We start from the raw sequence: 57,671 nt of genomic DNA on the forward strand, positions 1-57,671 counted from the left end.
GCATTTTTTACGTATATTAGATTATACATTCGGCGACAGGATTTCCAAAAGAAGAGATGTCATGGGCAAAAATCTCTCTCCTATCCTACAAAAAAAATTTTTAGCGCCGGCAGTAATTTTTAACAGTATGAAACAAAAAAAAGAAAATCCTTACAAGGAAGTATTAACCCAATTGATTGTCGATATATTTGAAAAATCCAAAAACACACCATTAAACTATAAGCAGATCGCTGCCAAATTAAATTTGGGTGATCCGGATTCAAAAATCACTATTGCTGACATTTTATCTGACGAATCAAAATCTGGCAAATTCCGGCAAATTGAAAGAGGAAAATTCAAACTCCGACAATTGAACATGTATGTAAGAGGAAAAGTGGATATGACTGCTGATGGCTCGGCATATATTGTTCCAGAGGACGAATTTGAAAACGACATCTATATTGCTCCCCGTAAACTTCGACAAGCGCTACATAATGACATTGTCAAAGTTCACGTTTACGAACGAGGAAAAGGGCGTAAAAAAGAAGGCGAAGTTGTAGAAATTATACAAAGGGCAAAAACCGATTTTACAGGAACAATCGATATTACGAACGGTTACGCTTTTTTTCTTCCTGATGACAGAAAAATGCTTCACGACATTTTCATTCCACTGGACAATCTCAATGGCGCGAAGAAGGGTGAAAAAGTCTTGGTCAGTATTATTGAATGGCCCACAAATGCAAAGAACCCAATCGGTAAAGTAAAAAATATTTTGGGCAAGAAAGGAGAAAACAATACGGAAATGAACGCTATCCTCGCGGATTTCGGATTTCCACTGTCCTTTCCAAAAGAAGTCGAACATGAAGCTGAATCAATATCGGATAAAATTTCTTCAGACGAGATAAGCAAAAGAAGAGACTTCAGGGAGATTCTGACATTTACTATAGACCCTTTCGATGCTAAAGATTTTGATGATGCGATTTCGTTTCAAAAATTGGAGAATGGCAATTTTGAAATTGGCGTACATATAGCAGACGTATCGCACTATGTTATTCCAGAAACAGCATTAGATAAGGAGGCATACGAAAGAGCGACATCCGTTTATCTTGTAGATAGGGTTATACCTATGCTTCCAGAAAGACTATCCAATGGATTGTGCTCACTGCGACCCAATGAAGATAAACTTTGCTTTTCTGCCGTTTTTGAAATGGATGAAAATGCAACAGTACTGGATCAATGGTTTGGCAGAACGATCATAAATTCTAATCGTCGCTTTACGTATGAAGAAGCGCAAGAAATAATCGAAAACAAAGAGGGCGAGTTTGCTGAAGAAATCTTAAAGTTGAATGAACTTGCTTATGTGTTACGGGAACGTAAGTTTAAAAATGGAGCCATAAGTTTTGAAAGTGAAGAAGTAAAATTCAACCTAGACGACAAGGGAAAACCTATTGGCGTTTATACAAAGGTACGAAAGGATGCCCATAAGTTGATCGAGGACTTTATGCTGTTAGCAAACAGAAAAGTTGCTGAATTTATCGGAAAGCAGGGACGTGGAAAAAACAAGCTCACTTTCGTATATCGATTTCACGACACACCGAATCCAGAAACATTGACGACATTTTCACAATTCGCCTCTAGATTTGGTCACAAACTATCCATAAAGAGTGACAAAGAAACCGCTAAATCACTAAATGCCCTGATGAGTAAGATAGAAGGAAGCAAAGAACAGAATTTGTTGACTTCTCTCGCGGTGCGATCTATGGCAAAGGCAATATACACAACAAAGAGCAGCAGTCATTATGGATTAGCTTTCGACTATTATACCCACTTCACCTCGCCTATCCGACGCTACCCTGATGTGATGGTACACCGGCTATTGCAATTCTATTTGGACGGGGGGCAAAAAGTGAACGCTGAACATTATGAGAAAATGTCGGAACATTCTTCACAAATGGAAAAAAAGGCTGCAGAAGCTGAACGCGCATCAATTAAATACAAACAGGCGGAATTTCTTCAAGAACAGATTGGCGCAGAATATACAGGTATTGTATCTGGTGTGACAGAATGGGGAATGTATGTAGAAATTGAAGAAAACAAATGTGAGGGTATGGTTCGCCTTCGCGATATCACCGACGACTTTTACACATTGGACGAAAAGAATTACGCGATCATCGGACAACGAAAAAAAAAGAAATACCAATTAGGGGATGAAGTACAAATTAAAGTAAAAAAAGTAGACCTGGAAAAAAGACAGATCGACTTTACACTGCTTTCCTAGTTATAGCTATAGAATCGCGGCGATAAGACTATCAATGCGATTCTATATATTTAGCGGCTATTGCCCTCTTGTTAACCTCTCGAAAAATCAAGCATTTTACCCGCTGAAAAAGAGAGCCTGCCTCCCTCCGCAAACCTCCTTTATATTACCTTATTTTACAAAAATTCAGAACCCTTAACTATTAAAATAAGAGAAAGAGAGAATTCTTCAAAAAAAATTAATACACACCCCTTTACAGTCTGATTTATTCTACTTATCTTTGCGGACTTAAAAATTAATTTTAAACAAATTAAAAAAACAAAAACAGGTAAATGCCTACTATTCAACAATTAGTTAGAAAAGGTAGAGTAGCTCTGGAAGATAAGAGTAAATCTCCAGCGTTGGACTCATGTCCACAGCGAAGAGGCGTGTGTACTCGTGTATACACTACTACCCCTAAAAAACCAAACTCAGCAATGCGTAAAGTAGCTCGTGTACGTTTAACAAACGGTAAAGAGGTGAATGCTTACATCCCAGGTGAAGGCCACAACTTACAAGAGCACTCGATCGTATTAATCCGTGGTGGTCGTGTGAAAGACTTACCAGGTGTGCGTTACCACATCATCCGTGGTGCACTAGATACATCAGGAGTTGCAGGACGTAACCAACGTCGTTCTAAATACGGAACAAAACGCCCTAAACCAGGACAACCGGCAGCGGCTCCTGCAAAAGGTAAAAAGAAATAATTAAACGGAGGAAAAGAAAATGAGAAAGTCAAAACCAAAAAAGAGAATCATTTTACCTGATCCAAAGTTTAACGACACTCAGGTAACACGTTTCGTAAATAACATGATGGTTGATGGTAAGAAATCAACAGCATATGCAATTTTTTATGATGCGGTAGAATTAGTAGAACAAAAGACACAAGAGAGTGGTCTTGAGGCTTGGAAAAAAGCGTTAAACAACGTTATGCCAGCTGTAGAGGTTAAATCTCGTCGTGTTGGTGGTGCCAACTTCCAAGTTCCTATGGAAGTTCGTCCTGAGCGTAAAATTGCTTTAGGGATGAAATGGTTAATTTCTTATGCACGTAAACGTGGTGAGAAAAACATGTTCGAAAAATTAGCAGGAGAAATCATTTCAGCTTCTAAAGGTGAAGGTGCTGCTGTGAAGAAGAAAGAAGATACGCATAAAATGGCGGAAGCTAATAAAGCGTTCTCACACTTCAGATTCTAATTTTGAATACAACGAATTAAATATGATGACACCGACTGTCAATAAGCGATACAAGCCTTATTACAGTCGGTGTATTTATTTTTTTCAAATAATATTGCACAAAAACAAGCTTTCAAAGCAAACTGCATAAATATATTATGGCAAGAGATTTAAAATTCACTAGAAATATCGGTATCGCTGCGCACATTGATGCTGGTAAAACTACAACAACTGAGCGTATTCTTTACTACTCAGGTGTTAACCATAAAATTGGTGAAGTACACGAAGGTGCTTCTACAATGGACTGGATGGAGCAAGAAGCTGAGCGTGGTATCACGATCACTTCTGCTGCAACAACTGTATTCTGGAACTACCGTGGAAACAAATACCAAGTCAACGTAATCGATACTCCAGGACACGTTGACTTTACCGTAGAGGTAAACCGTTCTTTACGTGTACTTGATGGACTAGTATTCTTGTTCTCCGCTGTTGATGGTGTTGAGCCTCAATCAGAGACTAACTGGCGTTTGGCTGACAACTACAAAGTGCCTCGCATCGGTTTCGTTAATAAAATGGACCGCTCAGGTGCTGACTTCTTAAAAGTTGTTAAGCAAGTGAAAGATATGTTGGGTTCTGAAGCTGTAGCATTACAATTACCTATCGGAGCTGAAGATACCTTTACAGGTGTAGTTGACTTAATTAACAACCGTGGTATCGTTTGGAATGAGCATGACAAAGGAATGACTTTTACTGAAGTTCCAATTCCTGAAGATATGCTTGATGAAGTTGCGGAATACCGTGAGAAATTATTGGAAGCTGTTGCAGGGTACGATGAGTCATTGATGGAGAAATTCTTTGAAGATCCAAACTCATTGACAGAACGTGAGATATTAAACGCTTTACGTGCTGCTGTATTGGATAACTCTATCGTTCCTATGGTTTGTGGTTCGTCTTTCAAAAACAAAGGTGTACAAACTATGTTGGATCTTGTGATGGAATTATTGCCTTCACCATTGGATTCAGAAGGTGTTAAAGGTACACACCCTGATTCAGGAGAAGAGTTACTTCGTAAACCAAGTGTAAACGAGCCTTTCGCAGCATTAGGTTTCAAAATTGCGACGGATCCATTTGTTGGCCGTTTGTGTTTCATTCGCGCATATTCAGGTAAGCTTGAGGCAGGTTCTTATGTATTGAACACTCGTTCAGGAAATAAAGAACGTATCTCTCGTATCTTCCAGATGCACGCAAATAAGCAAAACCCTATTCCTTTTATCGAGGCTGGTGATATCGGTGCGGTAGTAGGTTTCAAGGATATCAAAACTGGTGATACATTATGTGATGAAAAATCACCTATCGTTTTAGAATCAATGGTATTCCCTGAGCCAGTTATTGGTTTGGCTATCGAACCTAAAACACAGGCAGATGTTGATAAATTGGGTATTGGTCTTGGAAAATTAGCTGAAGAGGACCCTACTTTCGTAGTAAAATCTGATGAGGAAACTGGTCAAACAGTTATCTCTGGAATGGGTGAGCTCCACTTAGAGATCTTGATCGATCGTTTAAAACGTGAATTTAAGGTTGAAGTAAATCAAGGAGCCCCTCAAGTAGCCTACAAAGAATCTATCAAAGGTACTTCTGAGCACCGTGAAGTTTATAAAAAACAATCAGGTGGTCGTGGTAAATTTGCGGATATCAAAGTTGTTGTATCTCCAATTGATGAGGATTACGACACTTCAAAATCAGCTCTTCAATTCGTAAACGAAATCGTGGGTGGTGCTATTCCTAAAGAATATATTCCATCTGTTCAAAAAGGTTTCGAAAGCTCATTGAAAAATGGTGTATTGGCAGGATATCCACTATCAGGAATGAAAGTTCGTTTGATTGATGGTTCATTCCACGCAGTCGATTCAGATTCATTATCTTTCGAATTGGCAGCGAAAATGGCATACCGTGAAGCATTACCAAAATGTTCTCCTGTATTGATGGAGCCTATCATGAAAGTAGAAGTATTGACTCCTGAAGAGAACATGGGTGATGTAATGGGTGACTTAAACCGTCGTCGTGGTCAAATGCAAGGATTAGACTCTCGTAATGGTGCTCAGGTAATCAAAGCATTAGTACCTCTTTCTGAGATGTTTGGTTATGTAACACAATTACGTACTATCACTTCAGGCCGTGCAACTTCAACTATGGAATTTGATCACTATGAAGAAGCTCCTCGTAACGTTGCTGAAGAAGTAATTGCAAAATCTAAAGGTAAAGTTAAAGGATCAGTAGAATAGTCCTTATTTAAAATAAACCGACCTCCTATTGTGAATAGCTCTAATGGGAGGTCATCTTAAAAACAAATAAAATGAGCCAAAGAATCAGAATTAAATTGAAATCTTACGATTACAATTTGGTTGACAAATCAGCTGAAAAAATCGTAAAAACTGTAAAACCTACAGGTGCAGTTGTTAGTGGTCCTATTCCATTGCCTACTGAGAAAAAAATCTATACTGTTTTACGTTCACCACACGTTAACAAAAAAGCACGTGAGCAATTTCAATTGTGTGCTTACAAGAGATTATTAGATATCTATTCTTCTAACTCTAAAACTGTTGACGCATTGATGAAACTTGAGCTACCTTCAGGTGTTGAAGTTGAAATCAAAGTGTGATAGATTTCAAGTACTGAAAAAAAATAAAAGAGGCCTCCTTGCGGGGCCTCTTTTACGTTATAACTATTTCGCTTAAAATTGGAAACCAACACCGAATGATAAAACGCGATTGGAAACTTTATCACCTCCGTTGTATATATTGGTCAAACCAAGACCATACCCCGCATTTATTAAGAATCCGTTAGATAATTTATAGCCAGCCATAAAGTTCGCCCCCGCATCAATAACCTTCATCTCACCGTCTCCACTACCGAAATTAATATCAGTTTCGATATCACCGCTTCCGTAATCTGTCGTTCCTTTATTTTTTTCTTTACCACTTACATTAAAACCAATATATGGACCTGCACCAAGGAAGACATTTCCGCTACCTGCAGGAATCCAAAATACAGCATTAACAGGAACTTCGATTGACATTGTATTTATCGTATTGGTACCGTCAAAACCTTCGATGTCATATTTCAACTTACTGCCCTTACCTTGCAAGGAAACTCCTGGCTGGATAGAGAATTGTGGTGCTACTGGTAGATCCGCAAACCCCGTTACATAAAAAGATGGATTCATCTTTTGAAAATCATTTATATCTGATCCTAAGCCACTATATTTTCCTAAATTGACTCCAGCTTTCAAACCCCAGCTCGTCTGGGCCTGAGCACCTGCAGCTAGTAACAAAGCCGCACCTAAAGAAAGTAAAATCTTTTTCATATTCTTATTTTTTTGTTTTTAACTATCTCTATCATGCAACATTCAGACCAAAACATTTTCGAAACAAAAACACGAAACACAACACATTTATTTACAATCATTTAATTTAAAAAAAAGACTAAAAAAAACAATGAGATCGAAACGAAATATTGATCTTTAGTTGTCTTCTAAAAAAAAGTAAAATCTTTTTCCCAGAAGCTTTGTAAATATCAAAAGTAAATTTTATTTTTGCATTCCCTTCGGGGATAAAGGGTCGGATGGCCGAGTGGCTAGGCTGAGGTCTGCAAAACCTCCTACAGCGGTTCGAATCCGCTTCCGACCTCGTTTTATTGACAATATAAAGATATCATAATGGGAGTTACACGTTTAAAAAGAAAAGATAGAAGAAACAAAACTGTTTCACGTGTTGAAGTACAGTTTTTGAAATTAGGCCGTAACATTGAGTTAGGTTCAAGAAGCCAAATGCCTAAAAAAAGTCAAATAACTAAAAACGATGAAATTTTGAACAACTTAGCTGCTTCAGCAGAGTAAAAGTTTTTCATTTCACAGATAAAATAAAAGGAGAACATATTGTTCTCCTTTTATTTTATCTTATTTCTTTCAATAACTGAACCAAATCTCCGACTTTTTCCAACGAAGTTTGCATTGTTGATTCATTCATTCCATCAAGCTGATCCGATTCAAATCCCATTTTAGAAGCTATAGCAATCTTTGCAGAACTATGTATAGCATGTGCTTTTGTATGTTCCAAAATTTGAATAATGTTAGTTTCATTGACTCCCGATCCAGGCATGACTTCAATTCTCCCAGCTGCTTTTTCAACAAGACTCTTTAGTAGCTCTATACCTTCTTCTGCTGTATTTCTCAGACCTGAAGTGAGTACACGATCGAAACCCAAGTTTATAATCTCCTCCAATGCTTCTTCGGCATTCCTGCATCTATCAAAGGCACGGTGAAAGACTACAGTCATGGGCTTAGCTAAGGCGATAAGCGCTGCGTTCCTCTCGCGATCAACAGTTCCATCTGGATTTAAGACACCAACTACAACGCCATCACATCCAGCTTCTTTACAAAAAGAAACATCCAATTTCATTTCTTCGAATTCGTCATTACTGTAGACGAAATCTCCACCTCTTGGCCTTATTAAAACGTGAATACCTATATCAAGCAAAGTACGGGTACGGACAATTTGTGCATGCGAAGGAGTCGTACCACCATTCTCTAAATTTTGGCATAACTCCACTCGACTTGCACCACCTAGTTGAGCTTGCAAAGCTGAATAGGACGAGTTTGCACAAATCTCCAGTTTAATGCCGTTTATAACTTTCTCTGTTCTTACCATATCCCAAAGTTGATAATTTTCCAAAAGATAAGTACCGAAATATTCATTTTTTTATCGTTTAAAGATAACTACCAACAAATCAAACTGTTATTTTATTTTTATTAAAACCTTTCGTAGAAATAGATGTTATATCCTTCGCGGCTAGTAGCGCAAAGTAGAACCTTAAAAAATTCGTTATGACAATAATATCCAAAGAACTTGAAATTCAGGATAGACTGTCCAGTATTTACGAAACGTTGATCAAGGAAAAAGAAGTTGTTCGGCAGGACTTGGCAAAAACAAGACACAATTACAAAAAAGTGTGTGACAAGCATATTCTGTCAGGGTTTCAATCCGAAATGGAGTGGATAGAAGCTTCACACCTTCATCAACAGAAATTTTTAGAATATGATACCCATTGCTACTTAATTGATATATTATCAGACTACCGAGATATAGAAGGCTATTTTCCAGAATACATACACATGCTAGCCAATATAGAGATGGTGATGTTCAAATTTGCAAAAGAGGAGCGCTATGAAGTTTCCGCTATTATCAAACTTTGGTTGAATAAGTTCATTTATGCGCTATAAACTAGGGAGAGATAGCCTTATGGTCGTTGTATAGACCGCAGACTACCTTCTCCCAAATATGTAATGTAATTTAAGTTAAAGACACAAAGAACAGCACTATAAAGTACTCAACGTTATCGGCAATGTGTATGCTACGCGAACTGGTCGCCCATTTTGTACACCAGGCCTCCATTTTTTTGCCTTTTTCAATACACGAAGCGCCTCCTCCCCTGTTCCAAACCCAAGATCCCGGACGATTTTTATATCGCTTAATGAACCATCTTTTTCCACTACGAACGATATCATCACACTACCTTTGATACCTTGTGTAAGGGCTGCCTCGGGGTAGATATAGTTTTTACCAACCCATTTTACAAATTCAGCCATTCCGCCTGGAGGATTTGGCATTACCTCCACTGCAATAAAGGGTTTATCTGAATCCTCCGCTCCCAAACCATTTTCATCGCCAGTAGCACTCCCTGTTATACTACCGAGCTGTTTGACAGGTCCAAATTCACCTTTAGCGATAAACGAGCCTCCATCAACCTTCTTCAATGAGATACGGGCACTCATTTTATCTTTTAACTCATCTTGGGACGCCACATCCTCCGTGACGCGAGATCGATCCGTAATCACAGGCTCTACAAAACGAATTAAGTCTTGTGCGGGTGGATCTAAAGCTATACGCTGAACAGGTTGTTCTTTCGGCAGTATAACTTCCTCCTCTTTTTTTTCCTCAGGAATCAAATCGATCAACTCAATAGGAACGTTTCGTTGATAAACTGTCTCTGACACTGCACTCTTAGGCATACGATCATAAGCAAACTTACTCCCCACAAAAATTGCCACGAGACCGATAACAATGAACAATGCTTTATTCGTCGCTTCCGATGAGTAGCGTCTTAAATCATATGCACCATACATACGATTCCTAGAAGAGAACACGACTTCCAACCATTCCCCTTCATAGATATTAAATTTATCATTCCACATAGCTTAAAATTTTAGGGTTTACTCTTGTTTAAATGAAAGATGAGGGTTTACTCACCATTCCATAAAATTTTTTATATTTTCTTTAAAACAGCATTCGAAAAAGTCATATCGCTATCCAAACATATTCATCAGAAGATTAAATTTTTATATTTTTGAAAGATGAATTCGAACAGCTGCATATTACTTTCTCTACTTTTTCTTTTAACGATAAGCTGTCAGCAGCAATCGTTGACAAAAGAGAATCGAGACCGCCCTAAAATCGAATCAACACAACTGTCTGATACACTTTTCAAACAAGAAGCCTGTTTTTATTTTGCCTATTTCAACACACTAAAAGACAGAATTTTAATCCTCACAGATGAGGATACGGTAAACTCTCCTGCCGATTTTACATCTTGTCTTTCGGGAGGAAACAACTGGGCTCCAATACATTTTATCACCCATAAATTAGATAACGAGAAAGACAATGGAACGCAAACTGCAGAAAATTTTGTCGAGGCTCCTGGATATCTATACCAAGTGGAGAAAAAACCGCTAACAAATGAAGCGTATACATTGATAGCTAATGATAAATTTATACAAACAAGAACATTAAAAAGTTGGCAACATCCTTCAGACGAAACAACATTAATAGAAAATTATAGAAAGGGACTAGGACAAACTGAGGTAGCAGGGATACGATTGCTCGGTAAAGGAAATGATTTCCAATTGTTTCTTACGGAATTCAAACCGCAACAAGACAGCGCATCTGTACGTCTTGAATTTATATCTGGGGATAAACACATTGTTCTAAATCAAAAGGCAGCATTTGACTCAATCAGTACATGGCGTGTAGATGATGCTGGCGAATTTGGCTTAGACTATTATCAATTGATGTATGTTTTTAGCAACCACGGAAATATTGAGCTCGTAACTAGACACACGGGGGTAGAAGGAGATCATTTTGTACTATATAGAGAAGAAAATGGACGCTTCAAAATTACTCATGAAGCGTATGCATATTTTGGAAGCTTTTAGGCCTTACTAGACGTGCAGACGAGCCAAAGGGGTAATATCCTGTCCTACAAACTCGTTACGGCAATATTTATGATAGCCTGCAATGGCTATCATTGCAGCATTGTCTGTACAATATTCAAATTGGGGTATAAACACATTCCATTTATATCTCTCTCCCATTTGCAATAAACTGTCTCGCAAACCAGAGTTAGCTGATACACCTCCAGCAATAGCGAGGTCTTTCACACCAGTCTGCTTAGCTGCTTTTTTAAGTTTATTAAGTAAGATAGAAACAATTCGACTTTGTACAGAAGCGCAAACATCTGCCATATTTTCTTCCAGAAAACGAGCATTTTTCTTCTCCTCTGCCTGTACCATATAAAGAATTGCCGTTTTCAATCCTGAAAAACTAAAGTTTAACTCTGGAATTTGAGGTTCCGGCAGTTTAAAAGCGTCTGGGTTACCTTCCTTCGCATAACGATCTATAAGAGGACCTCCTGGATATGGTAGATTCAGGATCTTTGCTGTTTTATCAAAAGCCTCCCCTGCAGCATCGTCAAGAGTCTGTCCAAGTAATTCCATATTAAAATAATCGTGCACTAACACGATTTGCGTATGTCCACCAGAAACCGTAAGACACAAAAAGGGAAATTTAGGATAAGGAGCCTCTATAAAATGTGCTAGAATATGTGCCTGCATATGGTTTACTTCTATCAATGGAATCTGCCGAGCTAGCGCAAAAGACTTTGCAAATGACGTTCCCACTAATAATGAACCTAAAAGTCCAGGACCACGAGTAAAAGCTACTGCATCAATATCATTTTTATGTATTTTTGCATCTAGAATGGCTTGGTCTACGGTGGGAATGATATGCTGTTGATGCGCTCGAGAAGCTAACTCCGGCACAACTCCACCGTAATTTGCATGAATTGCTTGACTAGCAATAATATTTGACTTAATTTCACCGTCTATACATATAGATGCAGATGTTTCGTCACATGAAGACTCAATACCGAGGATAATAGCCATTTCGCAAAAAATTAAAAAGAGAGTACAAAAATATCAAAAAAATACTAAAAATAACGTTCATTACTTTGCTAAGCATCACTTTAGTTGGGCTGGCAGGTATTTTTGCTTTACAGTATTCGGGAGTACAAACATATGTCTCGAAACGCGTAGCAAGCTATCTCAGTGAACAACTACACGCAAAAATCTCTCTTACGCACATCTACTTTAAACCATTTAATGCCTTAGAATTGAAAGGCTTTTCTATTAATGATCGTCATGGAAAACCTATTCTAAATGCAAAACGTCTGACAGCGAACCTTTCCTTATATAAATTATGGAGTAACAAGCTAGAAATTAATCATATCACACTGGAGGAAACATTTTTCCATTATGAGCTATATGAAGATAGCACCAACATTACTTTTTTAATCGATTATTTCAATCCAAAGAAAAAAGAAAAAGATAAGGAAGAAAAGTCTCTTGCTCTAGATTTAAAAGAAATCACGCTAATTGACAATCACTTTAAATTAACAAATCATCGTGCTTTAAAACAGAAACAGGGTGTCGATTTTAACTACCTTGATTTAAAAGACCTCTCTGGCCAATTCAAAAATATTCGGCACACTGCAAACGAAGTTCGATCAGATATTCACGGTCTACGCTTTAAAGATCAAAGTGGATTCATCTTGAAGAAACTTTCAGCAGAATCATATGTTTCCACTTCTAAAATGGAATTTGCTCATTTAGATTTGCAAACCAATCAATCCAAACTCGGAGACTATCTTGCTTTTTACTACAACAACTTCTCTGATTTTAAAGATTTCATTCATAAAGTTAAAATAGAAGGCACTTTAAATAACGCTAAGATTGATTCCAAGGATATTGTGTTTTTTGCACCTGCTGTAACCAATGTTCGGTTCCAATCTTCGATACAGCAAGCATCTGTAAGCGGAACAGTTTCTGATATACAGGCGCGAGAAGTTCACTTAGAAACCGGAAGAAAAACAAGTTTAAAAGGCGACTTTCGAATTACCGGGCTCCCCTATATCGAGAAAACACTGTTTAACTTCGATGTAGATGAGCTACAAACTTCAGCAAAGGATGTTGAGCTATTAGTTCCTTTGTTATCCAATCGAACATCCCTTGTGTTACCTAAACAACTGCACCTTTTAGGACAGATCACTTACCGAGGTGCATTAAAAGGATATTACCACCAATTTAATATTCACGGGGTAGCGCAGACTGGCCTTGGTGGACTTCTTACGGACACAGAAATTCGTATTCGACCACATCTACAATATGCCGGATTAATTGAAACTTCGGCTTTTTCACTAGGAAGTTTTCTACAATCTAAAAACCTTGCGCGCACTGGTATAAAAGTAAAATTTGATGGAGAGGGTATCCAGAAAGAAGATTTAAAATTAAGGGCGAAGGGCTCATTTCGCAACTTTTCGTTCAAAAACTATGTGTATCAACAAATCAATTTCGAGACGGATCTTTTCAATCAAATTTTATCCGCTAAGGGAGATATAAATGACCCAAATGCTTCACTTTCGTTTAAAGGGGAAGTTGATTGGCAAGAAGGTCTTCCAGCCTATCAATTGTCTTCGGACATTGAAATTGCAAACCTGAAAAAGTTAAATATTTTTCAAAAAGACAGTATTGTAGTCTTTAAGTCTAACCTTGAGGCAAATTTAAATGGCAATTCGCTGAATACTTTAAATGGGCATATTAGCTCCGATCATATTCAGTTTTACTCTTCACGTGGGGAGTTTTCCATGGCTTACTTAACATTTGAATCCCAGGGAAATGAACAGTCGAAGCAACTAACAATCAAATCCGATGTAGTTGATGGAATTATGTTCGGACAAATTGACCTAAATACAATAGGCCCATATTTTAGTTCGTTAGCTATGCGCTATGCGCCAGCCATAAACATTGAACAAAAAGCTTACAATCCGCAAAATTTTGACCTGAGCATACATATAAAATCATTTAATCCAATTTCGGCTTTATTCGATCCCCACCTACAGCTTGAAGATGGAGCACATTTACAAGCAACATTTTCGTCTGACAATTATACGGCGAGATTTAAAGCATTTAGTCCCACTTTATCGTACAAGGGGATGAAAATAACGAATCTCATTTTGAATGAAAATGCGGACGATAAGGCTTTTTCTTTAGACGTAACAGCTGACAGGTTTAGTTTTTCGGACTCGGCCTACATCGACAAAATCAGGATTAACAACTTACTGGCAAATGATAGTTTAACTTTCAAAATAGGGCTGTCGGAGACGAATCGAGCAAACTATTTGAATCTTAACGGGAATATCCATTTTGCACACAATCAACCAGCATATATTAAGTTTGACAGATCTGATATCATGCTAAACGATGAGCAGTGGACTGTAAATCAAAATGCAGATATCCGTGTTTCAAAAGGCAAATTTTACCTAAACAATTTACTACTGACGAGGGACAAGCAACAAATTAATCTAAACGGTATACTATCGAATGCAGATGACAATTTGGACATTGGTTTTAAAGACTTCAGCCTAGCCTCCCTTTCGGGGATAACTAAACCTCTGGGCATACAATTACAAGGACATTTAAGTGGAGACGTCCGAATCAACTCGATATTTAGCCGTCCGAACCTATCTACACATATTTCTACAACTCCTATCATCTACAACAATCTACCTATAGGAAATCTAACCATCAATGCTGATTTTGATCCAGAAAATGCACTTCTACAATTACAATCAAAATTATTGGACGTGGATGGTAATGGGCTAGATTTAGTGGGAACATACGATCTCGCGGACAAAGAAAATGCACTTAAACTCCAAGGTAAAATCAAGGATATGGATCTTGGGATCGCCTACCCTTTTCTACGTGGGTTGATTTCGAATCTATACGGAAAGATCAGTGGAGACGTTATGATCGGAGGAACAATACAACGACCTATTATAAACGGTTCTACTTCTATAAAGGAAGCATCATTTATCGTAAATTATCTACAAACCCGATATAACCTAGCGAATCAGAAAGCGGTTATCCGAAACAACAGCATCTTCTTATCCAACTTCAAGTTTGCTGATGTAAATAATGCTACAGCTAATACAAACGGCAGCATTAACTTGAATACGATTACCGATCCGACATTAGATTTTCGAATAAATACGGATAACTTTCAAATATTAAATACGACCCGTAAGGACAATGACCTATTTTTTGGTACCGCATACGCTTCTGGAAATTTCAGATTTAATGGTCCTACAAGTGCTATAAATATAGATATAACCGCCCGTTCCAATCCCAATACGACAATAAATATCCCCTTTAACACCTCATTAAAGGTTAGCGAAAATGACTTTTTCTATTTCATACATCCAGATTCCGGCAAGCATGAACAATCAACACGGAGAAGTATGTTAAAGGGACTGAGTATGAATATGGACTTATCGCTGACATCAGACGCAGAGATTAATCTTGAAAACAATATCGGGTCGTTAAAAAGCCTAGGAAATGGTAATATCACATTAAAAATATCGAACCTTGGTGACTTTGAAATGTTCGGGGATTACCACGTAACTTCAGGAAAATTTCATTTCACAGCACAAGATTTTTTTAACAAGTTTTTCGATTTAAAAGAAGGTGGAACAATTCGTTGGGCGGGTAATCCTTCCGAGGCTGTAGTCAATTTAAGCGCTACGTATCAGCAACGTACGTCAATTGCACCTCTCTATAATGCTGCTGGACGAACGGAAAATAACGATCGTATATTAGCACAAGCCGATATGATTCTAAAAGGAACTTTATCACAACCAGAAGTTTCTTTTGATTTGAATTTCCCACAAGACCCCTACGTGAAAGACGAACTTCAAGGTTATCTAAGCGATGGAAATAATGTAAATCAACAAGCAATTAGTCTGATTGTACGTAGAAGTTTCACGCCGGCGTCTACGCAAGAATTCGGAAGAGAGGTGAATAACACACTCCTTTCTGCAGGTACAGAAATTGCTTTCAACCAATTGAATAGTATTATTTCCCAGTCGCTCAACATGAATTTTTTAGATTTGAATATTCGCTCTTTCAACGACGCTTCTGCCTCGTTGCGTTTCTTTGACGATCGACTCATTTTTACAGGAGGAGTTACCGACCGTAGTAAAAACCAGGTCAATGATCTCACTCTATTTTCCGATCAAATAGCAACTGATGCCGAAGTCACTTTCAGGTTACGTCAAGATGGAAACCTAGTACTAAGAGCCTACAATCGTCTTAACACAAGAAATTTCCTTTTCACCCCATACTCCGACTACATCAGTGCTGTAGGTCTTGTATATCGACAAGAATTTAATTCTTTATCCGAATTTTGGCGTAAACTCTGGATTTGGAATGAGCGAAAAAAGAAAGAAGAAGAAGACGCAAAAAAAGAAGCCTTTTAGAGTAACATTTTCACCAACGCTTCCCACTCGGTCTTTAAATCCCCTTTAAACTCCGTTTTCTTTGCCTTACTATACCAGTACCGTGCATTCCACAAATCACCTTCAACACGATGGAGATAGGCATGTACATGTGCAGAAGTACTATCTGTGAGATGATCGATCAAATCATGCCCCTTTTCCCATTCACCTTTGGCCTCATACCACAGTGCCTGCAGCTGAATACTTAATCCTGAGGGAATACTGTCACTCTCTATCGAGTGAATAAAATCTTCATATACCATGTTTCACTTAATTTATTTTATTTATCGGTCCAGAATAAATCTTTAAACGAAAAAAAACAATTTAATATACTTTTTTTATTGAAATAGCATACTATTCTTTGTAAAGATAACGTTAGATTCATAGTTTGTAACAAAAATATTATAATCAATTAGATGAACGACGGGCCAGATTTTTTTGTTAGAACTGCAGATAATGGTACTTAAAATTTAAAAACTCAACGTTACGGATGAAACATTCTATTTACGCTATTCCACTCTTATTATTCGGTCCTACTCCTACATTTTCCACACCAAACAATGCCGAATCGAACAAAGTTCCACAGCACAATGCTTTTTTTCTACCACTAGCAAGTTTAGACCAGAAAAAAAATTTGCATGATTATTGGTCCGGGAATATTTCTTTACAAGACTCACTGAATGTAATAAAAGGTTCAGTAAAAGATGAAAAAGGGATACCCATGCAAGGCGCTATTATCACTGTAAAAGGTGAATCAAGTAATGTCGTTAGCGATGACCAAGGCTCATATGAACTTAAAGCAAAGCCAGACGCTACGCTTATTTTCAACAAAACTGATTTTTCAAGACATGAAGAGCCTGTAAACAATCGCAGTGAAATTCACGTCGTATTAAAAGTTGCACCTCCTGACTCGATTCAAAAGGATTCAACATCTGTAGCTACTAACTCGGCAGATTCTGTAAAAACAGACTCTACATCAGCGAATTCGAACATACCAACAAAAACGGCAACGGACTCGACACAGGCAAATGTAACCGCAATAACTACAGGAAAGACCGACTCAACACAAGTCGCACAACCTAACCAAAATCTTATACAAGGAACCGTAAAAGATGCAAATGGTCCTGTCGCTGGTGCTACTGTATCTGTAAAAGGTCAAGCAATTACAGCAGCCACAAATGATCAAGGAAAATTCAGTATCGCCGCTGGAGATACGTCTACACTTATTTTTAGTGCTGTCGGCTATAAAGAGCATGAAGAAGCTATCAACAATAGGAAGAATGTTGAAGTAGCGATGATACAAGAGACCAAGACCATACAGTCAGTAGAGGTTGTTGCAGTGGGCTATGGAACGATGGAACGAGCAACATTAGCGAGTTCGGTTTCCAGTATCGGCTCAGATCAAATCGAAAATGAAGTATTACCAAGTATTCCACAGGCTATTCAGGGAAAGGCTGGTGGTGTTCAAGTCACTCAAAAATCAGGTTCTCCCGGTGGGGGATTAAACATACGGGTACGGGGAACGACTTCCATCAACGCCAGTTCGGATCCTCTATACGTTATCGATGGAATTCCGGTAAATAGCACAACTAATTTTACGGGTGGGTCTAATTTTAATTTCGGAGGAGGAACACAAGGTATAAATGTGTTAGCCTCTTTGAATCCCGCAGACGTACAATCTGTTGAAATACTCAAAGATGCTGCATCCTCGTCCATCTATGGTTCCAGAGCCGCAAATGGTGTTGTATTGATAACCACCAAGAAAGGAGATGCTGGAACGAGCCAGTTCAACTTCAATATGTACGAAGGGTACTCGGAAATGCCTTCTGAGCGTAAGTATAAGATGATGAATACCGCGCAGTACCAAGACTATATGAAAGATTATTACTATTGGTTACAGCAAACGGATCCAGATGCAACCATTCCGGATCAAATTTTATCAAATGCTAATGTCGATACAGATTGGCAAGATGCTATTTTTCGTAAGGCAGCGACAAGAAGTTACGAACTATCGGCCAGTGGAGGCAGCGACAAGACTCAATACTATACCTCTATTGGTTACATGCGGCAAGGTGGTATATTAAGGAATTCCGATTTCAATCGACTAAGTGGACGTATTAATCTGAACCACCAACATAGCGAAAAACTTCGCTTCTCTACCGCCATCAACTTAACCCGCGCAGAAAACGATCGCGTACAGGAGGAAAATTCAAAAGAAGGGGCTACAAAAACAGGAATTTTTACTCCTCCGAATGTCACCGTTTACGACAATAATGGCAATTACGCATATGACCAAGTAAGTTTAACACGAGAAAACCCTGTTGCTATGTTGGAGTTACCTGTCAATAATGCACAAACTTGGCGTATATTGGCCAACGTAAGTGCGGAATACCAGTTTATCCCCTCCCTGACATTAAAGACAAGCTTCGGTACGGACGTGAGTTTTATCGACGAGACCTTTTTCATGCCTCCCAATGGTATCCGATCTTTCGCCAGCCAAGGAGGAATTGGTGCCCGTAGAAATACAAGAGATCAACTCTGGATCAACGAGACAACGTTAACTTTTGACAAGAATTTTGGAGATCACCATATCAATGTACTTGGGGGATTCTCTGTACAGGAATCTCGTTTAGAGTTTGTTCATGCTCAACGAACGAACTTTCCTTCGAATGACATTAAATATCTAAATGCAGGAGGTGTAGTCACTGGAGGAGACTCCTATCCTGAGGAATGGGCTATCGCATCTGGATTTGCTCGTGTGAATTACGATTTCAAAAAGAAATATATCATCACGGCGAATTTACGCTCTGACGGATCCTCGCGGTTTGGCCCCGACAATCGATGGGCAACCTTTCCTTCTGTAGCAGCAGCCTGGCGAATTTCAGAAGAAGATTTTATGAAAGGCTCGTTCATCAATAATCTTAAATTGCGCGGTAGCTGGGGAATAACAGGTAACCAAAATATAGGAAATTATGCGAGTTATTCCCTCTATGCTGGAAGCAATAATTATCTAGGTTCGGCTGGATTTGTCCCATCTGTATTGGGGGATAAAAATTTAAAATGGGAAACGACTAGGCAAACGGATATTGGTTTTGATTTAGGCCTTTTCGGAAACCGAATTTCTATTCTCGCAGATTATTATCATAAAAAGACATCCGATTTGTTATTAAGCGTGCCTGTTCTTACGAATTCTGGATACACCAGTCGATTTACAAACTCTGGAGATATCGAGAACAAAGGTTTCGAATTTGAGTTAACCACACAAAATTTGGTTGGTGCATTCAAATGGACAACATCATTAAACATGACCTTCAATAGGAACAAGGTACTTTCATTACCTAACGGTGATCGTATAGTAGGTGGCGTAGGTAATCTAAATATTGCACAGGAAGGGTTGCCACTAGGTACATTTTTTGGTTGGAAAATGATCGGTGTAAATCAGCAAACTGGTGTAATAGATTATTTAGGGAAAGATGGTGATGCTGTAACTCCTACCGATGAAGAAGATCGCCAGATTATTGGAGACCCCAATCCAGATTTCTTCGGAGGTATCACCAACACATTCCAATACAAGAACTTCGATCTAAGTATCATGGGGCAGTTCTCCTATGGCAATGATCTATTCAATTATAATTTAGCATCAGGATTAGAAGGATACAATGCGAGTTCTAATGGTTTTGTGGATTGGGTAGACCGCTGGCGCGAACCAGGTGATAAATCGGATATGCCACGCCCTACTCCTGGGAGTTTAGATAATGGGGCAATATCAGATCGTTTTGTGCAAGATGGTTCATTCTTCCGTCTTCGTAATATCACTCTGGGGTATTCGCTACCGAAAGATCTGACCGATAAACTAAAAGTCAGCCGTCTTCGTGCTTATGTTACCGTGCAAAATGCCTACGTTTTCACGAAATACAAGGGCTACGATCCTGAAGTAAGCTCAAGCCACGGTGGAGCAAATACAGGTCTAATTTATGGCTATGATTACGGCAGTTACCCTCAACCTCGAATTTTTACAGCAGGTATAAATCTTTCATTTTAACTCACGGCATATTTTATGAAAAGCATATATAAATTTTTGTATCTCTTTTTACTGATTATCACTTTTTCGTCTTGTGACAGCTTTTTAGACAAGGAACCCCTACACCAATATAATAATGAAGATTTCTTTACGTCACAAGAGAATGCAAATGCAGGGGTAATCGGTATGTACAGAACAATGACAAGTTCGTTCACCTTTGGTCAAACAATGATTATCGTGCCTGAGTTTTCCGCGGGCCATGTATCCCATTCTGCATCGTATCCAGAATATGAAAACTTTAAGACACATCAGGTCACGGCGATTAATCCTTGGATAGCTAATGTGTGGCAAGGTGTGTATGCGACAATAAATGCCGCGAATAATATTATTCAACGGGTTCCGGCAATGGAAGGCACAAACATTTCAGAAGAAAAGAAAAATCAATTTGTTGGCGAAGCAAAGTTTGTAAGGGCTTTAAGCTATTTTTTCCTCGTTCGTGCCTTTAATCGTGTTCCACTAAAGCTCACGGCGACGGAGGAAAACGAAGATTTAGCTATTCCACAAGCGGATCCCGCTGTTGTGTATGAACAGATTGTGAAAGATCTTACAGAAAGTGTAAGCGAACTTCCTGAATCACACGAGTCAACAGACGCGACAAAGGGCCGTGCTACCAAAGCCGCTTCGCAGGCTTTATTAGCTAAAGTTTATCTCTATCAAGCTGCAATTACGAATGACTACTCGTTAGCGGCATCAACAGCAGAGGAAGTAATATCATCAGGAGCCTTTCAGCTGGTAACTGATTATGGAAGCATATGGGGGACACAAAATACAGCAGAATCCATTTTCGAACTACAATTTGATGATCAAACTACCAACCCATTAGCTTCTGTTAGTAATGACAATGCCAGTATGCTATTCTACGTGAAAGATGCGAGCGTTGCGGACATTTATGAAAGTACCGATAAGCGTCGAGACGTCGCTATTGTTAGTGGATCTAACAACAGGTATTACATGGGAAAATTTCCAAATTTCAATCCTGCGAGTCAAAACTTACCGCTGATCCGACTTGCAGAATTATTATTAATTCATGCCGAAGCTAAGGCACGTTCGAGCAATAGTATATCTCAGGAAGCCTATAACTCTCTTAATTTAGTTCTTTCTAGAGCTGGTGTAAGCAAAGCAATAGACACCTTCACTAGTGTAGACGACTTCATTCAATTCGTTCAAGAAGAAAAAGAGAGGGAGTTAATTTTCGAAGGAGAAACATGGTTTGATTTCTGTAGAACAGGTCTTGCATTAGAAAAGTATGAATCACTAAGTAGTGAGAATTACTTCTTTTATCCAATACCGTCGGCTCAACGACTATTAAACGCACAGTTGGAACAGAACCCAGGGTATTAAATATAGAAACAAAGAGAAGCGTCTCTATATGGATTTTATATAGAGACGCTTTTATTCCATTTATTTGAATTTACTAGCTAAAGCGGCTAACTTCGACGCCATATCAGTTTCCGGTGAAGAAGAACGTTCTCTTTTTTCTCTCTTCGCTACCGGGCGTTTTTCCTCCGTTTTCATAGTCAATCCTATTCTATTTCTTCGTTCATCAATTTCCGTTACTGTGACCGTCACTTTCTGCTGCACCTTAACTACTTCATGTGGATCCGAAACATAACGATTCGCCAATTGGCTAAGATGTACCAAACCATCTTGATGTACTCCTATATCTACGAATGCACCAAAATTGGTAATATTTGTAACAATACCCGGCAATTTCATTCCTATTCTTAAATCCGAAATATTGTTTACTCCATCTGTAAATTTAAATTCCTCAAACTGTTCACGCGGATCTCGTCCAGGCTTAGCCAGTTCTGCAAGAATATCATTTAACGTTGGAAGTCCAACCTTTTCAGAGACATACTTCCTTAAATCGATCTCCTTTCGTAACTTATCATCTACTAAAAGATCTTCCACTTTCGCATTGACATCTTTGGCCATTTCTTCAACAAGTGCATAACGTTCTGGATGTACGGCCGACGCATCTAAAGGATGTTCGCCTTTTCTAATGCGAAGAAATCCTGCAGCCTGTTCAAATGCTTTTTCTCCTAAACGCGGTACTTTTTTCAATTCTTGCCTTGATTTAAATGGCCCATTTGCCGTTCTGTAATTTACAATCTGTTGCGCCAAAGAAGGTCCTAATCCAGACACATAAGCAAGTACTTGTTTGGAAGCTGTATTCAGCTCCACACCTACAGCATTTACACAAGAAATAACCGTATCATCCAAGGCTATCTGTAATTTATTCTGATCAACGTCGTGTTGATACTGTCCCACACCGATAGATTTCGGGTCTATTTTCACCAATTCAGCTAGTGGATCCATCAATCTTCTACCTATTGATACCGCTCCACGAACTGTCACATCATATTCTGGAAATTCTTCTCGCGCTACTTCTGAAGCAGAGTAAATGGAGGCACCAGATTCATTAACCATCACAATAGTCACGTTATCTAAATTCAATTTCCTTACGAAATCTTCGGTTTCTCGTCCTGCTGTTCCATTACCGACAGCGATAGCTTCAATCTGATGTTTTGCGACAAGGTGTCGCACCGTTTTCTCAGCTTCCACCAATCCTCCCGCACCGGTATGTGGAAAAATCGCCGTATTTTCTAATAATGTCCCCTGAGGGTCTAATACTACTGTTTTACATCCAGTGCGGAATCCTGGGTCAATAGCAAGAAGACGTCGCTGACCGAGCGGAGCAGCAAGCAGTAATTGTCGCACATTATCTGCAAATACGCGTATTGCTTCCTCATCGGCTCTTTGCCTTGTCAGAACCCGTATCTCGGTTTCCATTGAAGGCTTAAGTAATCTTTTGTAACTATCTAACAATGCTTGTTTCACCTGCTCGGAGGCTTCGTTGTTCGCCTTGATATATATTTTTTCTATTGTAGGTGTTACTTGTTCTTCTTGAACAGTTACATCTAAATAAAGCATTTCTTCTTTTTCACCGCGGCGCATCGCAAGAACACGATGTGAAGGAGCATCTTTCAGGGACTCAGACCATTCAAAATAGTCTTTGTATTTCAGTGCCTGCTGCTCCTTACCAGGTACCACCCGAGCCACAAAAGATCCCTGTTCAAGAAATATCTTGCGGGTACGAGCTCTTACCTCAGCATCTTCAGAAATTTGCTCAGCAATAATATCGCGAGCACCTGCCAACGCTGCATCCCAAGTCTCGACTCCCTTTTCTAAATCAACGTAATCCTCAGCAAGAGCAGCTATATCGATTCCCCCTTGCCCTAACAAAGCATCGGCCAAAGGTTGTAATCCTTTCTCGCGCGCAACGGAAGCACGTGTTTTACGTTTAGGTTTAAATGGCAAATAGATATCTTCTAATATTGCCATTGTCTCTGCCGATTTAATGAGTGTTTCTAGCTCGGGTGTAAGCTTACCTTGTTCCGTTATCGACTTCAAAACGGCTTCCTTTCTTTTATCTAGTTCACGCAATTGTTGAACACGGTCGCGAATAGAAGAAATTTGAACTTCATCTAGACTTCCTGTAAGTTCTTTTCGATAACGTGCTATAAATGGAATAGTTGCTCCCTCATCCAACAAGCCCATTGTGGTAGCCACCTGCCGACTACTGATACCCAATTCCTTCGAAATAATAATTTCGTATGCCATATAAAAATTTAAAAAATAGAAGTCGCCTAGTATAAGAAAAAAGTCTCTCGGCTTCTTGTCAACAATAAAATTGATAGGAATTTAGAAACAAAAGCAATCTACCCCTCTATGGTAGATTGCTTCATACATTATCTCTATCTGGTATTTATGATTAAAGACAGAAAAGGAGGTCTCCTTAATCCTTTACATTAGGATCTTATCCTGTGAATTATTATGAAATAAGTTTATACTTTCTTGGTCGCATCATCATTTCCAGAATGCTGTGCATCACCACTGTTATTGCTTGCAAAATGATCGTTATACCCCTGTTTGTAATGCTCTTCATCAGAGTCGCTAGACTGCTGTCCTGGATTATGCTGATAAGTATTCTCTGGTTTTGTAAATTGTGGAAGAGGTTTCTTCTCTTCTTCCTTTTGAGACAGTACGGGTTCTTCTTCGATTGGCTGAACTTCTTGTTCTGATGGAGTATGATTTTGATCTTGTTTCTCGACTTGAGGTTTATCAACATCAGTTACGTCTAGATCCTTCTCAAAATTATTAATTTGATCAGAAATCTCTCGCTTTATCCCCTCTGAAGCATCTTTAAATTCCCGGATACCTTTACCTAAACCCCGCGCTAATTCTGGAAGTTTCTTTCCTCCAAATAATAATAGAATGACGATGACAATAAGCACCATCTCTTGCGTACCAATATTTAAAAATCCTAAAGCCATTTTCTTCTTTTTATTTTTAACTTAAACAGTGGACTAAGGTAAGTCTAAATTTACTTTTCCTCAAAATTTTTGCTGTAAATATTTAGTAACATTTTAAGATTAATATTAAGATAACAGCGGCTTATCGCCTATTTACCTATCTTTGTCGCTTCTATGTTATATAATTTTTATCAGCAAAACAAACATTTCTATCGGAGTGCTTTCGCACTAGCTGCTCCTGTGGTTATCTCGCAACTCGGCCAAACATTAGTTCAAACAGCGGATACAATAATCGTCGGAAAATTCGCCGGAACAATACCACTAGCGGCAGTATCCTTGGTCCACTCCGTTTTTATCGTTGTCATGGTAATTGGAATCGGAGTATCTTATGGCTTAACGCCATTGATTGCTCAAGCAAACGGGAAAGGTGACAAGCAAAATTGCGGAAAACTACTTTCAAACAGTTTATGGTTAAATGTTGTTACAGCCTTTTTGCTATTCTTTATTGTAAATTTCGGTTCCATGTATGCGATACAACATATGGATCAAGATCCACGTGTGGTCGATACAGCAAAGCCGTATCTTCTCATCTTAATGTTATCTATTATCCCATTGATGGTGTTTAATACTTTCAAACAATTTGCCGAGGGATTAGGCTTTACCAAACAGGCGATGAACATAACGATTTGGGGCAACGTATTAAACGTAATTTTGGCAATCATTTTTGTCAAGGGACTTTTCGGAATAAAACCAATGGGTATCGTTGGAGTAGGGTATGCAACATTAATAGATCGGATATTAATGACAATTGCTATGTCTACTTATGTCTTACGCTCAAAGACTTTTAAAAGTTACGCAAGCCATTTCAAGGTGTTCCATATTGACATGAGCGCTATAAAAAGTATATTTAAAATTGGCATGCCTGTAGCGTTGCAATATATGTTTGAAGTTGGAGCATTTGCAGTAGCTTCCTTAATCGCTGGTAAAATTGGAGCCGTAGAACAAGCCAGCCATCAAGTTGCCATTACACTCGCCGCCATGACCTATATGATGGCCAGTGGAATAGCCTCATCTGCGACAATAAAAGTAGGGAACAATTACGGTAAACTCAATATCGATCGTGTTCAAAAGTTCGCTACCGTCTCCTACCATCTTGTACTTACCTTTATGGTCATCTGCGCATTAATATTTGCCATTTTCAACCAATATCTACCACAGATCATAAGTAATGATGACGCAGTTATTCGTATATCTGCTCAACTGTTGATCATTGCAGGTCTTTTCCAATTATTTGATGGCACGCAAGTCGTTGGATTAGGTGTCCTTCGAGGGATGGGCGATGTAAATATTCCTACATTAATAACTTTTGTTGCTTACTGGATTATAGGCATACCTTCAGCTTACTTACTTGGTATTTATTTAAACTTAGGTGTTCAGGGTGTATGGTACGGTCTTACATTGGGATTGCTAACATCATCTTTATTACTCTTTCTCCGCTATCGAAAAGTTATTCAAAAGAAGAAATTAAACGTAGCATAAAAATTTATGCGATAATGAAAAGGAATTTTCTTAAAACATAAAAGCAGCGACTATTATCGCTGCTTTTATGTTTTTATATCTCACGATTCATATCCCAATTTTCCAAATAATCGGCAACTCGCTTTAAGAAAGTACCTCCAAGTGCCCCGTCAATGACACGATGATCATAGGACATAGAGAGATACATAATGTGGCGGATAGCAATAACATCACCATGTTCAGTTTCCAAAACAGCAGGTCGCTTTTTAATTGTGCCCACCGCCAATATAGCAGCTTGAGGCTGATTTATGATAGGAACTCCCATAATATTACCAAAAGCACCAATATTAGAAAACGTAAAAGTTCCCCCCTGCGTATCATCAGGCTTTAATTTATTAGAGCGTGAACGTCCCGCTAAATCATTGACAACCTTACTTAATCCAACTAAACTAAGCTCATCTGCATTCTTTATCACAGGTACAATAAGGTTTCCCGAAGGAAGAGCTGTAGCCATCCCGATGTTAATATGCTTGCGCTTAATAATCCGGTGTCCGTCAACAGATACATTCACCATAGGAAAATCTTTAAGCGCCTTGCTTATAGCTTCAATAAAAATTGGAGTGAAGGTCATATTCTCTCCCTCACGTTTCTTATAACCGTCTTTTACCTTATTCCGCCAATTTACTAAGCTAGTTACATCAGCTTCCACAAAGGATGCTACATGTGGTGAAGTTTTCACACTATGTAGCATGTGATCCGCAATTAGCCTGCGCATACGATCCATTTCGATTAGCTCGTCCCCCCCATCTAGTAAGACTTTAGTAGTGGATTTCGTTGTATCAGTTTCTTTCGTCACACATGTGTTGTTCACAGCCGTAACCACATTGACGTTTGGTTCTTTAGACTTAACCTCTCGTTGAGCTAGATAATCTAAAATATCTTGTTTTGTGACACGCCCATCTCCGCCAGTTCCTTGTATACCATCCAATTCCTGTTGGCTTAATCCTTCTTCTTGAGCGATATTTTTAACAAGTGGAGAATAGAAACGTTGTCCAGAATGCAGCACTGTTTTCTCTACAGATTCCCTGTTCAAGAGTTCTGTTCCGGGTATCGTATCCTCAATAAGACGTTCTTCTATTTCCTTAGGGCTGTCTTCTATCGGATTTTCAACAGGTGGAGGAATGACTTTTTCAGTTTTTTCCAGAGACGAAATAGATTCCGTATTCTGCGGAGGTTCTTTAAACTCCTGATCTCCTTCTCCTTCGATTTCAATGAGCGCTATTACCTCACCAACCTGAACGACTTGATTCTCCTCAAATAATATCTTTGACAATTTACCAACGACCGGAGAAGGCACATCTGAGTCTACTTTGTCCGTGGCAATTTCAACGACAGCTTCATCCTCGTTTATTAGATCTCCTACTCCTTTAACCCATTTGGTGATGGTAGCTTCAGAAACGCTTTCTCCCATTTTCGGAAGTACCAATTTATATATACCCATAAGATTTAGTTCGTTCAATGATTTACTAAATTAACATATAATCTACTAATTTAGTATAAATGAAATATAATATTTTAATAAACCTATAAAACGAAATATTATTTTAAAATATCGCTTTTTTCTTTCACAAATAAATTCCACAACATAGTCAACCCCGCTACACTCGCTCTTTCAATGTTAATAGCGCGATCATTTTTAAAATAGAAAGTATTCACCTTAGTCTCCCGCAACCCGGCTACAGCTACACAAACCATACCGACGGGTTTAGTTTCGGTCGCACCGGTTGGTCCAGCAATACCACTTGTTGCAATAGCATAGTCGGTATTTAATCTTCTTTTTGCACCTTCCGCCATCGCCTTGACCGTAGCCTCACTGACAGCTCCATAGTCTTCCAATATAACTGCATCGACGCCTAAAACATCGGTCTTGACCTTATTAGCATAGGCCACTATAGCCCCCTCAAACATACGACTTGCACCAGCAACAGCAGTTAAACTCGCTGCAATTTGCCCTCCAGTACAGCTTTCTGCTGTAGCCACTTTCCTGCTTTCACGTGTGAATTCCCTCACAATAACTTCTTCAAAAGAGAGATCTTCCGTTACCACAACATGATCTTCCAAACGTTCGATGATTCGCTTTGCGAACTGCTGCGTTTCATTAATAATCGAATGTTTGTCTATTCCCTTTGCAGTCAATCTCAAACGGACTAACCCCAACTTGGGGAGATAAGCAAGTTTAATATAATCAGGCATTTCCTCTTCAATATCGGCAATCCGTCTAGCTAAATGAGATTCTCCGATACCTATTGTTAAAATATGCTCATTGTGAATAAATATACCTTGTGTTGTAGTAGTAAGAAATGGCAGCACCCTGTTTTCTATCAGGAATTTCATTTCAAAAGGTACTCCAGGTAAAAACGCATAATATCTGCCGTCCTTCTTAATGGCCATCCCAGGCGCAGTACCGACATCATTAAATAATACTTCTGCGCCGGCGAGAACGTCAGCTTGTTGTTTATTTATTTCCGGCATGTCTTTATGCCCAGAACGTTCAAACAAATGCTGGACATGGGACAAAACTTGGGGATCTCGTATTAAATGTGTCTGGAAATATTCCGCAATAGTTGTTTTTGTGACATCATCTTTTGTTGGCCCTAGACCACCTGTAACGATGATAACATCGGCTCTTCCCTCTGCATCTTTCAATGCGCCAACAATAGCTGGCTTTCTGTCGGCTATAGAAGAAATTTGAACAATAGGGATAGAGAGCGTTGCTAATCGCTGAGCAATCCATGCAGAGTTTGTATCTACGATCTGTCCATTCAGAATTTCGTCACCTATGGTAATAATTTCTGCTTGCATAAAAGGAAATTTAAAACGGGTACTAATAGCTGTAGTGACTTTCTCGTTTCGTTAACTTCAAGTCTTGTAATACGGAGGCTTTAGCACGAATGGTAATATTATAACTTTTATATTGTCCGAAAGGAGTCCATCCCATCGAAATATCCCAACAATGGAGATCCCGATAAATACTGAAACGTGTTAGGGAGAGTGCTTGATTTCGGAAATCATAGCCCGTATTGAACTGCACTTTCCATTTGGGAGTAACATTAAAATCGCCGTTCAAATTTACAGTTGCAGTAATGGTATTTAGCATCTGACGTGTTGTGCTGTTCCACGACTTACTATAGTTCATACTGAAAGATCCATTCAAATTCCATGGAATATTAAAATCAACAAATGCATTTGGATCTGTACTGATACGCGCCAATGCTTCAGCTTGCTCCTTCGTCATGTTAGGCATTTGATTCTTTAAGGAATCAATATTATTATTTCTGCTTTTATTGGCGTTGGGATTTAGACTATAATCAAAAGACAAACCGAAATTAGTAAGTCGGGCTAGTTTTCCATCTTGCAATGCGAATCGGTCTACACGTACGCCATTCTCGTTGACAACATATGGATCTAAAGTTCCGTTAAAATTTAGATTAATTTTTTCGTTGAATAATGCCGTACGTCCAGAGAAACTGATGGTAGATAACTTCAAAGAATCAGCCATGAAGTTGTAGTTCCCACTAAAGGTCAGACCCTGCAAAATTTTAATTTTCTTAAAACCTTTGCCTGTAGTATCATTCTCTGTTCTAACCTTCGCTTCAATATTATTATCGACGGAAAACCCTATACCCATGGACTTCCCTGCACTTGGAGTTCCATATATACCACTCTCGAAAATCGAATACTTTTCCAAAGTACCGCTTGAGTTTACAAATTCTCTATAGAATCCGTATCGAGCATCCGAAAAGTCCGGACGATAATTTAGATTGACAGAAGGCGTAATGACGTGGCGAATAGCTTCTACCTTTCCCATTTTCGGATACATCCCGTAGATTTTCGTAGAAAGACCAGAAGACATTGAATAGTCATATGCCCTAGAGAATCCCTGCACTGTATCGCGAACTTCTGAAAAACCATTTACCTCATTCACTAACCTTTTGCGGATAGTTTGTAAATACCAACGTTCGGTATAATTGACAGAAGTATTAAATTGGAAATATTTAAATGCATTTAAACTAAGGGCAATAGGAATACTATGCTGAAAACCATTTGTAAAATTATTCAAAGACTCCTTCTTAAATAATACAGAATCTCCTGTAGAGATGCTGTTACGACCTTGAAGACTATATCCAACGGTTATCCTTTGATACCATTTTTGTTCTCCAACGCGATTTTTGGAATCAAATGGATTAAATGTAGAGACGTTCAAACTAAAAGTAGGCAACTCCAAATCGACCTGTCCGGAAGTCATATCTTGACGATGGCTTAAACTCGAAGTGAAGTTTACTTTACCGTCTGCAAACACCTTTCCATAAGAAATGGAAGACGACATATTATTTCGGGTCAAGTCCTGAATACTATTTGCTTGATTGAAGCCCGTATTTTGAAAATATGAACTCGTACCGACATTGACAGAAGCTGAGAAAGATGTTCCCGGGTTTGCTTCCTGTCGCTGTGTATGATTCCAAGTTACATTAAAATCTTTATTGGTACCATAATTTGAAGTACCTTCTACTCCTGTTTTTGTGGCAGCATAACGGATATTAAATCCGCCGCTATATTTGTAATTTACCAGGTAATTTGTTTTAACATTCCCTTCCCAAGATCCCTTAGAATAGATACTAGCCCGTATCTCAGAATCCCAATAATCATTAAAAGCAAGATACCATCCTATATCACGTAAGGCGAATCCCCTGGTAGCATCCTCTCCAAAAGAAGGGAACAAAAATCCTGACGAGCGTTTATTTTGTCTTGGAAAAAAACCAAATGGGATGGCTAGAAATTTGATGGGAATATTCTCCACAACCAGATAAGAAGGACCGACGATAATATGTTTACCAGCCATCAACCCTTTTGTAAATTGTATACCAAAATGCGTATGTGGATATGGCAGATTACATGTACTGTACATACCTGTCTTTAGAGACAATTCATCGTACAAGTTTTTTCTTACAATCTTAGCTTGTATATAAGCACCATCTTGCTCGGTCATAATACCGTAGGTATTCCCCTCTCTAGTTTTGTAATCGTAAACCAGTGAGTCGACAGATTTCGGCGTATCTCCTGGAAAAATAACGACAGGTCGACCAACATACTTCCCATTATGGTCGACAACACCACTTGCAAAAAGTTCATTCGTATTCCGATCTAGACGTATATAATCCGCAGAGAGCTCAAACTCCTGATACTTTACTTTCGCTCCGTTGTACAAGTGAAGAATATTTTTATTAACTTGATTCCACGAAGAATCATTTGCTACAATTGTTACAACCGTCTCCAAGCCATCCTGATCTTTCATAACGACTGTATCTTTACCACCAGTAGCCTTTAAATGATTATTTGTGCTATCTGCTACAATTAAAGTAGTATCCTGAGCGTTAGAATTATTGGCTTGCGAAGGCTGAACGGCCTGTGCAAAAGAAGTGTAAACAACTATGCACAGCAACAAAATGGTAGAGAAAATACAAGTTAACGCCTTCAATGTTAAATATGAATGTTATTTTTGTTTTAATTTAAACTTTATTTCGGCAAAAATAGTCAAAAAACATTTAGAAAGCGTGACTAGCACCCACGATTAAAGAAAATAAATTTTACGCTATTTTTGTACCGTAAATTAACGAAGATATACTAGGATTTTATACACATGACGAGAAATTTAACAGTAAATTTAACAGTAAAGAAACTAAGTCTATTTGTTATAACGATTTTTACATTATGCCTTACCCTCTCCCTATCTCCCAAACAAGAACCACATAGCAGCATACAGCGTGTACGCACTATTGTACTAGACGCAGGACATGGGGGACATGACTATGGTGCTAGGGGAAGACAATCAAACGAGAAAGACGTTGCGCTAAGTGTTGCATTAAAATTGGGAAAGAAGCTAGAAGATGAGATTCCAGGGGTACGCGTGATATTTACCCGCAAAACCGATGTTTTCATTCCTCTATATGAAAGACCAGCAGTCGCGAACAATAATAAAGCGGATCTATTCATCTCTATACATTGTAACTCTGCGGACTCTGATAGACGTGTAAAAAACAAAAAAGGACGATACGTCACAACGACTGTAAAGAACCCTTCCGTCCGTGGCACTGAAACTTTCGTTTGTGGTTTTAATAGACTAGGAAGTCAAGATGTGGCTATCCGCGAAAACGCATCAATCCTTTTAGAAGAAAACTACAAAGAAAATTATGGTGGATTTGATCCAAAAGATCCGTCGAGTATGATTGTTTTTCAACTTATGAAAAATCAATATCGTAGAGAAAGTATCAAACTAGCCTCAAATATGCAAGATGAATATGTAAAATCATCAAGAGGTAACCGTGGAGTACAGGAGCTGTCGTTGGCGGTATTAGCAACAGCAGGAATGCCATCGGTACTAACGGAAATAGGTTTTATCAGTAGCCCTGATGAAGAAGATTATATGCTATCTAGTAACGGTCAAAATGAAATTGTAACAAATCTATTCAACGCAATAAAATCATACAAAACTGCCGTAGAACGATAAACTTTTAGTACATTAGTTTGTTGTAATTGCATAGGAAAATTAAACATTATTCAGGTCATATTTTGAAAATATCTAACGAAACAAAAGTAGGTATCATCACCGCAGCTGCTTTAGCATTATTATTTATAGGATATAACTTTCTAAAAGGAAACGATGTTTTCAGTAGTGAAAATGAGTTTTATACCGATTACGACAACGTAGATGGTCTAACAGTTTCGAAGCCTGTCGTTGTAAATGGCTACCAAATAGGTCGCGTGTCTAAAATGGATCTGCTAGAAAATGGGAAAATACGTACTCATTTCAAAATTAAGAATGAATACAATATCCCTTCAAATTCGGTTGCACGTATCGTAAGTGCAGATTTACTGGGAAGCAAAGCTATTGTATTCGAATTAGGGAATAGTACCACGATGGCAAAAGATGGAGATCCTCTTCTTTCTGATGTGCAAGCCAATCTCTTAGAAAAAGTAGAACCCCTGCAGAAAAAAGTAGAAAATCTAGTTGTTAAGTTAGATTCTGTCCTTTCTGCTGTGAACACCGCGCTAGACGATGAATTCCAGAGAGACTTTAAAAATAGTCTTCATAGTATTTCCATTTCTCTCAACAACATGGAGCGCATTACAAGTGATGTGGAGGGACTTATGGGATCTGAAAAAGTACGCTTAGCTAAAATTATGCAAAACTTAGAGTCCATCACAAATAACTTCAAGAATAATAACGATAAGATCAACAATATACTTGCCAACCTAGATAATTTGTCTGATGACCTCTCCAAAACAGAAATCAAAGCGACAATCGACAATGCTAACCGAGCTATGAAAGATGTACAAGAGATTACGACAAAGATCAACAATGGCGAAGGTTCAATAGGTTTATTGATAAATGATGAGAATTTATATAATAATCTGAATAGTGCTTCTTCAGAATTAGATGGATTGATAAAAGACGTCAAAGAACGACCTGGCAAATATATCCGCTTAAGTATTTTTGGAAAAAAAGACACGAAATAAAGCGATACATCTAAAAAATAAAAAGTCCATCAAATGATGGACTTTTTATTTTTTAGATTAGTTCTGATAGGCAACCAATCTACGACTAGACATAATGATACTACAAGGTTTCCTTTAACCATCTAAAAAATTCGCGCTGCCATACTTGTGCATTTTGTCCAGAAAGAACCCAATGATTTTCTTCTGGTAAATAGACTAATCTACTTTTTATATTTTTCAATTGTGCTGCCTGAAAAGCTTCCAAACCTTGCCCAATTGGCACACGAAAATCTTTCCCTCCCTGGAATATAAGAATAGGTGTATCCCACTTATCTACATAATTTATAGGGTTATAAGCTGTATATGTTTTTTCATTTCGCTTATCCCAATAAGGTCCACCAAGATCATAGTTGGCAAAAAACAGTTCCTCTGTAGTTCCATACCACGAAGTCATATCAAAAAGCCCACAATGCGATATTAAAGATTTAAACCGACCATTGTGTACACCTGCCAACATAAAGACAGAATACCCGCCATAACTAGCTCCTACCGCAGCTATTCGCTCCTTATCCACATAAGACTCCTTCGCTAAATCATCAATGGCAGAAAGGTAATCTTGTATTGCCTGACCTCCCCAATCTTTGCTTATGTCTTGATTCCATTTCACCCCCCAACCTGGCATTCCACGGCGATTTGGCAAAATGACAATGTAACCTTGAGCAGCCATTAATTGAAAATTCCAACGGAAAGAATAACCTAAAGTTGTTGCAGATTGCGGTCCTCCTTGGCAAAAGAGCAATGTTGGATATTTCTTTGTTGGATCGAAATCAGGCGGATATATCACCCACGAAAAAAGATCCGCTCCGTCAGAAGCTTTAGTAAAGCGTCCTTCTACTTTCGATTCTGCAAAACTCGCAAATGCTTTATCATTTACATTAGTAACAGCTATCAGAGATTTCTTCTTCAAGTTATAGACATAGATTTCCGCAGCATGTGTTAACGTTGTAGATGAAACAACCAAGCCATTTTCTACCTCTCCAATCAAATCGCCAATATCGAACAGTCCTTCACTCAATTGAGTAATTTTCGCTTCTGATTTCTTAGGATCTTTTGATATTTCAACAGAAAAAAGCTGTACCGTACCTTTCGTTGGCGCCGTAAAAAAAAGCTTCCGCCCATCTTTGCTCCATATATACGAATTCACTGTGCCATCCCACTTTTCTGTTAAATTAATTCGTGTTGAGGAATTTTTATCATAGACGATCAGATCATTTTTATCAGCTTCATATCCGTTAGTTTTCATGCTTAGCCATGCAAGTTTTCCGCCAACCGGACTATAGGATGGATTCGTATCGTAACCATCCATGCCCTGTGTGATATTCACAGTTGTTTTTGTCGCTAAGTCATATCGGTATATATCGGTATTGGTACTTTGTGCATACTCCTTACCAAATAATTTCTTACACACATAAAGAATAGCCTTACTATCTGGAGACCATGTAAAATCCTCAGCACCACCAAAAGGCATTTGTGGACTATAAAATGGCTCATCCTTCAATACGTCAATAGGCACTCCGATTTGGCCGTTGTCATATGAAGCAATAAAAGGATGATTAAAACGTCCGTCATTGAAAGTATCCCAATGCCTATAATCTAAATCATCATAAATATACACATTCGACTTTGGCAAATCTTCGTACTTGTCAACACTGTGGTACTTATTGATTAATACAGCCTTACTAAAAAGAATATATTTACCATCTGGCGATATTTTTACATTTTCTAGCCCGCCTTCAATGTCTGTTAATTGTTTTGATTCACCTCCAGAAATTGATTTTGACCATAATTGTCCTTTGAAAAGATAAACTACTATTCCATCCGCTCGGATCTGAACAACAGATTCTCCTCCTGCTTCGGTAGTGAATTGAATCGGTTCCTGTCCTCCATCAACAGGAGCTACAAAAAGATTTTTCTCAGACTTATTCTCTCCAAAAGAATAATTGGACACACCGTAAATCAAAAATTTACCATCTGAAGATAATCCCTCAGCAGATACTCGTCCCAGTTCCCATAACTTCTCTGGAGTTAACACATTTTTTTCCAAATGATATACCTTATTTTTTATCAATGCACGATTTACTCGCTGATCTCCTGTGTCCTGCGCAAAAGATTGAATAGTTGCGAGCAAAGCACAAGCCAATATAGAAACTTTATTCATACAATTGTTGTTTTATCCTGTGCAAGTTAATAAATGTAACGCCTATACAGAAATCACCGACCTCGGAGAATCAGAAACAACGTAATCCATAAGCGTATTCGAAACAGAAATAACGAGATATCCATATCACTTTGATTTTATTTCGAATTGACTCCATTGAACTTTCGTAGAGAGTTTCATAAGAACAGCCAAAGTAACAAAAATTCCCACTGTACCTACCAGAAGCGATAAATCCTGTAATTGCATCAATAGATATATAAAAGAATAAAATAAAAGAAGTAATGCACTGAATAGGTAAATCATCTTTTTGTTTCGTGTTATTGCGTAGACAAAAGAGGTTATCAATGTAATCGTTGCTAATCCAGCTATAAAGTAAGCCCCATCAAAACCTACATGTTCACCAACGGCCAATAGCAAAGAATAAAACAAGATCATACCGCAACCTATCAAAACATATTGTATAAAATGAATACGTTGTTTCTTCAGAATCTCTGTAAAAAATAACGCTGTGAAAGTCAATAATATCATCAATACTCCGTATTTAGCAACACGAGTTGTTTTTTGGTAGTTGTTCACCGATTCTAAAAAATTAACTTGTATCATATCTTTTTGCGTAGACAATTGTCCTAAAGACAATGGTGAACCATCCTTAACTGGCACTGTTGCTGCTACAGTAGATGCCTCCATATTCCCTTCGTCCCAATCGCTATTAACGATATCATACAACTTCGTCTTAATCCCGGTCCACTGTTGTGGAAATTTCCGGCTAAAGCCTGAGATACGCCAACTTGCTTCAAAAGATGTGTCGCGAACCGTTCTATGTTCTGGAAGGAAACCACCATCGAAACTAGGATTAGCCCAAGCCCCAGAAATAGTCATTGCCGTTTCCTCCGCGGTGGGAAAAATATATAGAGATTTCGAGCCACGAACGTCAATCTCAACATCAAAAGCAAAGCGAGTCGACTTTGAAGACAAATCAACATCAACAACCATCGTTTCTTCAAACAAATTGAGATCACTATCACTTACTCTAAAAGATAAATCCCCCTCCTTTCTTTTCAATTTAGGTGCTGTTTTCAAACCTTTAAGATCGCTAAGTCCTACAAGTAATTTCGCGCTCTCCCATTGTAAATCTTCCGACTTTATTTCCAGTTTAGAAAAGTCTACATCACTAAAGTCTCCCTTAATCCCCAGTTTCGAGTTATATACAACCGTTTGGTAAATACCTCGCTTTAGCAAACGTGGATTAACTTCAGAGTGAATTGACATATCCTAGCGGCCAGAAACAAATAATCCTTTTCATACGATGTTTCTACTTTTGGTTTTCCTTTATCATCCGTTGTATTAATTATTTTATTAAATAAGTACGGAATACATAGCACGGGGCCAGAAACAACCTGTGCTTCTCCCCACTTACTTGCTATTTCAGCAGTTACCGTTCGCTGCCGATCACTTCGTTCTACAATCAACTCATTTACCCAATTCATCGGAATCAAGAGTAAAAGGAGTAATATAAACATGATCAATATCCGTAAAGCAACTGAGCTGAGTAATTTTTCTAGGGCGGATGGGCTTACCTCATTTTGAGGATTATTTGTTTGATTCGAATTTTCCATTTTTATTTATTTTGACAAGGTATACTGTAATACGTGCGAATGCATTAGCATTCCTTTTAAGGTTTCAAGGGAATAGTCCAAAAGATATCTAAACTCTAAAGCATAAAATGGTTGGCATTGTTTCCCTTTGCGAAATGAGGCTAAAAAATATTTGAAATGCTCAGGATAAAGCATTGAGCCAATAAAAACCATGGCGAACAGATACAAACTCCGCTTCCCATTCCCGAGTAACAAATACTGCATAGCAATCTCATCTTTGATGTCAGTACCAATTCCCGTCAATACATGAAAAGCATCATGGTTTTCGAGTTTAGGCATAATATCAAACCCATTTTCTTTATAAAATTCACCTAATGCATGTCCCAGACTACCTCGCTCAAATTCCAATAAATCTGATTTTTTAAGCCCCCATGGTTGCTTATTCCATTTGAATAGGTGGGCGTAGACACGAGATGACCATTCATATAAACGAATCATCACTATCAATCTCATTTTCTCCATATTATGTAATAAAAAGTACTTTGAATTTCAAAGTTGTAAAACAAAAAAATTATTTATACTGTTGTCTTATTAAATTTTCCAGTGCTTTAACGTGATTTTCAAAGGCTTTCTTCCCTTTTTCAGTTCTCTTATAGCGTGTATTTGGTTTACGGTCTACAAAACTTTTTTCGACACTTATATATCCTTCCTTTTCCAATGTCTTAAGATTTGACGCCAAATTCCCATCAGTCAATTCCAGTAGATCTTTTAATGAACTAAAGTCATATTCTTCATTTGCCATCAATACACTCATTACTTGCAAACGAATTCTGTTTTCAAAAACTTTATCATACAACGAAAAATCCAACGCCACTTTTATTCGTATTTCTTATAAACAATAAAACCATAAATAATATGCAAAAAGCCAAATCCCATCACCCAGAACCAGAGGCCATATCCTGGAAAAGACAATGCAAATATGCCAAGCATAATCTCCAAAAGCCCCAGCCACCTTACTTCTTTAAATGTATAAACGCCACCGGCGGTGAGCGCCAATCCGTAAAAAATCAATAAGCTAGACGCAATAAGATCGTAATATCCCTTTGCTATAAAAAGCGAAGATAACAATCCTCCTGTCAACAAAGGTACCACCATGGCAAACAGTAAAGACTTACTCGTCGAATTCCACACCGATTGTTTAACGCGCTTGGCCTTGCGTATTGCCATTACAATACCTGTCAGCAGAGAAACAAGCAAAACGGTAAGAGCGATTAAAATTAAATAAGACAATACATCTTGATCCAAAACATAATGATCTCTGTAATCTAATCCGCTTTCAAAACCATATACTTTAACATATGCCAGTGAAGCTCCTATCAATGCATAAACACCAATAAGAACACCAGAAAGCCCAGAAATCGAAACGAATTTTGAGGATCTTTCCATCATAGACTTAATGTCGCCTATTTCTCTAAGTAAATCTTTCTGATTCATAAAAGTACTTTGAGTTTCAAAGTAAATGAATATAAAAGACTTATGCAAGAGGAAAAAAAAATTAATATTTTTTTAAAAATAAATTCAAAAAAGACTTGCAAGATATCGTTTAGCTTTCTATCTTTGTGCCACAATAAAAGTCCTAATAACTGCGGAAGTGGCGTAATTGGTAGCCGCACCAGACTTAGGATCTGGCGCCGCAAGGCGTGGGGGTTCGAGTCCCTTCTTCCGCACTTGATGTCCTCCCGAACTTAATAACTCGGGAGGATTTTTTTTGTAAAATGCGTAAAAGCGAAACGAGAGTATGAATATTTCACACCAAAAAGTTGACGACGTCAACGCAAACATTAAGGTAGAATTAGCGCCTGAAGACTATAACCCTTCAGTAGATAAAGCCATCAAAGAACAAGCAAAAAAAGCTAAATTACCTGGCTTCCGTCCTGGTATGGTGCCTACAGGTCACATCAGACGTACATACGGAAAAGCTATTTTATTTGACGAGATCAATAAGGTAGTAAACGACAAAATCGCGGAATACATTGGTGATAACAAATTAGAAGTTCTAGGACAACCATTACCTTTAGATAGCGATGCTGATGCACAATACAACTGGGATTTCAAAGATACATTCTCTTTTACTTATGAAATTGGTTTAGCTCCCGAATTTGCAATTCCTTTCACAAAAGAAACTGCTTTTACGGCATATGATATCAAAGCTGATGAGGAAACATTAGCGGAACGTATTAAAAACTTACGCCGCAGCTATGGCAAAATGACTAACCCAGAAGTATCTGAGGAAGGTGATGTGTTATATGCTACCCTAAAACAAGATAAAGAAGAAGGACTGGAGCAAACAGCTTCTGTACGTACGGATATCATTGAAGATGCAAAGATTAAGAAGTCTTTAGTAGGCTTGAAAAAAGACGATTCAGTGAAAATTGACGTTAAAAAAGCTTTCAAAGTTGCTGATTTAGCTCGTATCTTAAGCATTACAGAGGAAGAAGCTACAGCTTTAGATGTTACGAAATTCGAATTAACGGTTAAAAACATCAACCGTTTGGAAGAGTCTGATCTAAACCAAGAATTTTTCGACAAATTATTCCCTGCTGGTGAAGTAACAAAAGAAGAAGAATTTAAGGCAAAAGTAAAAGAAGAAGTCGAGAACTTATTCAAACAAAATGCGGATCAAAAACTACGTAACGATATGTATACTTTCGGTATGGATAAAGTAGACGTGCAGTTTCCAGAAGCATTCTTGAAGAAATGGTTAAAAGCAACAAATCCAAATATTTCTGATGAAGAATTAGAAGAAGGTTTTGCTGATTTCTTGAGTAATTTGAAGTGGACAATCATTGAAAACCGTGTTGTCACTGCAAATTCTTTAGAAGTAAAATATGATGAAGTAATCAATCTAGCTAAAGAACGTATTTACGCTCAAATCAAGATGTACAACATCAATGAAGAGCCGACAGATGAGCAACTTAATCAATTTGCTGTTCAATTGCTACAAGATAGAGAACAAGCAAATCGTCTTTTCGAAGAAGCAAAGGCATTAAAAGTCTTTGAATATCTAAAAGAAAATGTAACATTGAATGCGGAAGAAATTCAATATCTTGATTTCGAAAAACTAGAGAAATAGTCTTTAGTAATAGATAGAACAATACACAAAGGCTACCTCAAAAGGGTAGCCTTTGTGCTAAACAAACTTTGCCATTAGGAGAAATACAAATACAGTTTAATCATTTGATATCATATGCTGCAAATTAGGAAAGCCACACTCGCAGATGCCTATTCCATAGCACCGCTCATGCTCATGGCAATGGAGGAAATCACATATCACTTCATAGGCGAAAGAAATCAAATAAAAGCCTTAGAATTTCTACGTTATCATATCGCTTTACCAAATAATCAATACTCTTATGAACACATTTTTGTAGTAGAAGAAAGTGGAGAGATCATCGGACAACTTTGTTTATATCCTGGTCACAAACTCCCGTTATTACAAGAACCTGTATTGTCCTATCTAGAAACAAAATTGCAGAGAAGCTTATCGTTGCCAGCGGAAACACAAGCCGGTGAAATTTACATCGACAGTATAGCAATTTCCAACAAAGCACAAGGAAGGGGTATCGGAAAAATGCTCTTACTATATGTTATTGATATCTTTGTAAAAAAAGATAAGCAAATTTTAGGACTATTAGTGGATAAAGAAAACCAAAAAGCAACAAGTCTTTACATCAGTTTAGGTTTCAAGCCTATCGATACTGTCTATTTATTCAACAAAGAGTTTCAACATTTGCAGCACCAATCTTAAAATATTTCCTATTCAAAAGTTACTTCTAAAATCGTACATTGTAGCCCAAAGAAAATCTACCAAAGGGGAATTTTCTATTAAAATCCGGATATTGTTCATCTTCAAAATGCCCTTCCAAGGAAAAATATCCAGAACTGAAATTCAACGAGAAGTTTTTTATTACACGTAAACTCGCTTCTAAACTTGCAGCGTGAAGAATATAGTAAGATTCATTACCACTTATGGTAAAAAAAATACCACCATTGTAATCGCCTGTAATCAATAATCTATTTAACAAACTTAATTCCCCTCGATATCGGTAGCTAGCTCCAGATCCATAATTATAGTTTCTACTTGCACCATATAATAAATAAGGATCTGGAACCGCAGCCAATAGTACAGCGCCAATCCCTAGACTCATGACTAGCCGATTTGTCTTCTTATAATTAAATGTAGAATTCCAACTGTAATTTAAGCTTTGAGCTCCATAAAAAAAGGCATCATTATTATAGAAATCATAGTTTGCACTCAGCACACCATGATGAATTCCTTTCCCTCTTTCGAAGAATTTATTCCCATAAAGCAAAGCATGTACGTTAACAGCATTAATAAAAGAACTATCGCCCCTACCAACTTCAAGATTGACATAAAATTGATCGAAAGGTCTTTTGATATTATCAACACCATTACTATACCACAATCGCAAACGCCCGTAAGAACCGTTCTTTCCCTTTTCTAGCAACCCTCCCTCCTGAGCATCGAATCTCCTAACGCCCAGATTAACTTCCGCCCAAACAGAAGAAGAATCTGCCGCGTTGTAGCTATCGGCTTTCCCCCATTTTCCATCAATCAGTCGGTTCAGTCCATTAACAGGGTTCACAAAAAAAGCCCCAATTTCATTAGAAACCAACGTCGTCCGATTGCGTGCAGCTTTTCCTAAAATATGTCGAGAGAGCCTATGTGTCATTTCTCCAAGAACGATCCCTCCAAACGTTGTGTTAACCAAATCATTAATAGATGGATGTTGGGTCTCTCCTGCCGTTTCCCAAATATAACTTCCCGCAAATGTTGCTATACTGGACTCGTAAAAATTGTATCCATTGCTACGAAAAGCATTGAAGTATAATTGCCCATGATAAGGATGATCGATCTGATTAGTCGTAAATTGATTATCATCCCAATCCCATGCAGAAATTCGTTGATGGTCGATAAAATTTTTAAACGAAATATAAGAATATGGATCTTCAGTAATAAACCGATTAAATAGAGCCGGAAAAGCTTGGGTTAAAAACCATTCCGAGCTAGCTCGAAAAAATTTCTTATCCCGTTTAGGTTCCGCTGGAAAGTTCTTGATACGATTTACAGTATTTGTATTGAAAAAATTTTCTGTCTTTCCATTATAATTCCATTGACTTCCCTTATTTATAATGACAGATGTATCAATACCCTGAGCATATACGCCTACGTAAAAAAATAAATTCAACAACCAAAAACAGACCTGTAACCTCATCGTAAACGAAGGAATTTTGATATTACTTAATTTGGAAAATGATTAAATACTTCCATATATTGCTACTTACCAACCCGAGCATTACGCTGCTCCTCGACATAAATATGCAGAGGTACTTTCCTTTGAACATAATCAAAGAAATACAAATTCAATTCTGTATCGACCAGTATATAATACGAGATAAAATCTCCTATGGGTCCAATAACATAATAAGGAAAAACTTTAGACGGACGCTCTATAATTTTAAATGCTTTAGCATTTAAAGACCGTTCAATTAAATATTTCGTATCTAAATCGTTGTGTACAGTATCCAGTATCTGTTTGTCAAAATTGTCAACGATAGGATAAACTTCAGGATAATATAATGAATCTTCACCAAAACGTACGGTATTTTCATTTAGGGGTACTTCAGTTCCTTCTACAATTTCTCCCTTCTTACTTAATACCGTTCTTTTATATTCTTTATCGGGATCTGCTGCAATAGACCAATTTTCTCCTCCAGCCATCATCTTACGTTTTACACCCTGATACGCTTCAACATAACCATCATTTAACGGTGTTAGAAAGTCATATAAAGCGGGTATGAGTATCTTTCCATAAGGATGTACCAATCCCATCTTACCCGTGTTGATATCGACAAAACGTCTAGCTCCCTCTTCTATGTAATCCGCTCCGTTGTCAAAAAAGAAAGGATGATACAACACTTTCCCTTCCCTATCAAAGGTTGTATTGTACGTATACCCCACGCGGATGGAGTCGAAAGTAAACTTCGCCGATTGCGGTAAACCATAAAAATCTATAATTGAATCTTTAATTTCCGATCCGGCATCCCATTGACCGATAACAGGATATTGCGCAGGTACTACAATTGCTCCATTTTGGTCTTTTATCCCTTGAAATGAGCTATCAGCTGTAACAAACAAATACAAGGCGCGATTTTGCCCATATATGTTAATCAACAAACTACAAAATATACATAGTATTAAAAAGCGTTTCATAGACTTTCGTTAAAATACGAACTGTTTTAAAAATAAAAAATAAAACTTCATTGCTTCTATTTTGTTTATATCAACAGTGTAGCATAACATAATAAATCAATGAAAAGCATATTTGTTTTAGTTTTTATCAGTTGTATAATCCCTGTATTATACAGCCAACCCATCGATCTAAAAGGTGCATTCACATCAAAAGAAGGAAACACAGAACATCTTTGGCTATTTATCGACGGATATTGCTCGCAAACTACCTACACCGAAAAATCTTATGTATCGACTTTTGGAGGACCTTTTACTTATACAAATGGTCAACTCGAACTACATGTTGAATATGCCGATGCAGACAGTAATCAAGTTGGCAAAACGTACAGTCTACCTCTAAAAGCAGTTGGCAATAATTTTGAACAAGCCAATGGCCTTATTTGGAATAAGGTTCCTCATCATCCCCAAGAATTAGATGGTACTTGGCGCATAAGCGGTCGTAAACAACAAGACCATATCGAATCCATTTCTAAAGGATCGAGGAAGACAATAAAACTTCTGGTTGACGGTTATTTTCAATGGATAGCCATCAACCCTGCTACAAAAGGATTCTACGGAACTGGTGGTGGTAAATATATCTTCAACAATGGAAGCTACAAAGAATACCTCTTATTCTTTTCTCGAGACAATACACGGATTGGATCAGATCTAACGTTCAATGGAAAAATAGAAAACAGTCAATGGCACCACAGTGGTTTGAGTTCAAAGGGTGCCCCAATTTACGAGATCTGGAGTAGAGATCCTTATTAGTCTCTATATCTATTTATTATAGTAATAAAGTGATTAACCAAAAAGATCAGAACTTAAGTACCTATCACCTCGATCACAAGCAATAAACACAATAACCCCTTCGTCCAACTCATCCGCTAATTGCAATGCCGCATGAAATGCTCCTCCAGTACTCATTCCTGCGAATATACCGGCTTTTTTCACTAGATCTCTTGCTCGTTTTGTTGCATCACTTTGTGCGATATCTATAACACGGTCAACACGGGAAACATCAAAAATCTTAGGTAGATACTCCTCTGGCCAACGACGAATTCCCGGAATCGACGATTCTTCAGTTGGTTGACAACCCACAATTTGGATGTCCGCATTTTTTTCTTTGAGAAACATAGAACAGCCCATAATAGTACCAGTAGTCCCCATAGCACTCACAAAGTGTGTAATACCGCCATCGGTATCACGCCAGATCTCAGGTCCGGTAGTTTTAATATGTGCTCGATAATTATCGGGATTGGAAAATTGGTTGAGAATAAAATATGCTCCGCTAGCCGCCTTTTCCTCCGCATAATCCCTACATATTTCCATACTTTCGAGCAATGTGACCTTTGCACCATAGGCTTCCATAGTCAATGTTCTCTCACGCGTGGAAGTCGAAGGCATGACCAATTCTAAATCTAAACCATACAACCCAGCAATCATGGCTAGTGCAATCCCTGTATTACCCGAAGTAGCTTCTATCAGTTTCGTCTCTTTTGAAATTTCACCCCTTTCTAATGCTGAACGAATCATATTTAATGCTGCCCGATCTTTGACCGATCCCGCAGGATTATTGCCTTCCATTTTGGCTAAAATCTTAACCTTAGGGTTATTATGAAAACCTTGGATTTCGACCAGAGGTGTATTACCGATAGTGTCTATTAAGTTTGCCATTACACAAGAGGTTTAGTGTCTATAAATTTAGAATTGGGTTGATGATAAACAGTGGTATAAGGATCAACACTAGACGTCAACCACACATTTCCGCCTATGATGGAGTGATGACCAATGACGGTTTGTCCTCCTAGAATAGTCGCTCCAGCATATATAATAACATCATCTTCAATAATTGGATGACGTTGTGTATTCGCCATATCTTTTTCTACACTTAAGGCCCCCAACGTCACACCCTGATAAAGTTTCACATTATTTCCTATAATACAAGTTTCGCCAATGACCAATCCCGTTCCATGATCTATGTAGAGATATCTTCCTATTCGGGCTCCTGGATGGATATCTATTCCTGTTTTAGAATGCGCATGCTCCGTCAAAATACGAGGAATCAAAGGAACCTGTTCTTGCCACAATTGATGTGCAATCCTGTAGACACAAATCGCCGTAAAACCCGGATAGGTGCGAATAACCTCACGTAAACTCCGAGCTGCGGGATCGCCATTCATGATAGCTTGGGCATCCGTCAACATTATCTCATAAATAACAGGAAGTTCTTCAAAAAAGAGGCGAGCAATTCGTTTATTATCGCAATGTGAACATGCCTTTGTTTTTTGCAATAACTCAAGCAATTCTTCTTCGGCCTCCTCAAAAGCTTTACGTACGTCCTCCACATTTTGGAAATTAGATGAACTACGCTCCGGAAATAACAAATGGAGCACATGCATCGCCCAATCGGCAATTCGTGTATTGCTCGGCATATCTTGTACCTCTAGCTGCTTTTGATAAATATGTTGGTAAAAATTATCCATTTTTCTTTCTCTCGATGCGTCAAATTTAAGATTACTATTTAAAAAAACTACTATCTCTATAGAACTAACTTTTCAAATAATTCTTGATGGGTCTCATCTGCCGAAAAACATAGTCCCGGATGAATCGGAGAACATTGAATCAATGTACTTCTTTTAGCTGTAAGCCAACGAAAACGCTCGGCCTGCTCCAATAATGCTAATTTACCTGCTTTCTTATCTCCAGCACAAATTTGCTGGAAAGAATCCAAATGTGCCAAAATTAATGCAAGATCTATATCGGGATCGATAGCTCTACATTTGTTTGCATCTATAAAAAATTTAACCGCTGCATACCGTTGTTTCTTACAATACAATGCGACTCCAACATTAAGAAATTCCTCTCTTTCTACCCTAGGAACCACCCGTATAACAGCATACTCATAAACCGTTCTTTCGCTCATTTTCAATTTGCTTTACAAATGTTGTAGAATTCAAAATCCGCTCTTTCAAAAAGGAAACATATACCTGACGTACCTCATTAGGTTCCAGATCTCTCCCTTCTTCGATCAACCATTCATCGGGAACAATATTCAAAACATTCCAAAGATTGTCTTCAGTAAACAATGTTTTATATTGTTCATCTATTTTTTCTACTTCGCTAGCGTATCTTAATAATACATGATCTTTGATCTGCACAAAGGGTTTCTTAGATTGTTCTTGCCAATTGTCCCAAGAATGATGAAAATACAATGAAGCACCATGATCTATAAGCCACAATTCCTTATGCCAAATTAACATATTTGTATTTCGGACCGTTCTATCCACATTCATCAAAAGAGCATCCAACCAAACGATTTTAGATGCTTCTTCCGACTGAATTTCATCCACATTTGCGTCAAATGTAATTGCTCCATTGAGAAAATGCACCCCCAAATTCTTTCCGACAGAAAAACGTAATAAATCCTGTATCTCTTCATCAGGTTCTGTGCGAGCAAACGATTCATCCAATTCGGCGAATACCATCTCTGGCATGCGCAATCCTAAAAACCGGGCCAGCTCTCCTCCTATTAATTCCGCAACAAGAGCTTTCTTTCCCTGACCCGCTCCCCGGAATTTAAGCACATAACTGAATCCATCATCCGCGTCGACCAGACCTGGCAAGGAACCTCCTTCACGAAAAGGTTGGACATAACGGACAACCTGTACATCACGTATTTCCGGCTTAAAATTCTTCATTCGTTATTTTGTATTTAAGTAATCCACTATAGGGATCACCACTAATGCCCAATAATTTGGCAAAAGCGGGTTCTGTTTTCACTCCAGCTCTTTTTAAAGCTATCACTTTCTCTTTAAACTCCTGTCCATACATTGTCAGAATTTCATATTCTTTCAACATATGCATAAAACCGTTTTGTTTCTTAACAGGAATAAATTGTCCAAATATTTCAATTTCAAACATCTCCAATCTAAAATTCACCAACACCGTAAACTCTCCATCAATCCAATGATTAGTTATACAAAAAGCCGGATAATTGGCAAATTTCTCATGTACAAGAGCAGTAAAAGATGAAAAATCCTCAACATAACAAACTATATCCAAATCACTTGAGGCTATAGCAATGTCAAGGGGTACGGTTCCAACTAGGATGGCATCATATGCTTCCAAATTCAATAAAAGGTCATATTTTACCAAGACGTTATAGGCCATTTGCTGCATAGATGTTCCAAGCGCTAAATAGCCTATATCATCAAAGTGCTCTCCAACTGACGATTTCATCCTTCAAATAACGGAAATATTTTTCGCACATATCAAATTGTTCAATTTTGTGACCTTTCTAGTAAACATATTCTAATTATATTTGTAAGACAATAAAAAGAGAACAAAAAGACACTATGATAAATACAGCCGCTGAATACAATAGCGTAATCAATTACTGCAAAGATTTATTTCTAAAGAAAACAAAAGATTACGGAACAGCTTGGCGGATTATGCGTCCCTCCTCGATTACGGATCAAATTTACATTAAAGCTCAACGTATTCGCACATTAGAAGTAAAGAAGATTTCTAAAGTCGGAGAAGGTGTATTAGACGAATACATAGGGATCGTCAACTATTGTGTCATCGCCATGATACAGCTTGATTTGATCCACAACGAGGGAGAAAACCTAGATTATGCTACTGTAGAAAAAGTTTATACAGCAAAAACGGAAGAAACTAGGGAACTTATGTTCGCCAAAAACCATGACTATGGAGAAGCTTGGCGCGATATGCGTATAACATCGTTGACAGATCTCATACTGATGAAGCTCCACCGTGTAAAACAAATCGAAGACAACGACGGACAAACGTTGATTTCTGAAGGGTTAAAAGCCAATTACCAAGACATGCTTAATTATGCGGTATTTGCATTAATTAAATTAGGACTTGCTGAACAAAATTAAAGAGATGGAAACAAATTTTACCCCTACACGCAAACAAAAAATAAAGCCAATAGATGCAATTCTAAGCTTTAGTCGAATATTTGTGGGTCTACTTTTTATATTTTCAGGTTTTATAAAAGCCAATGATCCTACAGGCTTTGGATACAAATTACAAGAATATTTTCATGTTTTCCATACCGACTTTCTAAATGACTACAGCACTTGGATCGCTGTTATTATCTGTGGTTTTGAAATTATATTAGGCGCGTTCTTACTCTTAGGCTTTTACAAAAAAAACGTAGCTTGGGGTTTACTATTACTCATTCTATTCTTTACATTTTTAACTTTTTACTCTGCATTCTTTGAAGTCGTGACGTCCTGCGGATGTTTCGGTGATGCTATTCCCCTCACACCATGGCAATCCTTTATTAAGGATCTTGTTTTATTACTTTTTATTTTAATCATCTTTAAAAACCGTTCTCGTATCTCACCACTCCTCAAAAAGGGAACTGCCGCGAGTCTATTGAGCACAGTCATTGTACTTTTATCCTTTGGTATTGGCATATATACCGTATATTTTTTACCATTGATAGACTTTCTTCCTTATAAGGAAGGTAATAACATCCCTGAATTGATGGTTTTACCGGAAGGAGAACAAGGTGACATCTATGAGTATATCTATGAAATAAAGAATAAAGCCACAGGAGAATCCAAAAAAGTAACGGACAAAGAATACATGAACGGTATCTGGGAAGATGAAAATTGGGAGGTTATCGGTGAGCCAACTTCAAAACTTATAAAGAAAGGCTATCAGATTCCTATTACGGATTTACTTATTTCAGATGCCGACGGCAATGATGTCACACAAGAAATAATAACGAACCCATATTATAATTTTGTCGTCGTGAGCACCTATGTTGATAAGATGTCCACCGCAGACATTATCGCACTAGATAGAATCAATAGTACAATCCGCGATCTTTCTGCAGATTACAACCTTCGAGCGGTATTACTAACAGCGAGTTCTTCGCAAACTGCCGTAGGTCTTAATGAAGAAATGGATTTGGTCTTGGAAACGTTTTATGCAGACGCTATTCCTTTGAAAAGTATGGTACGCTCAAATCCAGGAGTTCTATTATTACAAAATGGCGTGGTAATTAAGAAATGGTCAAAAATTACTTTTCCTTCTAAAGAAGAGCTAGAAGAAGAATACTTAGCAAAATGACAGATAAACCAATCTTCTTAGTCGGATTTATGGGAAGTGGGAAAACGACCTTGGGAAAAAAGCTCGCCAACCACTTACAACGAAAGTTTGTTGATTTAGACCATCTCATCGTCGAACGCGTAGGAATGACAATTCCGGAGTATTTTGTTCAATTTGGCGAAGCTAAATTCCGGGAATTAGAACGTAATGTTCTACAAGAACAAATTCACAAAAACATTGTAGTCTCTACAGGAGGAGGAAGTCCCTGTTATTTTGATAACATGGAATGGATTCTAACGAATGGGCTAGCGGTTTACTTGTATTTAACACCAAAGGCTCTTTACGCCAGATTACATCAATCGAATGTTGCAAAGCGGCCAGCTTTACAAGGACTTCAAGGGGAGGCACTACTGCAATTTATTGAGCAGAAACTAAGCGAAAGAGAGCCATTCTATCAACGTGCTCATTTGCAAATAGATCAACTCAACACCTCGTTAGAAGAGTTGGAAAAATCGATTCAAAATTACTATGTTGAAGATCTTTAATTGTATTCTCCTTTTTGCTGTTATTATATGCTTTAACAGTTGCTTTCGTAGTAATACAGCTACTGATCTTGTCCATGTCAGCAATCACAATCAGGTTTTCAACTTCACAAGTGTAGATGATTTGTATCGTTTTTTAACATATTCGGAGAAACGAGTACCACTTATCAGCGCACATCGTGGCGGGGCTGACATCGACTATCCGGAGAATGCCATTGAAACTTTTCAACGTGTAGCCTACAAAACCCCAGCGATTATAGAATGTGATATTTCGCTCACCAAAGATTCAGCACTCATATTGATGCATGACGAAACCCTCAACAGAACATCAACTGGAAAGGACCGGATCAGTAAGCACAACCTCGACGAAATAAAAAACCTTTATTTGAAAGATAAAGCAGGAAACGTTACGAATCATAGAATACCAACCCTTGAAGAGGCCCTATCTTGGGGAATCGGTAAAGTGATTTTTACACTAGATGTAAAAAAGAATGTGCCATACCATATGGTGATTGATGCCATTCGAAAAACAAAAGCCGAAGCTTACGTAGTTATCATAACATACAGTGCTGACCAAGCGGCCTTAGTCCATAACTTGGCTCCCGATCTTATGATTTCAGCCTCAATTAAAAATCCAGAAGATTTACTCAGGCTAAATGACCGCGATGTTCCGGACACCAGGCTTGTCGCATTTATAGGAACTAATAAACCCGATAATAAAATTACGGATCTGCTGCATCAACACGGTATATTATGTATTCTTGGAACAATGGGCAATATTGATAAACAGGCTATAGTAAGAGGTGAACAGCTTTATAGTGAATTAATCGATCAAGGGGCCGACATACTAAGCACTGATCGTCCTATCCAAGCAGCAAAGTCTTTAGAATATTATATCAATAAAAGAGAGCTCGCCTCTCCATACATCAACTAAAATGTCTATAGAAGTAGCTAAACTTACCAAGCGATATGGATCTCAAAAAGCATTAAATAACATTACTTTCAAAACGAAAGAAAACAGTGTTGTAGGATTTCTAGGGCCAAACGGCGCTGGAAAATCCACAACAATGAAAATTCTAGCGGGAGTGTTACAAGCCAACGAAGGCACATATAGCGTACGCGGTATAGATATACATCAGGAACCGATTACAGCAAAGAAGATAATAGGGTATCTTCCAGAAGACAATCCACTATATCTTGATATGTATGTCCTAGAAATTCTTTCGTTCGAAGCAGACATACACAAAATAAAAAATAAAGCACAACGAATCCGAGAAGTTGTCGCTGAAACAGGATTGGAAACTGAACAACACAAGAAAGTTCGTGAACTATCAAAAGGATTCAAACAGCGGCTAGGCCTTGCCTTAGCAATCCTACACGATCCAAAAGTTCTTATTCTAGATGAACCCACATCAGGGCTAGATCCTAATCAAATTTTAGAAATTAGGTCACTGATAAAATCATTAGGTTCCCATAAAACTGTATTAATTTCCACACATCTTTTGCAGGAAGTTGAGGCAATTTGTGATGAGATTATTATCATAGACCAAGGAGAAATAAGAGTTCACTTCGATTTCCAAGAGATGAAAAATTTATATCCTGATAAATCTTTAGAAGATATTTTTGTAAAGTATACGTTATAAAACAAACTTTTTTTCTACATCTATGTTCTTATGGTAGTACTTTAACACTGATCATATGAAAAATTTTACATGTTTTTTAGCTTTGCTGGGAGGTTTGACCTTTTCAGCTCATGCACAAAAAGTAGAAACAGTTCCTCAAACATCCGCCAATGTAGGCTTAACGCCGATAAAGCAAGGCAACTGGATGGTAGGTGGAAGTATAGGAAATATTGGATACAGTTTTGAAGGTAAAGCATTCAATATTCAGATACAACCCCGTGCAGGCTATTTTGTGAGCGATGGTTTAGCCATCGGAACACAGGCGACTTTAGGCCTCCTCGCAGTTAAAGATGAAGATAACGAATGGAATTATGGTATTGCACCATTCGTACGTTACTACTTCCCGGGAGGTGCAACTTCCTCGAGCAGGTTTTTCACTCAGGGGGACATCGGTATAGCGGGAAGTTCGGGTGGTAATGATGTTTCACTAGCAATCGGAGCAAACGTAGGATACGCCCATTTTATCACACAAACTGTAGCACTAGAAGCAATTCTTGGTTATAACTACAGTAAGGCAAATGTAAACCTTGGCGATAAAGCCACAGGATTGGGTGTAGGCTTAGGTTTTCAAATATACCTTCCCGGAAAAAGATAATATAAAAACAAGTCGTCAAGAAGAAGGCACTTTCAAGAAAGAAAGTGCCTTCTTGCTTTCCTAGAATCTATTTCTTAATTTCGGAACAACAAAATCAAACAATCTTGGTTACTATATTTAGGAAAGAAATTTCTTCTTTTTTCAACTCTTTAATTGGCTATTTGGCAATTGCCATTTTTCTCGTGATCAATGGATTATTGCTATGGATCTTTCCAGACACTTCTATTTTAGAGAATGGCTATGCCAGCTTAGACGTTTTTTTTTATCTAGGCCCTTATTTGTTTATTTTTCTAATACCAGCGATTTCCATGAAAGCGGTTGCTGGCGAAAAAGCAGACGGTACATTCATACTTTTACTAAGTCGTCCAATCTCGCCATTCTATATTATCATGGGAAAATATTTGGGCGTAGTTTGCATTGCATTTCTGATTCTATTACCAACTCTGATCTATGTCTTAAGTTTATATATACTTGCTTATCCCGAGGGTAATATAGATATTGGAGCGCTCATTGGATCTTATCTTGGTTTAATGTTGTTGGCTGCCAGTTACAGTGCAATCAGCATATTTTGCTCTAGTTTAACAAAAAATGTTGTTATCGCATTTTTATTAGGTGTATTTGCCACATTCTTTGCCTACTACGGCTTTGAAGCGATTGGAAACAGTAGTGATTTTTTTCGTAATGGAGAATTTATACAAACACTTGGAATTCAAAACCATTACGATAGCATTAGCCGTGGCGTACTTATAGCAGGAGACCTTATCTATTTTCTCTCGGTCATAGGCTTATTTATACTTTTTACAATAGGCCACACATGGCGTACCTCTCGGAGGCGTCAGGTTACCTTGGTAGGGTACGGTATCGCACTTATCGTCTATTTCTTATTGAATAATATAGTTCCTCAAAATCTTTTAGGAAGAATTGACTTCACAGAAGATAAGAGATTCACCTTGTCAGACTACAGCAAAGAAACGCTCAAAAAACTCGAAGATCCAGTTTATATTACGGTTTTCCTTGACGGCAATCTACCAAGCGGCTTTAACCGCTTAAAACAATCTACCATAAACATCCTAAACGATCTTAAATCATATGCCAAAGGAAATCTTCAATTTGTACAGATAAATCCATTAGCAGGAAGTGACGAAGAGCAAAAAGCGTTTACTCAAGCACTCATCAACCGAGGCATTTATCCCACAAACTTACAAGTAAAGACCAACAATGGGCTTAGCCAAAAATTGATATTTCCATCAGCCGTTCTACAATGCGGCGAGCAGGAAATCACAATTAACCTGCTACAGCAAAAAATGGGGACTAATGCTGAAGAGTCGTTAAACAACTCCATCCAAAATCTTGAGTATGCATTAATATCTGGTATCCAGAAAGTAACGAAGAAAGATGTTGGTTTTATAGGTTTTACCGAGGGGCATGGAGAACCCAGCGATCTTGAGCTTTATGATGCTATGCACAGTTTAACAGATGGCAATCAAGTAGGACGCGTAAACCTCGACATCGCAACCAACGAATCTTTACAGCAGCTAAAGTTAATTTTCATTGTAAAACCAAAAAAAGCGTTTACTGAAAAGGAAAAATATAAATTAGATTACTTTATCCGTCACGGAGGAAATGTTGTTTGGGCTATCGATCAAATCGATGCTGACATGGATCATCTACGTAATTTCGGGCGTCAACCGATCATTGGTCGGTCTCTAAACCTCGATGATCAACTCTTTTTATATGGGATTCGAATTAATTACAACTTAATCGCAGATCTTAACTGTAATCAAATACCAATCACCTTAAATGGTACAGAAAATCCACAGATAGAACTTGTTCCTTGGTATTTTCATCCCATATTGATGCCACAATCTACCAATCCCATCTTAAAAAATCTTGATGGTATTAAAACTGAATTTATAAGCTCTATAGATACGATACGATCCCCCGCTATAAAAAAAGAAGTTCTTTTAAGTTCTTCGCCATATGTAAAAGTTTTTAACACGGCAGCGGAAATAGACCTCCAGATGGTAGAACAAAATCCAGATCCTAAACAATTTCAAGGAACCCCACTGCCTATTGCTGTCTTATTAGAGGGGGAATTTCCTTACCTTTTCGAAAACCGTCCAGTACCCAATGGAATCCAAACCCCAGAAGATCTAAGCAATATTCACAAAAATGCAAAAATGATCGTAGTTGGGGACGGTGACTGGCTAACCAACCAAATAGCCTCGAAAGATCAATCACCTTATCCATTAGGATGGGATCGCTACACAGAAAGACAATTTGCAAACAAGACATTATTAATGAACATGGTTGACTTTCTTCTCAACGATGAGTCTCTAATAAATCTAAGAAATAGAGAAGTAAAAATGAGGCTATTGAATCCCGTCAAAACCAAAGAAGATAAACGTTTTTGGCAAATAATAAATATAGGAATGCCACTACTCATTTTATTGCTCTGTGCCTTTATTCAGCAAGTGTACAGACGCCGTAAATACGGTTAACATATAAAGAGTAATGAACTTTCTCGTATGAAGAAAGTTCATTACTCTCTTTTATCAATTCTTCTTCATTGACCCTGTTTGTGCCAATCGAATATGCCAATTAAATGCCTCTTCCAACAAGTGTGGCGTATGTCCTCCTCGAACACAGGCTCTATCAAAATAGGACTGCAATTCTTCTTTAAAATCTGGATGCACACAGTTATCTATAATTTTCTGTGCGCGCTCTCTTGGCGCTAAACCTCTAAGATCGGCCAACCCAATATCAGTAACTAGGATATCGACATCATGCTCGGTATGGTCAACATGAGAAACCATTGGTAAGACATGCGAGATACTGTTATTTTTTGACGCCGCCTGTGTAACAAAAATGCTCAGGTATGCATTACGGGCAAAATCACCAGATCCCCCAATACCGTTCATTATTTTAGAACCTGCAATATGTGTAGAATTCACGTTACCATAAATATCAAACTCTATTGCCGTATTGATGGCAATGATGCCTAAGCGACGTATAAGACCTGGCGTATTGGATATATTCTGTGGTCTCAACACAATTTTATCCTTGTACTTTTGTAAATTTCCAAAAACACGTTCATAACATTCCGCTGATACTGTAATGGAAGAAGCCGAAGCAAAAGAAAGTTTGCCCGCATCAATAAGATCGAATGTGCTATCCTGAAGAACTTCAGAAAACATAGTCAAATCATAAAAATTACTATGTTTAAAACCTGTAAGTACGGCGTTTGCAACCTTGCCAATCCCAGCTTGTAAAGGCAACAATCTATCCGTCAAATGTCCCAAGTGGACTTCATTTTCAAAAAACTTCAAAATATGCATTGCTATCGCCTCTGTTTTTTGATCCGGTTCCGCAATGTCAGCTGGACTATCTTTTTTATCCGTAAAAACAATACCAACAATCTTGTCCGGATTAACAGGAATAGATTTACGACCAATCTTATTCCAAGGTGCTACGATAGGAATAACATTTCGATGCGGATAATCTTCTGCTTTATAAATATCATGTAATCCATATACCTCCATAGGAATGGCTGTATTGATTTCAACGATTACCTTTTCTGCCAACTCTGCAAAAGTAGCGGAATTACCTACTGAAGTCGTGGGAACCAAACTACCGTCTCTATCGATGTAGGCAACTTCAATTACTGCAATATCAACAGGAGGCAGATTTTTATTATGAAGAAGTTCAGCACTTTCACTAAGATGTTGATCAATAAACAAGACCTCCCCGGCATTGATCTTATTTCGAAGAATTCTATCCACTTGAAAGGGCATACGTTTCTTTAAAGCACCTGCTTCGGCCAACTTCCCATCGGTATCATGGCCTAAAGAGGCTCCGGTCATCAAAGTTACTTTTAACGTCTCTGTCTTAGCCCGTTCCGCCAAAGCTTCCAAAACAACCTTACTGTCGCCGGCCTTGGTAAATCCACTAGCGCCTACAACCATATCATTCTCAAAAAAAAGAACGGCTTGTTGTGCCGACATCACTTTATCTTTTAATTTTTCTAATTTAATTCTATCGTAAGTCATATCCATGTTAACTTCCTAATACTTAAAGGTTACAGAGTAAGATAAGCAATATTAGGCATATTTTCGCGCCCCTTTTTATTGTTTATAGCCATATTATTATCACGAAATTCAAAAAGCAGTACAAAAACCTAAAAATCAAAAGTTTACAACGCCTCCATAAACATAAAAAAATCAAAAACAAACTGAAAGTCAGAAACTTACACTAAAAATAAATGAGTTAGGACTTACTTAAAGCAAGAATTAACCTACCAAAACCGTGAGCAAACACTCACTTTCTTGGTTATCTCATTAAAAAACAAGAAATTTATACACACAACAAAATATATAGTTATGGAAAGAAAAATGTATGTTGACAAATATTATATGACGGAGGTAGATTCATTCGAAGACAGCATATATTGTCATCATGCTATGATGGGAGAAAGCTTTATATCAGAACATACACATGAAAAGGGACAGTTCCTTTATACTGAAGGCGGAATTGTATTTCTACGTACGGACGAAAAGTCTTACTTTCTTCCAGCTAGACACTATATCTGGATTCCTGGAGGTGTACGCCATAGCATACACCCGAGTAGCCCGGAGGTTGTGATGCGTAATTTATATTTTCCGAAATTTGAGACAGATACTCCTTTTTTCGACAAAGTCAATATCTATCCGGTAAACGATTTTTTGATTGAGTTCATTATGTTTACGAATCGATGGACTGGTAATATATTTCCAGTAGAAGAACCTAAATTTTCAATTGCAAAAGCATTCAAACTTGTATTACCGGAGATTTCTCAAACAGAACTCCCTCTTGCTTTACCCTATCCGAAACATGACAAGCTTAAAGAAATTGTTCGCTATCTAGAACATCGCATCGATGAGAATATAAGTTTTAAAAAATTAGCAAGTGCTTTTGATGTTAGTGAACGCACGTTAGCCCGTTTATTTCAACGCGAATTAAA

49 protein-coding genes and 2 tRNA genes (1 of these 51 cut by a window edge) are annotated in these 57,671 nt (G+C 38.0%); 27 read left to right on the forward strand and 24 right to left on the reverse strand.

Features of this window, described 5'->3' with window-relative positions; all coding sequences use genetic code 11:
- The first annotated feature begins 127 nt into the window (after window positions 1-127).
- From rnr to rpsJ, 5 genes are all read left to right on the forward strand, one after another.
- Window positions 128-2,257, forward strand: a complete 2,130-nt coding sequence (gene rnr, locus ACSZOX_RS18475; protein WP_437921668.1) for a ribonuclease R — start codon at window positions 128-130, stop codon at window positions 2,255-2,257.
- 311 nt (window positions 2,258-2,568) lie between these two features.
- Entirely contained in the window at window positions 2,569-2,982 is a 414-nt protein-coding gene (gene rpsL / locus ACSZOX_RS18480) for a 30S ribosomal protein S12 (protein ID WP_095703446.1), read from the forward strand.
- A gap of 19 nt (window positions 2,983-3,001) precedes the next feature.
- On the forward strand, window positions 3,002-3,469 hold the full coding sequence (gene rpsG / locus ACSZOX_RS18485; RefSeq protein ID WP_437921669.1) for a 30S ribosomal protein S7: 468 nt from the start codon (window positions 3,002-3,004) through the stop codon (window positions 3,467-3,469).
- 137 nt (window positions 3,470-3,606) lie between these two features.
- Window positions 3,607-5,730, forward strand: a complete 2,124-nt coding sequence (gene fusA / locus ACSZOX_RS18490) for an elongation factor G (RefSeq protein WP_437921670.1) — start codon at window positions 3,607-3,609, stop codon at window positions 5,728-5,730.
- A 71-nt stretch (window positions 5,731-5,801) separates the two neighbouring features.
- Window positions 5,802-6,107 (forward strand): 30S ribosomal protein S10, encoded by a 306-nt coding sequence (gene rpsJ, locus ACSZOX_RS18495; RefSeq protein ID WP_002993539.1) that lies wholly within the window; start codon window positions 5,802-5,804, stop codon window positions 6,105-6,107.
- 72 nt (window positions 6,108-6,179) lie between these two features.
- Here rpsJ and ACSZOX_RS18500 read toward each other — a convergent pair whose 3' ends face one another.
- Entirely contained in the window at window positions 6,180-6,812 is a 633-nt protein-coding gene (locus tag ACSZOX_RS18500) for a porin family protein (RefSeq protein WP_437921671.1), read from the reverse strand.
- A 251-nt stretch (window positions 6,813-7,063) separates the two neighbouring features.
- On the opposite strand from ACSZOX_RS18500, the gene ACSZOX_RS18505 reads away from it, so the two are divergent.
- Window positions 7,064-7,134: transfer RNA gene (locus ACSZOX_RS18505), tRNA-Cys, on the forward strand.
- A gap of 29 nt (window positions 7,135-7,163) precedes the next feature.
- Window positions 7,164-7,343, forward strand: a complete 180-nt coding sequence (locus ACSZOX_RS18510; protein ID WP_437921672.1) for a spore protein — start codon at window positions 7,164-7,166, stop codon at window positions 7,341-7,343.
- A gap of 55 nt (window positions 7,344-7,398) precedes the next feature.
- Here ACSZOX_RS18510 and ACSZOX_RS18515 read toward each other — a convergent pair whose 3' ends face one another.
- Window positions 7,399-8,154, reverse strand: coding sequence for a copper homeostasis protein CutC (locus tag ACSZOX_RS18515; protein ID WP_437921673.1), 756 nt, complete (start codon window positions 8,152-8,154; stop codon window positions 7,399-7,401).
- Window positions 8,155-8,330: 176 nt separating this feature from the next.
- Here ACSZOX_RS18515 and ACSZOX_RS18520 point away from each other — a divergent pair, with 176 nt between their 5' ends.
- A complete protein-coding gene (locus ACSZOX_RS18520; RefSeq protein WP_437921674.1) occupies window positions 8,331-8,726 on the forward strand; it encodes a hypothetical protein in 396 nt (131 codons plus the stop codon).
- A 96-nt stretch (window positions 8,727-8,822) separates the two neighbouring features.
- Here ACSZOX_RS18520 and ACSZOX_RS18525 read toward each other — a convergent pair whose 3' ends face one another.
- The gene (locus tag ACSZOX_RS18525; protein ID WP_437921675.1) at window positions 8,823-9,698 is read right to left on the reverse strand and encodes an energy transducer TonB; all 876 of its coding nucleotides are present in this window, start codon (window positions 9,696-9,698) and stop codon (window positions 8,823-8,825) included.
- A 159-nt stretch (window positions 9,699-9,857) separates the two neighbouring features.
- Here ACSZOX_RS18525 and ACSZOX_RS18530 point away from each other — a divergent pair, with 159 nt between their 5' ends.
- Complete coding sequence (locus tag ACSZOX_RS18530; protein WP_437921676.1) at window positions 9,858-10,715, forward strand: hypothetical protein; 858 nt, start codon at window positions 9,858-9,860, stop codon at window positions 10,713-10,715.
- Between the two features lie 6 nt (window positions 10,716-10,721).
- Here the strand turns inward: ACSZOX_RS18530 and tsaD are convergent, their stop codons facing one another.
- A complete protein-coding gene (gene tsaD / locus ACSZOX_RS18535; protein WP_437921677.1) occupies window positions 10,722-11,723 on the reverse strand; it encodes a tRNA (adenosine(37)-N6)-threonylcarbamoyltransferase complex transferase subunit TsaD in 1,002 nt (333 codons plus the stop codon).
- A gap of 65 nt (window positions 11,724-11,788) precedes the next feature.
- Here tsaD and ACSZOX_RS18540 point away from each other — a divergent pair, with 65 nt between their 5' ends.
- Entirely contained in the window at window positions 11,789-16,150 is a 4,362-nt protein-coding gene (locus ACSZOX_RS18540) for a translocation/assembly module TamB domain-containing protein (protein WP_437921678.1), read from the forward strand.
- Here ACSZOX_RS18540 and ACSZOX_RS18545 read toward each other — a convergent pair.
- The gene (locus ACSZOX_RS18545; RefSeq protein ID WP_437921679.1) at window positions 16,147-16,431 is read right to left on the reverse strand and encodes a hypothetical protein; all 285 of its coding nucleotides are present in this window, start codon (window positions 16,429-16,431) and stop codon (window positions 16,147-16,149) included. The two genes, ACSZOX_RS18540 and ACSZOX_RS18545, sit on opposite strands and share 4 nt — an antisense overlap.
- Before the next feature lie 227 nt (window positions 16,432-16,658).
- On the opposite strand from ACSZOX_RS18545, the gene ACSZOX_RS18550 reads away from it, so the two are divergent.
- Together ACSZOX_RS18550 and ACSZOX_RS18555 are read left to right on the forward strand one after the other, a co-directional pair.
- The gene (locus ACSZOX_RS18550; protein ID WP_437921680.1) at window positions 16,659-20,210 is read left to right on the forward strand and encodes a SusC/RagA family TonB-linked outer membrane protein; all 3,552 of its coding nucleotides are present in this window, start codon (window positions 16,659-16,661) and stop codon (window positions 20,208-20,210) included.
- 15 nt (window positions 20,211-20,225) lie between these two features.
- The gene (locus ACSZOX_RS18555) at window positions 20,226-21,590 is read left to right on the forward strand and encodes a RagB/SusD family nutrient uptake outer membrane protein (protein ID WP_437921681.1); all 1,365 of its coding nucleotides are present in this window, start codon (window positions 20,226-20,228) and stop codon (window positions 21,588-21,590) included.
- A 60-nt stretch (window positions 21,591-21,650) separates the two neighbouring features.
- On the opposite strand, the gene ACSZOX_RS18560 is transcribed toward ACSZOX_RS18555, so the two are convergent.
- Complete coding sequence (locus tag ACSZOX_RS18560) at window positions 21,651-23,873, reverse strand: Tex family protein (protein WP_437921682.1); 2,223 nt, start codon at window positions 23,871-23,873, stop codon at window positions 21,651-21,653.
- Between the two features lie 224 nt (window positions 23,874-24,097).
- Window positions 24,098-24,586 (reverse strand): Sec-independent protein translocase subunit TatA/TatB, encoded by a 489-nt coding sequence (locus ACSZOX_RS18565; protein ID WP_437921683.1) that lies wholly within the window; start codon window positions 24,584-24,586, stop codon window positions 24,098-24,100.
- A gap of 153 nt (window positions 24,587-24,739) precedes the next feature.
- On the opposite strand from ACSZOX_RS18565, the gene ACSZOX_RS18570 reads away from it, so the two are divergent.
- Entirely contained in the window at window positions 24,740-26,104 is a 1,365-nt protein-coding gene (locus tag ACSZOX_RS18570) for an MATE family efflux transporter (RefSeq protein ID WP_437921684.1), read from the forward strand.
- A 73-nt stretch (window positions 26,105-26,177) separates the two neighbouring features.
- Here ACSZOX_RS18570 and ACSZOX_RS18575 read toward each other — a convergent pair whose 3' ends face one another.
- The 3 genes from ACSZOX_RS18575 to ACSZOX_RS18585 all read right to left on the reverse strand — a co-directional run bounded on the left by ACSZOX_RS18575 (window position 26,178) and on the right by ACSZOX_RS18585 (window position 31,619).
- Window positions 26,178-27,584, reverse strand: coding sequence for a dihydrolipoamide acetyltransferase family protein (locus ACSZOX_RS18575; RefSeq protein ID WP_437921685.1), 1,407 nt, complete (start codon window positions 27,582-27,584; stop codon window positions 26,178-26,180).
- Window positions 27,585-27,682: 98 nt separating this feature from the next.
- Window positions 27,683-28,945 (reverse strand): competence/damage-inducible protein A, encoded by a 1,263-nt coding sequence (locus tag ACSZOX_RS18580; protein WP_437921686.1) that lies wholly within the window; start codon window positions 28,943-28,945, stop codon window positions 27,683-27,685.
- Between the two features lie 22 nt (window positions 28,946-28,967).
- Window positions 28,968-31,619, reverse strand: coding sequence for a putative LPS assembly protein LptD (locus tag ACSZOX_RS18585; protein WP_437921687.1), 2,652 nt, complete (start codon window positions 31,617-31,619; stop codon window positions 28,968-28,970).
- A gap of 162 nt (window positions 31,620-31,781) precedes the next feature.
- Between ACSZOX_RS18585 and ACSZOX_RS18590 the strand changes: the two genes are divergently transcribed.
- Both ACSZOX_RS18590 and ACSZOX_RS18595 read left to right on the forward strand, forming a co-directional pair.
- Window positions 31,782-32,648, forward strand: coding sequence for an N-acetylmuramoyl-L-alanine amidase family protein (locus ACSZOX_RS18590; protein ID WP_437921688.1), 867 nt, complete (start codon window positions 31,782-31,784; stop codon window positions 32,646-32,648).
- Window positions 32,649-32,710: 62 nt separating this feature from the next.
- Complete coding sequence (locus tag ACSZOX_RS18595) at window positions 32,711-33,658, forward strand: MlaD family protein (RefSeq protein WP_437921689.1); 948 nt, start codon at window positions 32,711-32,713, stop codon at window positions 33,656-33,658.
- Window positions 33,659-33,758: 100 nt separating this feature from the next.
- On the opposite strand, the gene ACSZOX_RS18600 is transcribed toward ACSZOX_RS18595, so the two are convergent.
- From ACSZOX_RS18600 to ACSZOX_RS18625, 6 genes are all read right to left on the reverse strand, one after another.
- Entirely contained in the window at window positions 33,759-35,855 is a 2,097-nt protein-coding gene (locus ACSZOX_RS18600; protein WP_437921690.1) for a S9 family peptidase, read from the reverse strand.
- Between the two features lie 126 nt (window positions 35,856-35,981).
- A complete protein-coding gene (gene creD, locus ACSZOX_RS18605) occupies window positions 35,982-37,124 on the reverse strand; it encodes a cell envelope integrity protein CreD (RefSeq protein ID WP_437921691.1) in 1,143 nt (380 codons plus the stop codon).
- Entirely contained in the window at window positions 37,088-37,471 is a 384-nt protein-coding gene (locus ACSZOX_RS18610) for an inner membrane CreD family protein (RefSeq protein WP_437921692.1), read from the reverse strand. The genes creD and ACSZOX_RS18610 overlap by 37 nt, the downstream gene beginning before the upstream one ends.
- Before the next feature lie 6 nt (window positions 37,472-37,477).
- A complete protein-coding gene (locus ACSZOX_RS18615; RefSeq protein ID WP_437921693.1) occupies window positions 37,478-37,972 on the reverse strand; it encodes a Coq4 family protein in 495 nt (164 codons plus the stop codon).
- 49 nt (window positions 37,973-38,021) lie between these two features.
- Window positions 38,022-38,330, reverse strand: coding sequence for a winged helix-turn-helix domain-containing protein (locus ACSZOX_RS18620; protein WP_437921725.1), 309 nt, complete (start codon window positions 38,328-38,330; stop codon window positions 38,022-38,024).
- The gene (locus tag ACSZOX_RS18625; RefSeq protein ID WP_437921694.1) at window positions 38,327-38,944 is read right to left on the reverse strand and encodes a hypothetical protein; all 618 of its coding nucleotides are present in this window, start codon (window positions 38,942-38,944) and stop codon (window positions 38,327-38,329) included. Before ACSZOX_RS18625 ends, ACSZOX_RS18620 begins: the two co-directional genes overlap by 4 nt.
- A gap of 151 nt (window positions 38,945-39,095) precedes the next feature.
- On the opposite strand from ACSZOX_RS18625, the gene ACSZOX_RS18630 reads away from it, so the two are divergent.
- From ACSZOX_RS18630 to ACSZOX_RS18640, 3 genes are all read left to right on the forward strand, one after another.
- Window positions 39,096-39,177, forward strand: a tRNA-Leu gene (locus tag ACSZOX_RS18630).
- 71 nt (window positions 39,178-39,248) lie between these two features.
- Complete coding sequence (locus tag ACSZOX_RS18635; protein WP_437921695.1) at window positions 39,249-40,583, forward strand: trigger factor; 1,335 nt, start codon at window positions 39,249-39,251, stop codon at window positions 40,581-40,583.
- Between the two features lie 114 nt (window positions 40,584-40,697).
- Entirely contained in the window at window positions 40,698-41,258 is a 561-nt protein-coding gene (locus tag ACSZOX_RS18640; protein ID WP_437921696.1) for an N-acetyltransferase family protein, read from the forward strand.
- Window positions 41,259-41,283: 25 nt separating this feature from the next.
- On the opposite strand, the gene ACSZOX_RS18645 is transcribed toward ACSZOX_RS18640, so the two are convergent.
- Window positions 41,284-42,747: a DUF3943 domain-containing protein gene (locus ACSZOX_RS18645; protein WP_437921697.1), complete on the reverse strand. Its 1,464-nt coding sequence runs from the start codon at window positions 42,745-42,747 to the stop codon at window positions 41,284-41,286.
- Between the two features lie 62 nt (window positions 42,748-42,809).
- Window positions 42,810-43,745, reverse strand: a complete 936-nt coding sequence (locus ACSZOX_RS18650; RefSeq protein ID WP_437921698.1) for a WG repeat-containing protein — start codon at window positions 43,743-43,745, stop codon at window positions 42,810-42,812.
- Between the two features lie 99 nt (window positions 43,746-43,844).
- Here ACSZOX_RS18650 and ACSZOX_RS18655 point away from each other — a divergent pair, with 99 nt between their 5' ends.
- On the forward strand, window positions 43,845-44,534 hold the full coding sequence (locus tag ACSZOX_RS18655; protein ID WP_437921699.1) for a hypothetical protein: 690 nt from the start codon (window positions 43,845-43,847) through the stop codon (window positions 44,532-44,534).
- A 33-nt stretch (window positions 44,535-44,567) separates the two neighbouring features.
- On the opposite strand, the gene cysM is transcribed toward ACSZOX_RS18655, so the two are convergent.
- From cysM to ACSZOX_RS18680, 5 genes are read right to left on the reverse strand one after another with little or no spacing between them, the layout of a single operon-like run.
- Complete coding sequence (gene cysM, locus ACSZOX_RS18660) at window positions 44,568-45,440, reverse strand: cysteine synthase CysM (protein ID WP_437921700.1); 873 nt, start codon at window positions 45,438-45,440, stop codon at window positions 44,568-44,570.
- Window positions 45,440-46,249, reverse strand: a complete 810-nt coding sequence (gene epsC, locus ACSZOX_RS18665) for a serine O-acetyltransferase EpsC (RefSeq protein ID WP_437921701.1) — start codon at window positions 46,247-46,249, stop codon at window positions 45,440-45,442. Before epsC ends, cysM begins: the two co-directional genes overlap by 1 nt.
- Window positions 46,250-46,305: 56 nt before the next feature.
- Window positions 46,306-46,689, reverse strand: a complete 384-nt coding sequence (locus tag ACSZOX_RS18670) for a DUF3037 domain-containing protein (RefSeq protein ID WP_437921702.1) — start codon at window positions 46,687-46,689, stop codon at window positions 46,306-46,308.
- Window positions 46,667-47,464, reverse strand: a complete 798-nt coding sequence (locus ACSZOX_RS18675) for a HipA family kinase (RefSeq protein ID WP_437921703.1) — start codon at window positions 47,462-47,464, stop codon at window positions 46,667-46,669. Before ACSZOX_RS18675 ends, ACSZOX_RS18670 begins: the two co-directional genes overlap by 23 nt.
- The gene (locus ACSZOX_RS18680; protein WP_437921704.1) at window positions 47,451-48,005 is read right to left on the reverse strand and encodes a DUF4269 domain-containing protein; all 555 of its coding nucleotides are present in this window, start codon (window positions 48,003-48,005) and stop codon (window positions 47,451-47,453) included. The genes ACSZOX_RS18675 and ACSZOX_RS18680 overlap by 14 nt, the downstream gene beginning before the upstream one ends.
- Before the next feature lie 116 nt (window positions 48,006-48,121).
- On the opposite strand from ACSZOX_RS18680, the gene ACSZOX_RS18685 reads away from it, so the two are divergent.
- The 7 genes from ACSZOX_RS18685 to gldG all read left to right on the forward strand — a co-directional run bounded on the left by ACSZOX_RS18685 (window position 48,122) and on the right by gldG (window position 55,173).
- Entirely contained in the window at window positions 48,122-48,670 is a 549-nt protein-coding gene (locus ACSZOX_RS18685) for a DUF1599 domain-containing protein (protein WP_437921705.1), read from the forward strand.
- Window positions 48,671-48,674: 4 nt separating this feature from the next.
- Complete coding sequence (locus tag ACSZOX_RS18690; RefSeq protein ID WP_437921706.1) at window positions 48,675-49,874, forward strand: BT_3928 family protein; 1,200 nt, start codon at window positions 48,675-48,677, stop codon at window positions 49,872-49,874.
- Complete coding sequence (locus ACSZOX_RS18695) at window positions 49,871-50,398, forward strand: shikimate kinase (RefSeq protein WP_437921707.1); 528 nt, start codon at window positions 49,871-49,873, stop codon at window positions 50,396-50,398. Before ACSZOX_RS18690 ends, ACSZOX_RS18695 begins: the two co-directional genes overlap by 4 nt.
- Window positions 50,382-51,329 (forward strand): glycerophosphodiester phosphodiesterase family protein, encoded by a 948-nt coding sequence (locus tag ACSZOX_RS18700; RefSeq protein WP_437921708.1) that lies wholly within the window; start codon window positions 50,382-50,384, stop codon window positions 51,327-51,329. The genes ACSZOX_RS18695 and ACSZOX_RS18700 overlap by 17 nt, the downstream gene beginning before the upstream one ends.
- Before the next feature lies 1 nt (window position 51,330).
- Complete coding sequence (locus ACSZOX_RS18705; protein WP_437921709.1) at window positions 51,331-52,038, forward strand: ATP-binding cassette domain-containing protein; 708 nt, start codon at window positions 51,331-51,333, stop codon at window positions 52,036-52,038.
- A 55-nt stretch (window positions 52,039-52,093) separates the two neighbouring features.
- Entirely contained in the window at window positions 52,094-52,672 is a 579-nt protein-coding gene (locus ACSZOX_RS18710) for a hypothetical protein (RefSeq protein WP_437921710.1), read from the forward strand.
- Between the two features lie 161 nt (window positions 52,673-52,833).
- On the forward strand, window positions 52,834-55,173 hold the full coding sequence (gldG, locus tag ACSZOX_RS18715; protein ID WP_437921711.1) for a gliding motility-associated ABC transporter substrate-binding protein GldG: 2,340 nt from the start codon (window positions 52,834-52,836) through the stop codon (window positions 55,171-55,173).
- Between the two features lie 54 nt (window positions 55,174-55,227).
- Here gldG and ACSZOX_RS18720 read toward each other — a convergent pair whose 3' ends face one another.
- Window positions 55,228-56,727, reverse strand: a complete 1,500-nt coding sequence (locus ACSZOX_RS18720; protein WP_437921712.1) for a succinate CoA transferase — start codon at window positions 56,725-56,727, stop codon at window positions 55,228-55,230.
- A gap of 324 nt (window positions 56,728-57,051) precedes the next feature.
- Here ACSZOX_RS18720 and ACSZOX_RS18725 point away from each other — a divergent pair, with 324 nt between their 5' ends.
- A protein-coding gene (locus ACSZOX_RS18725; protein WP_437921713.1) for an AraC family transcriptional regulator crosses the window boundary here: on the forward strand, window positions 57,052-57,671 show its 5' portion. 196 nt of this gene lie beyond the right edge of the window; 620 of the gene's 816 nt are visible here — the first part of the coding sequence; the start codon lies at window positions 57,052-57,054; the stop codon falls past the right edge of the window.

The sequence above is a fragment of the Sphingobacterium sp. LRF_L2 genome, from assembly GCF_965644235.1.
Taxonomy (GTDB): domain Bacteria; phylum Bacteroidota; class Bacteroidia; order Sphingobacteriales; family Sphingobacteriaceae; genus Sphingobacterium.

What these genes read in the sequence shown, in the direction of transcription:
- fusA (WP_437921670.1), top strand. Translation starts at nt 3,607, where the DNA reads ATGGCAAGAGATTTAAAATTCACTAGAAATATCGGTATCGCTGCGCAC.
- cysM (WP_437921700.1), bottom strand. Translation starts at nt 45,440, where the DNA reads ATGGCAAACTTAATAGACACTATCGGTAATACACCTCTGGTCGAAATC.
- ACSZOX_RS18530 (WP_437921676.1), top strand. Translation starts at nt 9,858, where the DNA reads ATGAATTCGAACAGCTGCATATTACTTTCTCTACTTTTTCTTTTAACG.
- ACSZOX_RS18555 (WP_437921681.1), top strand. Translation starts at nt 20,226, where the DNA reads ATGAAAAGCATATATAAATTTTTGTATCTCTTTTTACTGATTATCACT.
- ACSZOX_RS18710 (WP_437921710.1), top strand. Translation starts at nt 52,094, where the DNA reads ATGAAAAATTTTACATGTTTTTTAGCTTTGCTGGGAGGTTTGACCTTT.
- ACSZOX_RS18625 (WP_437921694.1), bottom strand. Translation starts at nt 38,944, where the DNA reads ATGAATCAGAAAGATTTACTTAGAGAAATAGGCGACATTAAGTCTATG.
- ACSZOX_RS18550 (WP_437921680.1), top strand. Translation starts at nt 16,659, where the DNA reads ATGAAACATTCTATTTACGCTATTCCACTCTTATTATTCGGTCCTACT.
- ACSZOX_RS18515 (WP_437921673.1), bottom strand. Translation starts at nt 8,154, where the DNA reads ATGGTAAGAACAGAGAAAGTTATAAACGGCATTAAACTGGAGATTTGT.
- ACSZOX_RS18695 (WP_437921707.1), top strand. Translation starts at nt 49,871, where the DNA reads ATGACAGATAAACCAATCTTCTTAGTCGGATTTATGGGAAGTGGGAAA.
- ACSZOX_RS18680 (WP_437921704.1), bottom strand. Translation starts at nt 48,005, where the DNA reads ATGAAATCGTCAGTTGGAGAGCACTTTGATGATATAGGCTATTTAGCG.
- ACSZOX_RS18615 (WP_437921693.1), bottom strand. Translation starts at nt 37,972, where the DNA reads ATGGAGAAAATGAGATTGATAGTGATGATTCGTTTATATGAATGGTCA.
- ACSZOX_RS18655 (WP_437921699.1), top strand. Translation starts at nt 43,845, where the DNA reads ATGAAAAGCATATTTGTTTTAGTTTTTATCAGTTGTATAATCCCTGTA.
- ACSZOX_RS18640 (WP_437921696.1), top strand. Translation starts at nt 40,698, where the DNA reads ATGCTGCAAATTAGGAAAGCCACACTCGCAGATGCCTATTCCATAGCA.
- rpsG (WP_437921669.1), top strand. Translation starts at nt 3,002, where the DNA reads ATGAGAAAGTCAAAACCAAAAAAGAGAATCATTTTACCTGATCCAAAG.
- tsaD (WP_437921677.1), bottom strand. Translation starts at nt 11,723, where the DNA reads ATGGCTATTATCCTCGGTATTGAGTCTTCATGTGACGAAACATCTGCA.
- ACSZOX_RS18565 (WP_437921683.1), bottom strand. Translation starts at nt 24,586, where the DNA reads ATGGCTTTAGGATTTTTAAATATTGGTACGCAAGAGATGGTGCTTATT.
- ACSZOX_RS18645 (WP_437921697.1), bottom strand. Translation starts at nt 42,747, where the DNA reads ATGAGGTTACAGGTCTGTTTTTGGTTGTTGAATTTATTTTTTTACGTA.
- ACSZOX_RS18520 (WP_437921674.1), top strand. Translation starts at nt 8,331, where the DNA reads ATGACAATAATATCCAAAGAACTTGAAATTCAGGATAGACTGTCCAGT.
- ACSZOX_RS18670 (WP_437921702.1), bottom strand. Translation starts at nt 46,689, where the DNA reads ATGAGCGAAAGAACGGTTTATGAGTATGCTGTTATACGGGTGGTTCCT.
- creD (WP_437921691.1), bottom strand. Translation starts at nt 37,124, where the DNA reads ATGTCAATTCACTCTGAAGTTAATCCACGTTTGCTAAAGCGAGGTATT.
- ACSZOX_RS18545 (WP_437921679.1), bottom strand. Translation starts at nt 16,431, where the DNA reads ATGGTATATGAAGATTTTATTCACTCGATAGAGAGTGACAGTATTCCC.
- rpsJ (WP_002993539.1), top strand. Translation starts at nt 5,802, where the DNA reads ATGAGCCAAAGAATCAGAATTAAATTGAAATCTTACGATTACAATTTG.
- ACSZOX_RS18685 (WP_437921705.1), top strand. Translation starts at nt 48,122, where the DNA reads ATGATAAATACAGCCGCTGAATACAATAGCGTAATCAATTACTGCAAA.
- ACSZOX_RS18590 (WP_437921688.1), top strand. Translation starts at nt 31,782, where the DNA reads ATGACGAGAAATTTAACAGTAAATTTAACAGTAAAGAAACTAAGTCTA.
- ACSZOX_RS18560 (WP_437921682.1), bottom strand. Translation starts at nt 23,873, where the DNA reads ATGGCATACGAAATTATTATTTCGAAGGAATTGGGTATCAGTAGTCGG.
- ACSZOX_RS18705 (WP_437921709.1), top strand. Translation starts at nt 51,331, where the DNA reads ATGTCTATAGAAGTAGCTAAACTTACCAAGCGATATGGATCTCAAAAA.
- ACSZOX_RS18650 (WP_437921698.1), bottom strand. Translation starts at nt 43,745, where the DNA reads ATGAAACGCTTTTTAATACTATGTATATTTTGTAGTTTGTTGATTAAC.
- ACSZOX_RS18635 (WP_437921695.1), top strand. Translation starts at nt 39,249, where the DNA reads ATGAATATTTCACACCAAAAAGTTGACGACGTCAACGCAAACATTAAG.
- rnr (WP_437921668.1), top strand. Translation starts at nt 128, where the DNA reads ATGAAACAAAAAAAAGAAAATCCTTACAAGGAAGTATTAACCCAATTG.
- ACSZOX_RS18675 (WP_437921703.1), bottom strand. Translation starts at nt 47,464, where the DNA reads ATGAAGAATTTTAAGCCGGAAATACGTGATGTACAGGTTGTCCGTTAT.
- ACSZOX_RS18600 (WP_437921690.1), bottom strand. Translation starts at nt 35,855, where the DNA reads ATGAATAAAGTTTCTATATTGGCTTGTGCTTTGCTCGCAACTATTCAA.
- ACSZOX_RS18720 (WP_437921712.1), bottom strand. Translation starts at nt 56,727, where the DNA reads ATGGATATGACTTACGATAGAATTAAATTAGAAAAATTAAAAGATAAA.
- ACSZOX_RS18570 (WP_437921684.1), top strand. Translation starts at nt 24,740, where the DNA reads ATGTTATATAATTTTTATCAGCAAAACAAACATTTCTATCGGAGTGCT.
- ACSZOX_RS18575 (WP_437921685.1), bottom strand. Translation starts at nt 27,584, where the DNA reads ATGGGTATATATAAATTGGTACTTCCGAAAATGGGAGAAAGCGTTTCT.
- ACSZOX_RS18700 (WP_437921708.1), top strand. Translation starts at nt 50,382, where the DNA reads ATGTTGAAGATCTTTAATTGTATTCTCCTTTTTGCTGTTATTATATGC.
- ACSZOX_RS18525 (WP_437921675.1), bottom strand. Translation starts at nt 9,698, where the DNA reads ATGTGGAATGATAAATTTAATATCTATGAAGGGGAATGGTTGGAAGTC.
- rpsL (WP_095703446.1), top strand. Translation starts at nt 2,569, where the DNA reads ATGCCTACTATTCAACAATTAGTTAGAAAAGGTAGAGTAGCTCTGGAA.
- epsC (WP_437921701.1), bottom strand. Translation starts at nt 46,249, where the DNA reads ATGGATAATTTTTACCAACATATTTATCAAAAGCAGCTAGAGGTACAA.
- ACSZOX_RS18580 (WP_437921686.1), bottom strand. Translation starts at nt 28,945, where the DNA reads ATGCAAGCAGAAATTATTACCATAGGTGACGAAATTCTGAATGGACAG.
- ACSZOX_RS18500 (WP_437921671.1), bottom strand. Translation starts at nt 6,812, where the DNA reads ATGAAAAAGATTTTACTTTCTTTAGGTGCGGCTTTGTTACTAGCTGCA.
- ACSZOX_RS18510 (WP_437921672.1), top strand. Translation starts at nt 7,164, where the DNA reads ATGGGAGTTACACGTTTAAAAAGAAAAGATAGAAGAAACAAAACTGTT.
- ACSZOX_RS18690 (WP_437921706.1), top strand. Translation starts at nt 48,675, where the DNA reads ATGGAAACAAATTTTACCCCTACACGCAAACAAAAAATAAAGCCAATA.
- ACSZOX_RS18610 (WP_437921692.1), bottom strand. Translation starts at nt 37,471, where the DNA reads ATGGAAAATTCGAATCAAACAAATAATCCTCAAAATGAGGTAAGCCCA.